The sequence below is a fragment of the uncultured Veillonella sp. genome (assembly GCF_963522475.1).
Classification (GTDB): domain Bacteria; phylum Bacillota; class Negativicutes; order Veillonellales; family Veillonellaceae; genus Veillonella.
This window is the reverse complement of record NZ_CAUQYW010000007.1, coordinates 57,672-115,342: the sequence shown is the minus strand read 5'-3', so window position 1 is coordinate 115,342 and position 57,671 is coordinate 57,672. Positions and strand designations below refer to the sequence as shown.

Annotated in this window: 47 protein-coding genes (2 of these 47 cut by a window edge); 42 read left to right on the top strand and 5 right to left on the bottom strand. The window is 38.2% G+C overall.

Going from position 1 to position 57,671, the window contains the following annotated elements:
• The 6 genes from RWP19_RS05815 to fucO all read left to right on the top strand — a co-directional run.
• Positions 1 to 1,493, top strand: the 3' portion of a protein-coding gene (locus RWP19_RS05815) for an altronate dehydratase family protein (protein ID WP_314356825.1). 25 nt of this gene lie to the left of the window's left edge; the window shows 1,493 of its 1,518 coding nt (coding positions 26-1,518); its start codon lies beyond the left edge, outside the window; the stop codon is at positions 1,491 to 1,493.
• Positions 1,494 to 1,529: 36 nt separating this feature from the next.
• Positions 1,530 to 2,309: an SDR family oxidoreductase gene (locus RWP19_RS05810; RefSeq protein ID WP_314356824.1), complete on the top strand. Its 780-nt coding sequence runs from the start codon at positions 1,530 to 1,532 to the stop codon at positions 2,307 to 2,309.
• Between the two features lie 26 nt (positions 2,310 to 2,335).
• Positions 2,336 to 3,586: an L-fucose:H+ symporter permease gene (fucP, locus tag RWP19_RS05805; protein WP_314356823.1), complete on the top strand. Its 1,251-nt coding sequence runs from the start codon at positions 2,336 to 2,338 to the stop codon at positions 3,584 to 3,586.
• 68 nt (positions 3,587 to 3,654) lie between these two features.
• On the top strand, positions 3,655 to 4,764 hold the full coding sequence (locus RWP19_RS05800) for an L-rhamnose mutarotase (RefSeq protein ID WP_314356822.1): 1,110 nt from the start codon (positions 3,655 to 3,657) through the stop codon (positions 4,762 to 4,764).
• Positions 4,765 to 4,778: 14 nt separating this feature from the next.
• The gene (locus tag RWP19_RS05795) at positions 4,779 to 5,672 is read left to right on the top strand and encodes a dihydrodipicolinate synthase family protein (RefSeq protein WP_314356821.1); all 894 of its coding nucleotides are present in this window, start codon (positions 4,779 to 4,781) and stop codon (positions 5,670 to 5,672) included.
• An 18-nt stretch (positions 5,673 to 5,690) separates the two neighbouring features.
• Entirely contained in the window at positions 5,691 to 6,842 is a 1,152-nt protein-coding gene (gene fucO / locus RWP19_RS05790) for a lactaldehyde reductase (protein ID WP_314356820.1), read from the top strand.
• A 74-nt stretch (positions 6,843 to 6,916) separates the two neighbouring features.
• Here fucO and RWP19_RS05785 read toward each other — a convergent pair whose 3' ends face one another.
• A complete protein-coding gene (locus RWP19_RS05785; protein ID WP_314356819.1) occupies positions 6,917 to 7,813 on the bottom strand; it encodes a PocR ligand-binding domain-containing protein in 897 nt (298 codons plus the stop codon).
• Between the two features lie 495 nt (positions 7,814 to 8,308).
• Here RWP19_RS05785 and pduB (RWP19_RS05780) point away from each other — a divergent pair, with 495 nt between their 5' ends.
• The 21 genes from pduB (RWP19_RS05780) to RWP19_RS05680 all read left to right on the top strand — a co-directional run bounded on the left by pduB (RWP19_RS05780) (position 8,309) and on the right by RWP19_RS05680 (position 28,904).
• A complete protein-coding gene (pduB, locus tag RWP19_RS05780) occupies positions 8,309 to 9,010 on the top strand; it encodes a propanediol utilization microcompartment protein PduB (RefSeq protein WP_295257903.1) in 702 nt (233 codons plus the stop codon).
• A 21-nt stretch (positions 9,011 to 9,031) separates the two neighbouring features.
• Complete coding sequence (locus RWP19_RS05775) at positions 9,032 to 10,693, top strand: propanediol/glycerol family dehydratase large subunit (protein WP_295208143.1); 1,662 nt, start codon at positions 9,032 to 9,034, stop codon at positions 10,691 to 10,693.
• 9 nt (positions 10,694 to 10,702) lie between these two features.
• Positions 10,703 to 11,401, top strand: a complete 699-nt coding sequence (locus tag RWP19_RS05770; protein ID WP_314356818.1) for a propanediol/glycerol family dehydratase medium subunit — start codon at positions 10,703 to 10,705, stop codon at positions 11,399 to 11,401.
• Between the two features lie 11 nt (positions 11,402 to 11,412).
• Positions 11,413 to 11,943 (top strand): diol dehydratase small subunit, encoded by a 531-nt coding sequence (locus RWP19_RS05765; RefSeq protein ID WP_295208149.1) that lies wholly within the window; start codon positions 11,413 to 11,415, stop codon positions 11,941 to 11,943.
• Between the two features lie 18 nt (positions 11,944 to 11,961).
• Positions 11,962 to 13,788, top strand: coding sequence for a diol dehydratase reactivase subunit alpha (locus RWP19_RS05760; protein WP_314356817.1), 1,827 nt, complete (start codon positions 11,962 to 11,964; stop codon positions 13,786 to 13,788).
• Positions 13,785 to 14,159, top strand: a complete 375-nt coding sequence (locus RWP19_RS05755; protein WP_314356816.1) for a glycerol dehydratase reactivase beta/small subunit family protein — start codon at positions 13,785 to 13,787, stop codon at positions 14,157 to 14,159. Before RWP19_RS05760 ends, RWP19_RS05755 begins: the two co-directional genes overlap by 4 nt.
• Positions 14,160 to 14,186: 27 nt before the next feature.
• The gene (locus RWP19_RS05750; protein ID WP_314356815.1) at positions 14,187 to 15,245 is read left to right on the top strand and encodes a cob(I)yrinic acid a,c-diamide adenosyltransferase; all 1,059 of its coding nucleotides are present in this window, start codon (positions 14,187 to 14,189) and stop codon (positions 15,243 to 15,245) included.
• A gap of 203 nt (positions 15,246 to 15,448) precedes the next feature.
• Entirely contained in the window at positions 15,449 to 15,811 is a 363-nt protein-coding gene (gene eutS, locus RWP19_RS05745) for an ethanolamine utilization microcompartment protein EutS (RefSeq protein ID WP_038117203.1), read from the top strand.
• Positions 15,812 to 15,824: 13 nt separating this feature from the next.
• Positions 15,825 to 16,265 (top strand): EutP/PduV family microcompartment system protein, encoded by a 441-nt coding sequence (locus tag RWP19_RS05740; RefSeq protein WP_227721300.1) that lies wholly within the window; start codon positions 15,825 to 15,827, stop codon positions 16,263 to 16,265.
• 18 nt (positions 16,266 to 16,283) lie between these two features.
• Positions 16,284 to 17,291, top strand: coding sequence for a nicotinate-nucleotide--dimethylbenzimidazole phosphoribosyltransferase (locus RWP19_RS05735; protein WP_314356813.1), 1,008 nt, complete (start codon positions 16,284 to 16,286; stop codon positions 17,289 to 17,291).
• 44 nt (positions 17,292 to 17,335) lie between these two features.
• On the top strand, positions 17,336 to 17,617 hold the full coding sequence (pduA, locus tag RWP19_RS05730; RefSeq protein WP_005385289.1) for a propanediol utilization microcompartment protein PduA: 282 nt from the start codon (positions 17,336 to 17,338) through the stop codon (positions 17,615 to 17,617).
• Between the two features lie 2 nt (positions 17,618 to 17,619).
• Positions 17,620 to 18,462, top strand: a complete 843-nt coding sequence (gene pduB, locus RWP19_RS05725) for a propanediol utilization microcompartment protein PduB (RefSeq protein ID WP_295208165.1) — start codon at positions 17,620 to 17,622, stop codon at positions 18,460 to 18,462.
• Between the two features lie 57 nt (positions 18,463 to 18,519).
• Entirely contained in the window at positions 18,520 to 18,963 is a 444-nt protein-coding gene (locus tag RWP19_RS05720; RefSeq protein ID WP_314356812.1) for a BMC domain-containing protein, read from the top strand.
• A gap of 26 nt (positions 18,964 to 18,989) precedes the next feature.
• Positions 18,990 to 19,265: a propanediol utilization microcompartment protein PduA gene (gene pduA, locus RWP19_RS05715; RefSeq protein ID WP_005385294.1), complete on the top strand. Its 276-nt coding sequence runs from the start codon at positions 18,990 to 18,992 to the stop codon at positions 19,263 to 19,265.
• Positions 19,266 to 19,271: 6 nt separating this feature from the next.
• Positions 19,272 to 19,892, top strand: a complete 621-nt coding sequence (pduL, locus tag RWP19_RS05710) for a phosphate propanoyltransferase (protein WP_314356811.1) — start codon at positions 19,272 to 19,274, stop codon at positions 19,890 to 19,892.
• A 10-nt stretch (positions 19,893 to 19,902) separates the two neighbouring features.
• Positions 19,903 to 20,742, top strand: coding sequence for an ethanolamine utilization protein EutJ (eutJ, locus tag RWP19_RS05705; RefSeq protein WP_314356810.1), 840 nt, complete (start codon positions 19,903 to 19,905; stop codon positions 20,740 to 20,742).
• Positions 20,732 to 21,235: a PduM family microcompartment protein gene (gene pduM / locus RWP19_RS05700; RefSeq protein ID WP_314356809.1), complete on the top strand. Its 504-nt coding sequence runs from the start codon at positions 20,732 to 20,734 to the stop codon at positions 21,233 to 21,235. The genes eutJ and pduM overlap by 11 nt, the downstream gene beginning before the upstream one ends.
• Complete coding sequence (locus tag RWP19_RS05695; RefSeq protein ID WP_295208184.1) at positions 21,222 to 21,488, top strand: EutN/CcmL family microcompartment protein; 267 nt, start codon at positions 21,222 to 21,224, stop codon at positions 21,486 to 21,488. The genes pduM and RWP19_RS05695 overlap by 14 nt, the downstream gene beginning before the upstream one ends.
• A 128-nt stretch (positions 21,489 to 21,616) precedes the next feature.
• Positions 21,617 to 23,050, top strand: coding sequence for an aldehyde dehydrogenase EutE (locus tag RWP19_RS05690; protein ID WP_314356808.1), 1,434 nt, complete (start codon positions 21,617 to 21,619; stop codon positions 23,048 to 23,050).
• Positions 23,051 to 23,061: 11 nt separating this feature from the next.
• Positions 23,062 to 24,180 carry a 1-propanol dehydrogenase PduQ gene (locus RWP19_RS05685; RefSeq protein WP_314356807.1) on the top strand — a complete coding sequence of 373 codons (1,119 nt, stop codon included), beginning with the start codon at positions 23,062 to 23,064 and terminating at the stop codon, positions 24,178 to 24,180.
• A gap of 470 nt (positions 24,181 to 24,650) precedes the next feature.
• Positions 24,651 to 28,904, top strand: coding sequence for an acyl-CoA dehydratase activase-related protein (locus RWP19_RS05680; protein ID WP_314356806.1), 4,254 nt, complete (start codon positions 24,651 to 24,653; stop codon positions 28,902 to 28,904).
• Positions 28,905 to 29,538: 634 nt separating this feature from the next.
• Here the strand turns inward: RWP19_RS05680 and RWP19_RS05675 are convergent.
• Positions 29,539 to 30,726, bottom strand: coding sequence for a multidrug effflux MFS transporter (locus RWP19_RS05675; protein ID WP_314356805.1), 1,188 nt, complete (start codon positions 30,724 to 30,726; stop codon positions 29,539 to 29,541).
• A 233-nt stretch (positions 30,727 to 30,959) separates the two neighbouring features.
• Here RWP19_RS05675 and RWP19_RS05670 point away from each other — a divergent pair, with 233 nt between their 5' ends.
• On the top strand, positions 30,960 to 31,244 hold the full coding sequence (locus tag RWP19_RS05670) for a PepSY domain-containing protein (RefSeq protein WP_314356804.1): 285 nt from the start codon (positions 30,960 to 30,962) through the stop codon (positions 31,242 to 31,244).
• Positions 31,245 to 31,375: 131 nt separating this feature from the next.
• On the opposite strand, the gene RWP19_RS05665 is transcribed toward RWP19_RS05670, so the two are convergent.
• Both RWP19_RS05665 and RWP19_RS05660 read right to left on the bottom strand, forming a co-directional pair.
• Positions 31,376 to 33,013: an L-lactate permease gene (locus RWP19_RS05665; protein WP_314356803.1), complete on the bottom strand. Its 1,638-nt coding sequence runs from the start codon at positions 33,011 to 33,013 to the stop codon at positions 31,376 to 31,378.
• A 299-nt stretch (positions 33,014 to 33,312) separates the two neighbouring features.
• Positions 33,313 to 34,452 carry an Ldh family oxidoreductase gene (locus RWP19_RS05660; RefSeq protein WP_295276262.1) on the bottom strand — a complete coding sequence of 380 codons (1,140 nt, stop codon included), beginning with the start codon at positions 34,450 to 34,452 and terminating at the stop codon, positions 33,313 to 33,315.
• A 588-nt stretch (positions 34,453 to 35,040) separates the two neighbouring features.
• Here RWP19_RS05660 and RWP19_RS05655 point away from each other — a divergent pair.
• From RWP19_RS05655 to cysK, 13 genes are all read left to right on the top strand, one after another.
• Complete coding sequence (locus tag RWP19_RS05655) at positions 35,041 to 37,047, top strand: molybdopterin-dependent oxidoreductase (RefSeq protein WP_314356802.1); 2,007 nt, start codon at positions 35,041 to 35,043, stop codon at positions 37,045 to 37,047.
• Positions 37,048 to 37,247: 200 nt separating this feature from the next.
• Positions 37,248 to 38,579, top strand: coding sequence for a branched-chain amino acid transport system II carrier protein (gene brnQ / locus RWP19_RS05650; protein ID WP_314356801.1), 1,332 nt, complete (start codon positions 37,248 to 37,250; stop codon positions 38,577 to 38,579).
• Positions 38,580 to 38,719: 140 nt separating this feature from the next.
• Positions 38,720 to 39,793, top strand: coding sequence for an iron-containing alcohol dehydrogenase family protein (locus RWP19_RS05645; protein ID WP_314356800.1), 1,074 nt, complete (start codon positions 38,720 to 38,722; stop codon positions 39,791 to 39,793).
• A gap of 44 nt (positions 39,794 to 39,837) precedes the next feature.
• A complete protein-coding gene (locus tag RWP19_RS05640; protein ID WP_295259281.1) occupies positions 39,838 to 40,074 on the top strand; it encodes a DUF1653 domain-containing protein in 237 nt (78 codons plus the stop codon).
• An 8-nt stretch (positions 40,075 to 40,082) separates the two neighbouring features.
• Positions 40,083 to 40,859: an HAD family hydrolase gene (locus RWP19_RS05635; protein WP_314356799.1), complete on the top strand. Its 777-nt coding sequence runs from the start codon at positions 40,083 to 40,085 to the stop codon at positions 40,857 to 40,859.
• A gap of 231 nt (positions 40,860 to 41,090) precedes the next feature.
• Positions 41,091 to 41,732, top strand: a complete 642-nt coding sequence (locus tag RWP19_RS05630; RefSeq protein ID WP_314356798.1) for a peptidylprolyl isomerase — start codon at positions 41,091 to 41,093, stop codon at positions 41,730 to 41,732.
• Entirely contained in the window at positions 41,722 to 42,003 is a 282-nt protein-coding gene (locus tag RWP19_RS05625; RefSeq protein ID WP_314356797.1) for a GIY-YIG nuclease family protein, read from the top strand. Before RWP19_RS05630 ends, RWP19_RS05625 begins: the two co-directional genes overlap by 11 nt.
• 52 nt (positions 42,004 to 42,055) lie before the next feature.
• Positions 42,056 to 42,514 (top strand): DUF1934 domain-containing protein, encoded by a 459-nt coding sequence (locus RWP19_RS05620; RefSeq protein WP_314356795.1) that lies wholly within the window; start codon positions 42,056 to 42,058, stop codon positions 42,512 to 42,514.
• A complete protein-coding gene (argS, locus tag RWP19_RS05615; protein WP_314356794.1) occupies positions 42,480 to 44,213 on the top strand; it encodes an arginine--tRNA ligase in 1,734 nt (577 codons plus the stop codon). The genes RWP19_RS05620 and argS overlap by 35 nt, the downstream gene beginning before the upstream one ends.
• Before the next feature lie 15 nt (positions 44,214 to 44,228).
• Complete coding sequence (locus RWP19_RS05610) at positions 44,229 to 45,839, top strand: CTP synthase (RefSeq protein ID WP_314356793.1); 1,611 nt, start codon at positions 44,229 to 44,231, stop codon at positions 45,837 to 45,839.
• 213 nt (positions 45,840 to 46,052) lie between these two features.
• Positions 46,053 to 46,616: an alkyl hydroperoxide reductase subunit C gene (gene ahpC / locus RWP19_RS05605; RefSeq protein ID WP_314356792.1), complete on the top strand. Its 564-nt coding sequence runs from the start codon at positions 46,053 to 46,055 to the stop codon at positions 46,614 to 46,616.
• A 362-nt stretch (positions 46,617 to 46,978) separates the two neighbouring features.
• Positions 46,979 to 47,428 carry an Rrf2 family transcriptional regulator gene (locus RWP19_RS05600; protein ID WP_295210022.1) on the top strand — a complete coding sequence of 150 codons (450 nt, stop codon included), beginning with the start codon at positions 46,979 to 46,981 and terminating at the stop codon, positions 47,426 to 47,428.
• 15 nt (positions 47,429 to 47,443) lie between these two features.
• Positions 47,444 to 48,379, top strand: a complete 936-nt coding sequence (gene cysK, locus RWP19_RS05595; RefSeq protein WP_314356791.1) for a cysteine synthase A — start codon at positions 47,444 to 47,446, stop codon at positions 48,377 to 48,379.
• A 176-nt stretch (positions 48,380 to 48,555) separates the two neighbouring features.
• Here the strand turns inward: cysK and RWP19_RS05590 are convergent, their stop codons facing one another.
• Complete coding sequence (locus tag RWP19_RS05590) at positions 48,556 to 51,534, bottom strand: subtype B tannase (protein ID WP_314356790.1); 2,979 nt, start codon at positions 51,532 to 51,534, stop codon at positions 48,556 to 48,558.
• 770 nt (positions 51,535 to 52,304) lie between these two features.
• Between RWP19_RS05590 and RWP19_RS05585 the strand changes: the two genes are divergently transcribed.
• Positions 52,305 to 57,671: the 5' portion of an ESPR-type extended signal peptide-containing protein gene (locus RWP19_RS05585; RefSeq protein ID WP_314356789.1), read on the top strand. It continues 1,152 nt past the right edge of the window; only the first 5,367 of its 6,519 coding nucleotides appear in the window; the start codon lies at positions 52,305 to 52,307; its stop codon lies beyond the right edge, outside the window.

The following is a 57,671-nucleotide window of genomic DNA, read 5'->3' as shown; positions in this document are numbered from 1 at the left end:
CTGATAATGTAGGAACTGCACTGACTTTACTTCATAAAAATGATAAAGCGTTAGAGGTTACTATCCAAGAAGAAATACCAAAAGGGCATAAATTTGCAACAAAAAATATTTTAAAAGGCCAACCGATTATAAAATATGGTGCCCATATTGGTGTGGCTAATAAAGATATTAAGTCTGGCGAATGGGTGCATATTCATAATATAGATGGTGAAAGAGGTCGTGGAGATTTAGATTCAACTCTTAAAACCATTAAACAAGATGGTAATAGGTCACATTCGATAACAAATAGCTCTAAGGAATATAAAATTACTGGATTTAGAAGACCTGATGGAAGCTTTGGATTCAGAAATCATGTATTAATAATTCCAAGTGTACATTGTGCTAACAAAGTTGTAGAACGAATTGCAAATGAAGTTAAGTATAGTGGAATATCATCATCCTCTGATTCTAAAGTTGTTTTTGTTAATCATCAACATGGATGTAGTGAATTAAGTTATGATGCGACTCAGACACAAGATGTATTGGTAGGATCTGGTGCAAATCCAAATGTGTATGCCGTACTAGTTGTGGGGTTAGGATGTGAGGTAGTCCAAGCCGAGTCTACAGCTAAACAAATTAAGACACGTACACCATATAAAAGAGTTGAATATTTTAATATTCAGGATTGTGGTGGTGTTAACGCTAGTGTAAAAAAAGGTGTAGAGATTGTAAAAACTATGTTAAATCAAGCTATGGCAGTTAAACGATCAGAAGGAAGTTTAGCTGATGTTGTTTTGGGAACAGAGTGTGGTGGCAGTGATAGTTTTTCTGGCTTGAGTGCAAATCCAAGTTTAGGGGCCGCCTCCGATATTATTGTTAATCATGGTGGAAAAGTTGTTTTAGCGGAAACTACTGAACTTATAGGGGCAGAACATATATTAGCTGAAAGAGCTTGCAATACTGAAGTTCACAAACAAATTTTAGATACTATTAGAAATTTTGAACAAACGGTTATTGATTCACATGCAGATATTAGAGGTGCTAACCCTAGCCCAGGTAATATAGAGGGAGGGTTAAGTAGTATAGAAGAAAAGTCCTTGGGATGTATTTATAAAGCAGGAAATACCACTGTAAACTCTGTCATAAACTATGCCAAGCCAATTACAGCTGATGGGTTAACGTTTATGAATACTCCAGGCAATGATATAGAACAATTAAGTGGTATGGCAGCTGGTGGCTGTAATATTGTCGTTTTTACAACTGGTAGAGGCACTCCAACGGGTAGTCCAATTGTTCCAACAATAAAAGTAGCTTCTAATACAGATACGTTTATTCATATGAATGATTCCATTGATTTAGATGCAGGAACTGTTGTTAGAGGGGAAAAAACAATACAAGAAATGGGGGTTGAAATTATAGATGCCATTGTAGACGTAGGCAATGGACAGGAGACTAAGGCAGAAGAGAATGAACAAAATGATTTTTCGATTTGGCGTTTAGCAACAACAGTATAAAATGATTAAATTTATTATTTTTAGGAGGTAAGTATCATGGATTTACAATTAAAAGGTAAGGTTGTTTTAGTTACTGGTGGTGGCAGTGGTATAGGCAGTGGTATTTCTCTTAGATTAGCTGAGGAAGGTGCAATACCAGTTATTTTAGGAAGATCCCCATTGAAAAAAGAATTTATAGAATCGATGGAATCGATTACCAATAATTATGAATTTGTTCAAATCGATTTAAATGATACCGATAAAATTAAACCAATAGTTGATTCTGTGGCAAAAAAATATGGTGGTATTTATGCTGTTGTTAATAATGCCGGTGCAAATGACAATAAAGCTATTGAAGAAACAAGTTGGCAAGAGTTTGAAAAAAGTTTGCATGGAAATTTAACTCACTATTATGAATTAGTACGTTCTGCATTGCCATATTTAAAAGAAGTAAAAGGCTGTGTATTAAATATTGGTTCTAAGACTGCATTGACTGGACAAGGGAAAACTAGTGCGTATGCAGCTGCTAAAGGTGCTATTTTAGGTTTAACTCGTGAATGGGCAGCAGCATTTTTACCATATGGTGTTCGTAGCAATGCTATTGTAGTGAGTGAATGTTGGACACCACTATACGCAAATTGGATTAAGACTTTTGATAATCCTGAAGAACGGAAAAAAGTGATTACTGATAAAATCCCATTTGAAAGACGGTTTACTACAATAGAAGAAATTGCTAATACAGCAGTTTTTGTTATTTCTTCTTTATCTTCCCATACTACAGGACAATGGATTTTTGTTGATGGTGGATATGTACATTTGGACAGAGCGTTGAGTTAAATCACTCAGCGCTAGGAGGTGGAATTATGTCTACTGATAAAACTGTAAAAATAAGTGGCAGTAAAATTAAGTTAGCTTTTTGGTTGGTTACGATCTTATTCTTTATGTGGGGCGTTAGCTATGGCTTAATTGATGTAATGAATAAAAACTTTCAAAATCAGTTAGGTATTACAAAAGCCACATCAGGTTTATTACAGGCCGCATATTTTGGAGGCTATTTCGTAATAGCTACACCAGCAGCTTTAGTAGCGAGAAAGTTTGGCTTTAAGGGTGGCATTATTATGGGGTTAGCACTTTATGCAATAGGTGCATTATTAATTATTCCTGCTAGTAATGCGTATAGTTTTTACATGTTTCTTGGTGCCTTTTTTATCCTAGCTTGTGGTTTAGGTAGCTTAGAGACTAATGCTAATCCTTACATTACTAAATTAGGTAGTGATAAAGATGCTGCTTTTCGTATTAATGTAGCTCAAATTTTCAATGGTATTGGTCAATTTTTAGGACCTATCATTGGTGGTGCGTTATTTTTATCTGTTACACATGGTGGTGATGTAGCAGATAATATGCATAGTGTACAAATGGTATATGTTGGAATTGCCGCAATCATTATTATTATGTTATTGCTTTTTGTATTTAATAAATTGCCAGAAGGATCCGAGATTTCAGGAGATACGGGCTCAGCTGAAGATAATGAAGTTAGTTATTCAAAACTCTTTAGTTATCGCCATTTTAGACTAGGTGCATTATCTCAATTCTTCTATATTGCCTCCCAAGTTGGTGCAGGAGCATTCTTTATTAATTATAGTGTAGATCATTGGCCAGAATTATCTGATTCTCAAGCGGCATTTTTCTTTAGCATTGCTTTAGTTGCATTTATGGTAGGGCGTGTTGTTACTACACCTTTATTGAAAAAATTTAGACCAGGGTGTGTTTTGGGAATTTATTCCCTTATTAATGTATGTATTATGATTTTGCTTAATATTGTTACTGGTAGTGCATCTGTTTTTATTCTTATTGCATCTTTCTTCTTTATGTCAATTAGTTTCCCAACTATTTTTGCCCTTGCTATTACTGATATACCTGATGCATTGGTTAAAACAGCATCTAGCGTTTTGATTATGACTATTGTTGGTGGTGCTATTATGCCATATTTCATGGGATTAATTGCTGATCATCATAATATTGCTTATTCTTTCTTATTACTAATACCTTGTTTCTTGTTTGTAGCTTGGTATGGATTTTTTGGAAGTTGTCCAAAGAGTATCAACCGTAATTAGTATTATATGAGAACTGACTCTGATTGCGATTCTATTACATACATAATCTAGTTAAAGGAGAACTAATAATGCTTGAAATTGTCGATAGCCATTTTCATATTTGGGATTTAAATATCTTAAATTTACCTTGGTTAAATTCTTGTGCTGGTGTTATAAAACGTAGTTTTTCGATGGATGACATCGTAAAAGCTTATGGACAGTATGATTTCAATTTTAAAGGTGGTGTTTATGTAGAAGTAGACTGTGATAACGCAATTCAAGAAGATGATTATATTTTCAAATTAAAAAGTCCATATATCTTAGCTCGTGTTATGAGAGCTCGTCATCTATGTGAGCATATGCGTTTGCCAATTGGTATTGTAGGAGTTAGAGAACCACTTCATATTGATAGCTCTCCTCGTGGACGTTGTTTAGAACGTAGTTTTATTCAAGGCTTAGAAGTTTTAGCTAAACAAGATTTATTATTTGAAAGTTGTAATCGTGTAGCGGAATTAGAAGACTTATATAATGCTATAAAACAGGTGCCAGAAGCTAAAGTAGTAATTAATCATTGTGGTAATGTAAAGACTCTAGATGATAATTATAAAAAATCAATGACTAAATTAGCTTCGTTACCTAATGTATATTGTAAAGTTTCAGGGTTTCCAACTGAAGATAAAATATTTGTTAAAAATCTTTTGGATTTTATTGCCGGCACTTTTGATCATTCAAGATTAATGTATGCATCTAATTATCCTGTAGTTAATTTATATTCATCGTTTGCAGATCATTTGAATTGTGTACGTGAATACTTTAAGGATGATGTAGATGTTTTTGGTAAAACTGCTAAAAAGTTATACAAAATTAATCCGCCACAGCTTTTTGCTTCTGTTATTAAATTACGTCCAGAAAAAGCAGAGTATTATAAAAAATTACATGCTGACCCATTTTCTAGTGTTAATAAAATGATTAGAGAGTGTGGTATTACAAAATATAAAATTTGGAATCGTGATGACTTGTTATTTTCTGTAATGGAATATTGCGGAGATGATTTTAATTATGATATGGAGAAGATGGCAAAAGATCCCGAAACAAACCGTTGGTGGAAAGAAACAGACCCTTGTCAAAAGAGAATTGATGGCGCGCTGAAGAGTGAATGGTGGGCAGATATGGATTTGGTTTATGATTTAAATAAATAAAGGGAGCGATATATATGAGTGCTAAATATTTATGTCCTATATTAACATCTTTTAATGATGACAGCACAATTAATTATGAAGATATGCATGGATTATATGATCATGTGCTGTCTAATGGCATTGATGGTATATTGATTGGTGGTAGTGCAGGCGAATTTTATGCATTGAATTATAATGAAGCTGAAGAATTAATCTCAGATGCTGTTAATTATATTAATCATCAAAGTATTGTAATCGCAGGAACTGGCCGTATGAATCGGATGGAAACAATAAACCTTTCTAATTTTGCATTGGAAAAAGGTGCTGATGCGGTTATTATTGTTGGACCATATTACAGTGCATGTAGTCAAGAAGATGTTTTTAATTATTTTGACGATATTTTAGGTCATATCTCTGGAAACGTATATTTATATAATTATCAAGATCGTACTGGTTACGATATATCTGTTAATACAGTGTTACGATTGTTAGAAAAGCATAATAATCTTATAGGTATTAAAGATACTCATCCAGTTTCGAGACATAGTCAAAAATATATTAATGAAATTTTACCTAAATATCCATCTTTTGAGGTCTTTACTGGTTATGATACTAACTGTGTTCCTGTAGTTATATCTGGAGGTGCTGGTTGCATTGGCGCATTATCTAATGTATATCCTAAATTATGCCATGATTTAGTTTCTTCTTTAAATAAGGGTGATTATAACAAAATTGTTGAAATAGAAAGAAAAATTGATAAGTATGCATTATTCTACGAAGCATATACACCGTTTAATCCACTTATGAAATGGGCTTTGAATGAAATGGGATATTCAATCCAGGAAAATTGTAGAGTACCTATTAGTAAATTAACAGCAGATGTAAAAGCAGATCTTGATGCAGTTGCAAATCGTCTTTGGAGAGAATGATGGTATGGAGGTAGAAAGATGAGTAAACGTATAATTCTCAATGAAACTTCGTATTTTGGTAAAGGTGCAATCAAAGAGATTGTAAACGAACTTAAAGGACGACATTTACAAAAAATCTTAGTTGTGACAGGGGAAAATCTTCTTAAATTTGGTATAGCTACTAAGGTTACAGATTTGCTTAAGAATGCTGGTATTGATTTTGAAATTTTTACAGATATTAAGCCTAATCCTACCATTGATAATGTTAAAAGTGGCGTTGAGTCCTGTAAAAAGTTTAATGCTGAAGCTATTGTAGCTATTGGTGGTGGTAGTATTATTGATGCTAGTAAAGCTATTGGTATTATTATGACTAATCCAGAGTTTTCAGATGTTAGAAGTTTAGAAGGCTTGGCAGAAACTAAAAATAAATCATTACCGATTATTGCAGTTAGTACAACATCTGGCACTGCGGCTGAGGTTACTATTAATTATGTTATTACTGACGTTGAGAAAAAACGTAAATTTGTTTGTGTAGATTCTCATGACATTCCAGTTGTAGCAATTGTTGATCCTGATATGTCGGCACCTATGCCTCAAGGCCTTTGCGCATCGACTGGAATGGATGCATTAGTTCATGCAATAGAAGGATATATTACTAAGGGCGCTTGGGAATTAACGGATATGTTGCATATTAAAGCTATTGAATTAATTGCAAAATCATTGCGTCAGGCTGTTGCAGGAGATTTTGATGCTAGAGAGGAAATGGCTTTAGCTCAATATATTGCCGGAATGGGCTTTTCTAATGTTGGTCTAGGTATAGTACATTCTATGGCGCATCCACTTAGTGCTCTTTATGATGTTCCTCATGGTAAGGCTTGTGCTATGATGTTGACAGCAGTATTAAAGTTTAATGCTAGTTCAACAGGTAATAAATATAGAGAAATAGCTCGTGTTTTTGGCGTACAAGGTCTTGAAAAGATGAATAAGGAAGAAGCTGATAAGGCTGCTATTGATGCAATACAACAACTAGCTGATGATGTGAATATTCCAAAACATCTTAAAGATGTTGGTGTTAAGGAGAGTGATCTTAAGTTTTTAGCCGAATCAGCTATGGCTGATGCATGTACACCAGGCAATCCTAAGGATCCAACATTAGATGATATTATTAATATTTATAAGTCTATTATGTAATTTTAGTTATTAAATCTGACTGAACATGAAAAGTAGGCAGTAAAACCTAGAAATATGGTTTTACTGCCTACTTTTTATAATTGAATTTCTAAAGGATTTGTATATTTTTTTCGGTATGAATGTGGTGTTTCCATAGTTGCCATTTTAAATATTTTACAAAAATAACTAGTTCTATTGTAACCTAAAGTTTTACTAATCTGATTAACCGTTAGTTGGGAATATACTAATAGTTTTTTTGCTTCTTGTATACGTAATAACGTTATATATTGTACTACTGAAAGTCCTGTATCATCTTTAAAAATTTTAGAGAAGTAAGATTCGCTTAAATGAATATGTTCTGAAATCCTCCTGAGTGACACGCGTTTACTTAGGTTTTTTTCTATATATAACATAGCTTTTCGAATCTCTGGACGATTAATAGGTCGTTCTGATTCTACAAAGTCTGGTAATTGTTCCAATGGCATCTCTTCTGCTACTAAATCGTTAAATGGAAAGTAATGCTCTACCAAAATCCGTAAAACTTTTGTAGCACTGTAAATTTGTTCTGCTGTAAGAACAGGTAAAGTCCGATATAAGGAACGAAGCTTAGTATCCTCATGCCAATCTGTTTGGGTAGGTAAAATTGGCTTAATTGTAGTATCCTCTGTTTTCGTTTGACCTGCCATTATAAATCCTAAAATTGCTCCGTCTTTCATAATTGGTACGGAGAAATCTATGAGGCCCATGTGACAGCGATATGGGCAGGAGGATAGTTCTTTAGTAGCGTCTAACCCACCATATAAGTCACATTGATTACAACGCTTGGCATAAATTGGATTGCGCCTAACAATCTTACAAAATGGAGAAAAGTTATATTCTTGAGATAAGACTTTCCCTCGATTATTAACAAAAATGGCTGCAATTTTTGTTATGTTTGTAAAATCACGCATAATTTCGTTAATGAGTTTCGTATCTGCATTTGTACAAATCATGGTGAAACCTCCAATCACAAATAACGTGTTAAGAGGGCTAGTAAGGACACCGCTGAAAATAGCTTTACTTGCTCTCTATCTAATGGACAGGCTATAAACCTGGAAAAGAGAAAAGTGACATACCATCTAAAAATCATATACATATAACATAGCGTTATCATTAATACTTATTCTGCTTTATGTATATAAGTATAACAGAATTGTAGTATTTTAATAATAGAAAAATCGTATTTTACAAATATACATAAAAAAGTTGTATTTAATTATTTTTATAATAAAGATAGATAAAGCCTTTATATTAAATGTGTTTGGAAAGGATTGATCCCAATGGATAGCGACTGAATAGGACGGCATGCTCTATAGAGATATATGGTGTATAGGAGTTAATGTTGCATACATATGAATAGTTAAATAAACAATTAAAGATATAAAATGCTACACTGTAACATAGTTTCCTGTACAATAGATACTTTCATTATACGTATGGAGGGTATTATGGCGATAACATGTGGATTAACTGAATTTGTAGGGACTAGCAAAACTGGTGATACTATAGGTCTCGTAATTGCTAACGTAGATCAACAAGTTTTAGATGCAATGAAATTAAAGAAAAAATATCGGTCAATCGGTATTTTAGGTGCTCGTACTGGTGCAGGCCCACATATTATGGCAGCTGATGAAGCAGTAAAAGCAACAAATACAGAAATCGTTAGTATTGAGTTACCTCGTGATACTAAAGGTGGCGCAGGTCATGGTTCATTAATTATTTTTGGCGGTGACGATGTATCTGATGTAAAACGAGCTATTGAAGTGGCATTAGCTGAGGTGGAGCGCACGTTTGGCGATGTATACGCCAATGATGCTGGACATATTGAACTTCAATATACAGCACGTGCTAGTCATGCAGTAAATACAGCATTTGGTGCACCTGAAGGTAAAGCATTTGGGCTTATTGTAGGTGCTCCAGCTGCTATTGGAGTAGTTATGGCCGATGTAGCTGTTAAATCAGCAAACGTTGATGTAATTGGTTATGCATCTCCTTCTGCAGGTACAAGTAATTCTAACGAAGTAATTTTACAGATTTCTGGCGATTCTGGGGCTGTACGACAAGCAGTTATCTCTGCTCGAGAAGTAGGTAAACAATTGCTCGGTACGATGGGTGACGAACCTGTGAACGGAGCCCCTTCCTATATCTAATCTGAAAGGATGGTATGCCCTATGAAATCAAAACGTTTTGAAGTCTTAAGTCAACGTCCTGTCAATCAGGATGGTTATGTAAAGGAATGGGTAGAGGAAGGTTTTATAGCCATGGAATCTCCTCAAGATCCAAAGCCTAGCCTCAAAATCGAAGGTGGCCGCATCGTAGAACTCGATGGTAAACGCCGTGAAGACTTTGATCTTATCGATACATTTATTGCAAATTATGGTATCGTTCTCGATGGTGCTCAAGAAGCAATGGCAAAGGAGTCAAAAGAGATTGCCAATATGATGCTTACACCTTCAGTACCTCGTGAAGAAATCGTTAAGATTTGTAAATCTATTACTCCAGCAAAAATGCTTGAAGTTGTTTCTTGTATGAACGTTGTTGAAATGATGCAATGTATGCAAAAAATGCGTGCTCGTCGTACAATGGCTAACCAAGCCCATGTAACGAACGTAAATGATAACCCAGTACAAATAGCAGCCGATGCCGCGGAAGGTGCACTTCGTGGGTTTGCAGAAGAAGAAACAACTGTAGCCGTTGCACGTTATGCACCACTTAATGCTATCAGCTTACTTGTAGGCTCTCAATGTGGTCGACCAGGAGTATTGACTCAATGTTCCCTGGAAGAAGCAACAGAATTAGAACTTGGTATGCGTGGCTTCACAGCTTATGCAGAAACAATCTCAGTATATGGTACAGAAGACGTATTTACCGATGGGGATGATACACCGTGGTCTAAAGGATTCCTTGCATCTGCTTATGCATCTCGCGGTCTTAAAATGCGCTTTACTTCTGGTACGGGTTCTGAAGTACAAATGGGCCAAGCAGAAGGTAAATCTATGTTGTATCTTGAAATCCGCTGCCTATACATTACTAAAGGCGCTGGCGTACAAGGTATCCAAAATGGTTCTGTAAGCTGTATCGGCATTCCAGCAGCTGTACCTTCTGGTATCCGCGCTGTATTAGCAGAAAACCTTGTAGCAGCAATGCTTGACCTAGAATGTGCATCTAGTAATGACCAAACATTCAGTCATTCTGATTTGCGTAGAACAGCTCGTACATTGATGCAATTTGCACCAGGTACTGACTTTATCTGTTCTGGTTATAGCTCTACACCAAACTATGACAACATGTTTGCGGGGTCCAACTGGGATGCAGAGGATTATGATGACTGGACAGTTATCCAACGTGACCTCAAGGTAAATGGCGGTCTTATCCCTGCTCGTGAAGAGGAAGTAGTAGCGGTTCGTAATAAAGCGGCTCGTGCACTACAAGCTTTGTTCAAAGCCTTAGGTTTGCCTCCGATTACAGATCAAGAGGTAGAGGCTGCTACTTATGCTAACGGATCTAAAGATATGCCTCCTCGTGATAAAGTTGCAGATATTAAAGCGGCTCAAGATTTGTTGAACCGCGGTGTTACAGGTGTTGATTTTGTAAAAGGCTTAGCTAAAGAAGGTCATCAAGATGTAGCACAAAGTATTTTGAACTTATTAAAACAAAAAATCTCCGGCGATTACTTACAAACATCGGCCATCTTTGACCGTGATTTTAATGTTATCTCTGCGATTAATAATAGAAATGACTATCAAGGTGTTGGCACAGGGTATCGTGTGGAAGGTGAAGATTGGGAACGTATTAAAAATATTCCAAACGCCATTGATCCACGGGATATATAAGGAGGTGTCATGATGGCTGAAATTAACAGAGATGTATTACGCTCTATTATTCTAGACGTTTTACAAGAAATGGGTGGTGTTCATGAGGCACCACAATTTAAGGCTAGTGTTGGTAAAAGTACAGCACCAAGTGCAGTGCCTAGACATGAAGACCCAACTGGTGACGATAGCTGGCTCCAAACTGGTGGTCCTGCACAACCTGGTACAAGCGCAGATGAAGTTGTCATTGCTGTTGGTCCTGCCTTTGGTCGCAGTCAACGACAAACCATTGTTGGTGTACCGCATCAAGAGGTTATTCGCCAATTAGTTGCTGGTATAGAAGAAGAAGGTTTAAAAGCTCGTGTGATCCGCGTATACCGTTCCTCTGACGTAGCAGCTGTAGCCGTTGAAGGTGATTCTATTTCTGGATCCGGTGTATGTATTGGTATTCAATCTAAAGGTACAACCTTGATTCACCAACGGGACTTACAACCACTTTCAAACTTGGAATTATTCCCTCAAGCACCGCTATTAACAGCTGAAACATACCGCGCTATCGGTAAAAATGCTGCTAAATATGCTAAGGGCGAATCCCCAACACCAGTACCAACATTGAACGATCAAATGGCTCGTCCAAAATACCAAGCATTGTCTGCGTTGCTTCACATCAAGGAAACTAAGCATGTAGTAAAAGGTAAGCCAGCTGATGAAGTTCGTGTCACTGTATAAGGAGGTTTACTATGGCTAACGAATTAGAAGCCTTAATTCGGCAGATCGTATCTGAAATAGAAGGGGCGAAAGACAGTACGACACAGTACTCAGTGCCTCATACACCATCTACAACTAATACAGTAGATAGAGTGGTTACAATCGAAGATTATCCGATTGCTAAAAAACATCCAGAATGGATTGATCTTGGTCAAGGTCGCGACTTAAGCCATATTACGATGGATAATGTAATGGCAGGTCACATCACAATGGATGATTTGAAAATATCGCCATCCATTTTGAAAGCTCAAGGTCAAATTGCTAAGGCTGGGGGCCGAGATCAAATTGAACTGAACTTCTCCCGTGCTGCAGAAATGACGAAAGTTAGTGATAAACGTTTACTTGAAATGTATAATGCACTTCGTCCGTATCGTTCTTCTAAACAAGAACTATTAGATATTGCTAGCGAACTTGATGGTTTAGGTGCTCCAATTTGTGCAAACTTTGTACGAGAGGCTGCAGAAAACTATGAACGTCGTAAAAAACTGAAAGGTGATAATTAACCTATAGGAGATGTCATTATGAAACGAATTGTTGGCATCGATATCGGAAACTCTACAACAGAAGCGGCCTTGGCCGAAATTCATAGCAATGGAGAGGTAAAGTTCTTATCTTCTGCTATTGCCAGTACTACGGGTATTAAAGGAACGCGCGAAAATATCGTAGGCCTTATGGATGCTCTCAAGTCGCTAATCAAGTCTGCTAATCTTACACTACGAGACATTGACTTAGTTCGCATTAATGAAGCTACACCAGTTATTGGCGATGTGGCTATGGAAACTATTACAGAAACAATTATTACAGAATCAACTATGATAGGCCATAATCCTAAAACACCAGGTGGCTTAGGTCTTGGAGTAGGCTATACGGTTCCTATTGAACAACTCATCGACAAGCCGCAAGATCAGCCATACATTGTGGTAGCTCCCAAAATTATTGATTTTGAATTGGTAGCACAGCTTATCAATGCGTACTGTAAACGCGGCTATGATATTCGTGCTGCTATTCTTCAAGCCGATGACGGGGTACTCGTTAATAATCGATTAGATAATAAAATTCCTATCGTAGACGAGGTTGCGTATATCGATAAAATCCCAATGGGTATGCTTTCCGCTGTAGAGGTTGTAGAACCGGGGCAAGTGGTATCACAATTATCTAATCCTTATGGTATTGCCACTGTATTTGAGCTTTCACCAGAGGAAACAAAGAATATTGTACCAATTGCTAGAGCTCTCATCGGTAACCGGTCTGCTGTAGTTATTAAAACGCCTGCAGGGGACGTTAAAGAACGGGTAATACCCGCAGGATCCATTATTGTTCAGGGAAATGACCGAACTGTATCCGTAGATATATCTGCTGGGGCAGAGAAAATCATGGAAACTGTTGAATCCATTCATCCTATCGAGGATATCAGCGGTGAACCAGGTACGAATGTAGGCGGTATGCTTGAAAAGGTTCGCCTCACGATGGCTCAATTGACGAATAAAACGTCGCAAGATGTATATATTCAAGATTTATTAGCTGTAGATGTGGCTGTTCCTATTAATGTGAAAGGTGGGCTCGCAGGTGAGTTCTCTATGGAACAGGCAGTAGGTATTGCCTCTATGGTTAAGTCTGATCATCTACAAATGGAAATCATTGCAAAGCAGGTAGAAAAAGAATTAGGCGTGCCTGTTGAAATTGGTGGTGAAGAGGCTGAATCTGCTATCTTAGGGGCTTTGACTACACCAGGTACCGCAAAACCAATGGCCATACTCGATTTAGGTGCAGGCTCAACGGATGCATCCATTATTAACCAAGAAGGTAAAATTAAGGCTATTCATCTTGCTGGTGCAGGAAATATGGTAACTATGCTCATTAATTCCGAACTTGGTTTAGAGGATATACATATTGCAGAAGCTATTAAACGAGATCCATTGGCTCAAGTACTCAGTGTATATCACATTCGTCACGAAGATGGAACGGTGCAGTTCTTTAATGAACCACTTTCCGCAGCATTGTTTGGACGCGTTGTTATCGTAACGCCAGATGGACTCGTTCCTGTAGAGCGCGATATCCCTCTAGAAACAATTAAGCGTGTACGTCAAACAGCAAAGAAACGGGTGTTTGTTACTAATTCACTCCGCGCTCTGGCATCTGTTAGTCCTACTCATAATGTGCGAGATATCCCATTTGTAGTTATCGTAGGTGGTTCTGCATTAGACTTTGAAATTCCTCAACTTGTAACGGATGCACTTTCACAATATGCGTTAGTGGCAGGTCGAGGCAATATTCGAGGTGTCGAAGGAGCACGAAATGCGGTAGCAACAGGATTAGTATTATCCTATGCACAGAAGGGAGGCCTATGATGGATCAAAGTATCATCAGTAAGCCAACCATTTTGCTCTATGCCACACAGTATATCAGTGAAGATATACTAAAACCTGTTCTATATGGTATTGAAGAAGAAGGTCTACCTGTTGTCATTGAGTCCCATAATGGTACTCATATGTTATTGGCCGACCTAGCATCTCGTAACTCAGCTTTGTCTGTAGGTATAGGCATTGATGATGAGGCTATTGTGTTGACCTATAAAAATATACCAGCTCATCAATTTATCTACCGACTTAGTGGTTACAGTCAATATCCAGATAGCTTACGCACCTTGGGTGTTAATGCAGCTCGTCTTGTAAAAGGAAATCCTTTTGTTTTTGATAAACGATTGGAAGTAGCCTTTTAAATACAAATGACTTGAGAGGTGGTGCATATGGCTATTTATACGAAAACCGGTGATGCAGGTACAACGGCCTTATTTGATGGCACTAGAGTACCTAAGAATTCACTTCGTGTGGACACATATGGGACCTTTGATGAATTAAATGCTCAGGTTAGTGTATGTGAGAAGTTAGTCGTCTCACCAGACAATAAATATGTGCTTCACGCAATACAACATCAGCTATTTCGCTTATGTGCAGAGGTAGCAACACCTCATGTGGAACATCTTAGTGAAAGTAGTAATCTAATTTCACAGCAAGATATAAGCGAATTGGAACACCTGATTGATGACTATACAAAAAGATTGCCACAGCAACATAGCTTTATATTAAGTGGAAATTATTTATCTGCTGCAGAGCTACATGTGGCGCGTACTATTTGTCGTCGTGGTGAACGATTGCTTATAAGCTTAGGTTCTGTAGAACCTATTCGCGATGAGGTTCGTAAATTTATTAATCGACTATCTGATGCTCTATATATCATGGCTCGCATGGAAGACTATGTACAATTTGTGGAAACAATTGTGGAACGGGTTTCAGAACGCGTTTCAGAACGTGTAGTAACTAGTCAGGCTGAAATATTAAGAGAAACAAATCAATGCGTAAATAATATAGAGCAAAATACTGAAAATGGAGTTTATAATATGTCAACTGGAACAGAGTTAGAGCATATTATGATGAAGCTTTCACAATCGGCAATGGACTACGCTCGGTCCATAGGTGTACCTATCGTTGTATCTATAGTAGATACAAATGGTGTATTAATGTATTTCCTACGTATGTCAGATGCATTGCTCATTAGCAACGACATCGCACAGGCAAAGGCGTACACTGCAGTAGCGCTTAAAACAGCAACTCATGAAGTACATCCAAGCGCACAGCCTGATGGCGATTTATTCAACATAGAATCCATGGTAAATCGTAAAATCTGTACTTTTGGTGGTGGGTATCCAATCATCATTAATGGAAAGATTATCGGAGGACTCGGTGTTAGCGGTGGTACTGTGGCACAGGATATGGATATTGCATCTCACGCATTACAATCTTTGTAGATTTATGAGGTGAAAACCATGGATGTAACGCAAATATATATTAGTGAGTTTATTGGTACTGCCGTTTTAATCGCATTTGGTAATACTATAAATGTTCTTCGAATTAGTAGCACCTTAACTATATAGCTAGAGAATATAAAATGCGATGAACTATAGTAAGGCTGAATAGGTTAAAAATATATTTTGAATTAGGAGGAGATTATATGGCCTTTCAAGAGGTAATTGATGCAAAACAGCGCATCATACAAGAATTTGTACCCGGAAAGCAGGTTACGATAGCTCATGTTATTGCTAATCCTAAGCCAGATTTATTTAGAAAAATGGGGCTTGAGGAAAAGGGGCGCAATGCCATTGGAATTCTTACCATAACACCTGGCGAAGGGACCATTATTGCAGCCGATATTGCAAGTAAATCTGGTGATATCGAAATCGGTTTCATCGATAGATTTTCGGGGGCACTTCTCATAACTGGTGATGTATCTGCTGTTGAATCTGCTTTGCGCAGCGTAATTGAAGGTCTGCAACGTATATTAGGATTCTTCCCAACGGATTTAACAAGATCCTAATGAAAGGGTAATTATGAGTACCGAAAAGAAAGAAAAACGCATCCTTCTAGTAGGGCGTAGCGGTTGTGGTAAGACTACATTAGCAGATACGATTACTCATGGCTCGGCTACGTATCATAAGACACAAGCCATAACGAGAGTGGGAAACTTCATCGATACCCCTGGAGAATATATGGAGAATCCTAATTACTATCGAGGTATTATCTTGCACGCCTATGACGCGGACTTAGTGATTTTCATGATTCCTGCAGGTGATGAAACAACCATATTCCCACCAAACTTTGGAAACTCCTTAAATCGCGAGGTTATAGGGGTTGTATCAAAGGTAGATACGGGTAAAGATGTTGAGGCGCCTCGGCGCAATCTTAAACTAGCGGGAGCCACTAATATTTTTGAAATATCAGTTCACGACGAAGAGTCGTTAAAACAATTATGTAACTACATATACGGTTAGTTGAAAGAAGGTTTTTCCATGGACAAAGTGTTTGAAGAACAACTTAATCAATTTATTTTAAATAAGGCGATCATTCCAAAAAGCTTGGGTCTATGGGAACGATATTTCAAAAAAATGTGTCTCGCTTGGCAAGATATGAAACCTGAGATTCAGGCTCAGCATATTATCTTTTCTGCAGATAATGGTATTTCCGTAGATGGCTTAATCGGTTATAACTATGAGATTACTCGTAAACAGTCTCAGAATATGATTGATGGTAAAAGTGCAGTTGCTAATTACTGTATCTTTAACCATATTCCTTATGAAGTGGTAGATGTAGGCATTGCTTGCCCACAAGGTATTGGGGTCAATCGAAAGGTTGCTCAAGGCACAAAGAATATATTAGATGGTGCTGCTATGAGTGCTGAAGAATTTGATTTAGCGTACCAAGCGGGATATAACCGCGTTGTCTACTATGCAGAATCGGGTATCAATCTATTTTCCTTCGGAGAAATGGGTGTTGGGAATACGACTACTTCAGCAGCTGTCTTAAGTGGTCTTACAAAACTAGACCCACGGATAACCGTAGGTCCTGGATCTGGCCCTGATGAAGAGGCGTACATGAATCAAAAACGAGAGTTTGTACGTACTGCATTATCTCATCATAAGGGACACTTAAATAGTCCTAAAGAGGTAATTAGCCGTGTAGGTGGCTTTGATATAGCCGCTATTACAGGTGCTATGGTAGCTTGTACAGACTTACATATTCCGTTTGTTATCGATGGGTATATTACAGCTGTTGCAATGGCCTGTGCTACTCAAATGAATGGAGATGCTCCATTATATGGTATTCCATCCCATTATTCTCGTGAGGTAGGAATGGCCGCAGCATTGGCCTATGCAAATATTCGTCTTGATGAGGTTCCAATCCATGGACAAATGGCATTAGGTGAAGGTACAGGTGCTGTACTCATGGTACAACTACTTAAAACAGCACACTTTGCCTTTATGAATTTAGGGACCATGGTGGAATTATTAGAAAAATAAATTTGTAATCTTTGTACTATGTTTTGTAAAAGGAGAGAAAACAGATGACACAAGAAGCATTAGGTATGGTTGAAACTAAGGGCTTAGTAGGCGCTATTGAAGCAGCTGATGCAATGCTTAAAGCAGCTAATGTGGAACTCGTAGGCAATGAAAAAATTGGCTCTGGTCTCGTTACTGTTATGGTTCGTGGTGATGTAGGTGCTGTAAAAGCTGCTGTAGATGCAGGTGCAGCTGCTGCAGAACGTGTAGGCATTGTTATTTCTACTCATGTAATTCCAAGACCACATAAAGATGTAGAAGGTATTTTACCAACAAAGGGTGAATAATTATGACCGATACTAAAAGTATGGTAGATGAGATTTTAAAGCGCGTATTGATGCGTATTGATAGTGCTGACTTAAGCAAAAATACAGGTGTGACAGATAATGTATCATGTGCTTCATCACCTGTAAGTTCATCTACGGTAAGTCAACTACAAACTTCTATAATTACTGAACACGTAGGTAGCACTGCAACAGGCGATACAATTGGCCTCGTAATTGCCAATGTAGATAGTCAAGTATTGGAAGCTATGAAGCTTACTAAATCATATCGATCTATCGGTATCTTAGGTTCACGTACAGGTGCAGGGCCTCAAATCATGGCTGCTGATGAAGCTGTAAAGGCGACGAATACGGAGATTGTTAGCATTGAGTTTGCTCGTGATATGAAAGGTGGAGCCGGAGCTGGTTCCCTTATCATATTTGGTGGCGATGATGTATCCGATGTAAGACGCTCTGTAGAAGTAGCATTACGTGAATTAGAACGGACCTTTGGCGAAGTATATATGAATGAAGCAGGTCATGTGGAAATTCAATATACAGCTCGTGCAGGGGAAGCTTTAGTTACAGCCTTTGGTACACCAGAAGGTAAAGCCTTTGGGTTGATAGTTGGGGCTCCAGCAGCTATCGGTGTAGTGATGGCAGATACAGCAGTTAAATCAGCTAATGTAGATGTAGTAGGTTATCAATCTCCATCGAGTTCCGCTATGAGTAACGAAGTTATTTTACAAATTAGTGGTGATTCGGGTGCGGTCAAACAAGCTGTAAAAGCAGCACGCGATGTGGGCTTAACCTTACTCGAAACTATGGGAGAAAGACCTCAGAATAAAGGTAATGCTTATATAATCTAATGAAGGTTATGTAAACTACGTGCGAATCATCAAAAAATATATACGTTGGGAGGTGGCATGGTGAAAGATTCACTAGGGTTACTAGAAGTAGCTGGTTTACTAGGGGCTATTACCGCATCAGATGCAATGGTTAAAGCTGCAAATGTACGGTTAATAGGCATAGAAAAGGCGAGAGGTCTTGGCTGGATGACCGTAAAGGTTGTAGGCGATGTAGCCGCTGTTGAAGCGGCAGTACAGACTGGTGTAGCTATTACAAAAGGTATGAACCTTTATATTGCTCATAAAGTAATTCCTCGACCTGCAGAAGGCTTGGTAGAATCCTTTAATGATGATTTTACAGAGAAGCCAGCTAAGGTAGCTGATGAAATAGAGAAACCCCAATTAGATGAAAAGGTTGTTGAGATGTTAGATGAAATTGTATCTACGATTATAGAACCGAAAAGTTCTAAGTCCACAGATACAAAGAAAACAACACCAAAGAAAAATCCTAAAAAGAAATAAAGTAGTAAATAATAAAGGAGATTATCATGAATAACGCATTAGGCATGGTAGAAACAAAAGGTTTAGTAGGCGCAATTGAAGCGGCTGACGCAATGGTAAAAGCAGCTAACGTTACATTAGAAGGTACAGAAAAAATCGGGTCTGGTCTTGTAACAGTAATGGTTCGCGGTGATGTAGGGGCTGTAAAAGCGGCTGTTGATGCAGGCTGTGCAGCAGCACAAAAAGTAGGCGAAGTGGTATCTACTCATGTAATTCCACGCCCTCATAGCGACGTAGAATTGATTTTACCTAAGAAAGGATAATAGCTTATGGATCGGGAACAGATTCGTGCTATCGTACGAGAAGTGATCGAAGCCATGTTCGAATGGTCCATTCCCGTAGGTGTGAGCAATAGACATGTCCATCTATGTCAGGAGGATTGGGATATATTATTCCCTAATCAGGCAATTACTAAGAAAAGTGACTTAAAACAAACTGGAGAGTTTGCTTCAGAACAAACAGTTACTTTAGTGGGGCCTAAAGGAGTCATTCAAAATGTCCGAGTACTAGGTCCTCTTAGAAAGCAGTCTCAAGTAGAGGTATCTTTGACCGATGCTCGTACATTAGGCATAAAACCTCCTATTGTGCTATCCGGTCATTTAGAATCAGCCGTAGAGATTACTCTATGTACTGAAAACGGGGAAATCACGAAACCTATTTGTATCGCTGCAAAAAGACATATTCATATGTCGCCTGATGATGCAAAACGGTTTAATGTAAGCGATGGTGATAGCGTTAATGTTGAGCTTCAAACGCCAGAACGCACTACTGTATTTGGTGATGTTATCGTTCGGGCTGTGCCTGGTTTTGTCTTAGAACTCCATATTGATACAGATGAGGCAAATGCTGCCAATGTACAAGGTGCAGTGATGGCGAGAATTGTACAGTAAAGTAGGTGATATGATGAAAGGTTTGAAAAAGGCAAATAATACCTTGCAAGAGTTCTCTGATCTTGTAGAGTCCAAACAAGTGAGCTCTCATAATCAAAAGAATTTGCGTGTAGGCATTGACCTTGGTACATCATCTATTGTCCTATCTGTAGTAAACGATAAAGGTAAACCTATATATGGTGCTTTTGAATATAACGAATCTATTCGAGATGGCCTTGTAGTTGACTATGTGGGAGCTGTTACAATTACGCGAGCGTTAAAAGCTAAGGCAGAAGCGGCCTTAGGTACAGAACTTGTATATGCCGCAGCAGCTGTTCCACCTGGAACGATAGGCAAGAATAAAGATGTAGTAGGGCATGTTCTTGAAAGTGCCGGTTTTGAAGTGACCTGTATTCTAGACGAACCTACCGCTGCTGCTAATGTGCTAGGAATCACCGATGGTGCTGTTATCGATGTCGGTGGTGGTACTACGGGCATAAGCATTTTAAAAGATGGCCGAGTTGTATATACCGTAGATGAGCCTACAGGGGGCACCCATATGAACCTTGTTATTAGCGGGACCTATGGAATTTCTATCTCTGAAGCGGAAGCTTATAAGCGCAATGAAGCTAATAAACGCGATGTATATGCAATTATACGGCCTGTTGTCGAAAAGATGGCAGCTATTTCTAAGCGTGCGTTACAAGAAGGTGGCTATGAAAGGGGGACTCCTATTGTTGTTGTAGGTGGTGCTTCTAATTTTGAGGAGTTTACTAAAACTTTCAGTCAATATATAGGATTACCCGTAGATAAGCCGTTATATCCAGAGTTTGTAACGCCCTTAGGAATTGCCATAGGAAGTGAGCATTAATATGGATGTATTAGTTAAACTGGTTCTAGAACGCCTAGAAAAGCGCATGACATCCACTGCAGTATTTATGGTCACAGAGTGCAATAGTTATGATGAACATATATTGCTGCAGAATCAACTCATTTCTTTTGCTGGTATAGATTATGGTCATATACGAGAGTTAATGAGCGATACATTGGTGCCTTGGGTGGCTTGCCTGCATCGTTCATTAGCGTATGACTGTGAGGTGACAATACGCTTAGCCGTTCCTGTAACCTCGTTGATGAATCCATCAGTCATTCTAGATTGGCCTATTAAATTTCTAGATAAATTTGGTCATCCTATATATGCCAGTCATCAAGCATGGATAACTGCTTCTTTTGTAAAATCTTGTGAAAGTCAGTCTATTATCGTCATATATAGAGGACAACGATTCACTATGGCTGCTCATGATGAAATTGAGCGCTTAGATATCACAATAATTGAAGGGAACGAGAAGTATGCAAGTCGGTAAAGTAGTGGGTAGTATCGTATCTACTCAAAAGCATGAATCTCTAAAGGGAATGAAACTGATGATGGTAGATATTCTCGATGGAGGACAAGAGTTGACGGGGCGCATAGAAATCGCCGTCGATACAGTATGTGCTGGTGAAGGTGAATATGTGCTTCTAACTCGAGGTTCATCGGCACGGCATATTTTCGAAGATGATAAAGGCACCGCAGTAGATTGTGCTATTGTGGGAATTATTGATAGTTTTGAAAAGTGATTGTATAGGAAATAGCTGGTGCCAGAGTTAAACCTAGTTATTGTGTCACATCATGAATGTATCCTTGATTGTGTACACCGTTAGTTGACATGGTCATTGCATCAGCAATGCAACCTATATGGAGGTTCATGATGGAAAACAATACACAGTTGAAAGAAATGATCCGCTCCATGGTTATAGATTTACTACAGGGGCAAAAGCAAGGAACAGCCTTATCACAACCGGTTAAACAAGCAGCTAGAGTGCAAGTTGAACCCGGTGTATTTGATACGGTTGATGAAGCTGTTCAAGCAGCAAAAGCAGCGCAAGCGCGCTTTGAAGATTGCACTTTGGCAACTCGTGAAAAGGTAATAGTAGACATCCGTGCTGCTATGCGTCCACGTGTACAAGAGTTGGCTCAAAAAACTGTTGAAGAAACAGGAATGGGGCGCGTTGCAGATAAAGTACTGAAATTAAACCTTACACTCGATAAAACACCAGGTGTAGAAGATCTCATTACAGAATGTGAAACTGGTGATAATGGTATGACATTGTATGAATTGTCTGCTTACGGTGTTATCGGTGCTATTACACCAAGTACAAATCCAGCAGAAACGTTAATATGTAATACCATCGGTATGTTAGCAGCAGGAAATGCAGTATTCTTTAGTGTGCATCCTGGTGCTAAGCAGCTTAGTCGATTACTAGTTAGCGAACTTAACCAAATCATTGCTGAATCGATTGGCATTGAAAACCTTATCGTTACACTTCGTGAACCATCTATTGAGTCTGCTCAAGAGATGATGCTACACCCCGATGTGAGCTTATTAGTTGTTACTGGTGGGCCTGGTGTAGTAAAACAAGCGCTTCAAAGTGGTAAAAAGGTTATCGGTGCTGGTGCTGGTAATCCACCGGCATTTGTAGATGAAACAGCAGATATTAAAAAGGCTGCTCAAGATATTGTCCTCGGTGCTAGTCTAGATAATAACATTCTATGTATCGCCGAAAAGAGTGTCGTTGCCATGCGGCAAATCGAGCCACAACTCGTTCAAGAAATGGTAAAAGCAGGGTGTGCTCTTATTGAAAATCAACAAGATATCCAACGTTTGGTAGATTTAACAGTTTTACCAAATGGAACACCAAATAAAAAGTTCGTTGGTAAGAATGCAAGCGTTATTCTTGATGCGGCACATATTACTTACAATGGTGATCCTCGGTTGATTATTATGCGCACTCCAAAAGACCATCCGTTTGCAGTGATTGAGATGTTGATGCCTATTTTGCCTGTTGTGACCGTAGATAGTTTTGATGAAGGTCTTGATGTATGCTTAATGTTAGAAGCAGGTTTACATCATACGGCAACAATGCATTCCTTAAATATGGAACGGCTCAATCATATGGCACGTAAAATGAAAACATCCATTTTTGTAAAGAATGGACCATCCTATGCAGGTCTTGGTTTTAGTGGTGAGGGTACGACAACATTTACAATTGCTACGCCTACGGGGGAATCCACCACATCGGCTCGTTGCTTTGCAAGACGTCGTAGATGTTGTTTAACAACAGGATTTAATATTCGATAGGTGGTGAGCATATGAACAAATGGACTTTTCCAACAAAAATTTATGCGGGAAAGGATTCGTTAAATCGCCTTACAGAATTTAATGATGAATCTATTCTTATTATATGTGATCCATTTTTGAAGAATTCTCCAAATCTTACATATGTTATGAGTTTAATGGAAAGTAAAAATAAGGTAACTGTTTATACAGATGTAGTACCTGATCCACCGATTACTCATGTGGCAAAAGGAATTGAATTTATGGAAGGCATTAAGCCATCTATAATTATTGCTATAGGTGGAGGATCTTGTATTGACATGAGCAAGGGAATGGCTTATTTTGGTCGTAAACTAAAGCATATGGATATTAAATCTTTTATTGCTGTACCTACTACTAGTGGAACAGGATCAGAAGTGACATCTTTTGCTGTTCTTACTGATAGTGAAACACAGATTAAGTATCCTATTATAGATGATGCGGTGCTACCAGATGAAGCTTTATTAACACCATTATTTGTAAAAACATCTCCACCAAGTGTTACCGCATATAGTGGTATGGATGTGCTTGTTCATGCATTGGAAGCTTATGTGGCAAAAGAAGCAAATAACTTTACAGATGCTTTAGCTCAAAAGGCTATTGAGTTAGTGTTTGAGTACTTACCGAAGTGTTATAAATCAACTGCTACAGAACAGGATAGAATGTCTATGCATGAGGCATCATGCTTGGCGGGACTCTCTTTTAACAAGGCGGGTTTAGGTATTGTTCATGCGATGGCTCATCAATTGGGCGGACAGTTTCATGTTCCTCATGGGCTTGCAAATAGTATGATTTTGCCATATGTTATCGTTTTTAATTGTGTCCATAATACTAATGTAGCAAAAAAATATGCTCATTTATCTGAAAAACTAGGTTTTACATCCTATGAATCATCGGAACAAGAAAAGTTGTCTGCACTCATAGAAGCAATCGTTAGACTACAACATTCCTTAGACTGTCCAATGACACTTACCGCATTTGGTGTGGAACGAGTAACATCTGAAGCAAAACTTAATCTTATGGCAGATAGAGCATTAAAGGATATGTGTTATCGATTCAACCCGTATCCGGCAAATCATGATGATCTTGTTGGATTATATAAAAAAGTTCTGTAAATACATATAATGTATAAAAAAGAGATTTTAATGAATATCATTAGGATCTCTTTTTTATATTTTATACATAGGATATTCAGTTGTTGCGATTATATTTTATCTTTAGTCTATATGGTATATCTTGTTATTTATTATTAAAGATAAATTATTATGTAGCAGAAAACACAATATTTTCCATTTTAAAATGATATAATATTTTGCATATCCTATCGTAATTTAGAAGTTTATTCAAATTTAGTCATATTTTATATAACTCTTTGTAATATAGAAAAATATAGATTTTATCTATATTTGTTGTATAATATATATAGGATATTTAAAAAATTAGATGTTTTTGTGAAAGCGTATCCTTATCTAAGTTTAATTAGATGTTTGGTACATTTTATTTTAGATTCATGTTCAATGTACTACTTTCGCAAAATGAGTATGATCGTATGTGGTCATACATTTTTTTGAAAAGAGAGGTATTTATGCAACACATGCTACGCATGGGGATTGACGTGGGGTCGACAACTGTTAAAGTTGTATTATTAGACGAACACGATAACTATTTGTATAAAAAGTACATACGCCATTATGCGAACATTTTGGACACCGTATATACCTTGCTACAAGAGGCTCAAGTGGGCCATGAAAATGATCAAGTTCACGTGTGTATTACCGGTTCTGGTGGTATGGCGATGGCGGATAAGGTACGGATTCCTTTCGTACAAGAGGTTATTGCTGAAACGAGAGCTATAAAAGCGTTGTATCCTGAAACTGATGTTATTATCGAACTCGGTGGGGAAGATGCGAAGGTTACTTACTTAGGTCAAACTGCAGAACATCGTATGAATGGTTCTTGTGCTGGTGGTACAGGTGCTTTCATCGACCAAATGGCCACTTTATTGCAAACGGATGCATCTGGTCTTAACCAATTGGCTATGAATGCTGATACGATTTATCCAATTGCAGCACGCTGTGGTGTGTTTGCTAAAACAGATGTACAAGCTTTGTTGAACCAAGGCGCATCTCATGAAAATATTGCTAAGTCTGTATTCCAAGCTATTGTAAACCAAACAATTGCGGGCCTAGCATGCGGTCATAAAATCGAAGGTAATGTAGCATTCCTTGGTGGTCCATTGACATTCTTGTCTGAATTGCGCCAATGCTTCTGCGATACCTTAGAACTTGATGAAGCACATCGCATTATCCCTGAAAATGGTGAATTATTCATCGCTTTAGGGGCGGCTTTGATGAAGGAAGACTGTCGTGAGATTACGGTTGGTCAATTAACTAAGGAAATTGGTGCCCTCATCGGTATTCCTATGGAGGCTACAGATCGTGTAGAACCTCTATTTAAAAATGAACAAGAATTAGAAGAATTCCGCGCTCGTCACGCGAAGGCAGTAACGCCAAAAGCGAATATTGAAGATGCGCAAGGTCCTTGTTACCTTGGTATTGATGCTGGTTCTACCACTCTTAAGGTAGTTCTCATTAATAGTAATAAGGAAATTATATTCTCTCACTATGGTCCTAACCATGGTAAACCTTTAGAAAAATCTCGTGAAATTATCGAGAAAATTTATGAACTGTTACCAAGAGGCGCTTATATTGCGCATTCTGGTGTAACTGGTTACGGTGAAGCATTCCTTAAACGTGCCCTTGGCATCGATATCGGCGAAGTAGAAACAATGGCACATTATCGTGCAGCTCGTTTCTTCTGCCCTGATGTTTCCTTTATCTTGGACATCGGTGGTCAAGATATGAAATGCTGTAAGGTTCGTGATGGCTATATCGAAGATATTGTATTGAACGAAGCCTGCTCTTCTGGTTGTGGCTCCTTCATCGATACATTTGCATCTGGTCTACGCATTCCTATTGATCAGTTTGCGAAGGAAGGGTTGTTAGCATCTTTGCCAATTGACTTGGGATCTCGTTGTACTGTATTTATGAACTCTAAGGTTAAGCAGGCTCAAAAAGAAGGTGCTACGGTACAAGATATTGCAGCAGGTCTTGCCTATTCTGTTATTAAGAATGCCCTTTACAAGGTTCTTAAGGTAAAAGACCCTAAAGAATTGGGTGATCATATCGTTGTACAAGGCGGTACATTCTACAATGAATCCGTATTGCGTGCCTTCGAGAAATTGATGGGCGTAGAGGTAATTCGTCCTGACGTATCTGGCTTGATGGGTGCCTATGGTATGGCTCTTCTCGCTGCAGAAACAGCAGAAGAATTACAAAAGGATCATAGTACATTGTTAGATAGTGAGGGTCTTAATTCTTTACAGGTATCTACGACAATGCGCAATTGCGGGCTTTGTTCCAATAACTGTATGCTTACTATCAATGCTTTCTCTGACGGTCGTACATATGTAACAGGCAACCGCTGTGACCGTGGTGCAGGTGGTATGATTCAAGAGGAACGTAAAGCAGTTCCTAACTTAGTAGAAGTTAAATTGCGTCGTTACTTTGACTACTACTTAAAGAAAAATATTCCTGAGTTTGAAGGTAAAATGCGTGTAGGTATTCCTCGTGTCCTCAATATGTACGAGGATTTCCCATTCTGGTTTACATTCTTTAATACGCTAGGCTATGAAGTAATCCTTTCTGACTACACTACAAAAGAACAATACAACAAGGCTATCGATACGATTCCATCAGATACAGCTTGCTATCCTGCAAAAGCGGTTCATGGTCATATTCGTGATCTTGCGAATGCACAAGTAGACTTTGTTTGGTACCCTTGTATTCAACATGGACCTAAGGAATTTAGCCGCGACAATAATTACCACTGTCCAATGGTTATTTCCTATCCAGAACTTATCAAAAACAACATGCAGGAGGTTCTGGGAGATACTCCATTCCACGCACCATTCTTGCCATTAGCTGATAAGAAATCTCTTGTTCCTGCTCTTGTGAAAGCATTGGATTTCTTGAATCTCAAAAAGAAAGATATTGCTAACGCTGTTGAAAAAGCGTGGGAAGAACAAGAAAATTGTAAGGCTTCTTACCGTGAAACGACAAAGAAAACAGTATCTCGCCTCGTAGCAGAACAAATTCCTACTATCGTATTGGCTGGTCGTCCATATCATTTGGACTCTGGTATTAACCATGGTATCCCAGAGCTTATTACATCTCTTGGTATGGCAGTTCTTACAGAAGATGGCGTTGCGCCACTTGGGCATGAAATCAAGCATCTACGTGTTGTAGATCAATGGTCTTACCATAGCCGTCTATACCGCGCTGCTGAATTTGTAAGTAGAACGGAAGGCTTCCAAATCGTTGAGCTCAACTCATTCGGTTGCGGTCTCGATTCTATTGTAGCGGACCAAGTAAAAGATATACTTTCAGCAAACCACAAAATTCATACCTTACTCAAAATTGATGAAGGTACAAATCTTGGGGCTGTAACGATTCGTTTACGTTCCTTGCAATCTGTAATGGAACGTAGCTTGCGTCGTCATCACAATCCAGAGGCACCAGAAGTGGTGGAAGAACAATTGCCAACCTACGATTATAATCGTGTTGTGTTCACGGAAGAAATGCGTAAGACCTATAAAATCTTGGTGCCACAAATGTCACCTTTGCATTTTAGCCTCTTGGATCCAGTCCTCAAAAATGAAGGCTATAACTTTGAAATGTTGCCAGCTCCAACGCGTGACGATATTGAAGTGGGCTTAAAATACATCAATAATGATGCATGTTACCCTGCGATTATCGTTGTTGGTCAGCTCATGTCAGCACTATTATCTGGTAAATATGATATCAATAAAACGGCTGTTATCATCTCTCAAACTGGTGGTGGTTGTCGTGCTACAAACTACATTGGCTACTTGCGTAAAGCATTGATTGACGCTGGTATGAAACAAGTGCCAATCCTATCTCTTAATGCAAGCGATATGGAACGTCAACCAGGCTTCAAGTTGACAAAAGGTTTCTTGCATCGCATGATTCAAGCCGTTGTTTACGGTGATGCCCTCATGCAATGTGTATTGGCTACACGTCCATATGAAACTAACCCAGGCTCTACAGATGCATTATGTGATTACTGGATTAAAAAATTACAGCAAAACATTACGTCTGCAAGCCTTCGTCAGTACAATAAATACATCAAAGAAATCATTCATGACTTTGATAACTTGCCGGTTAATAAAGATGTACAAAAACCTCGTGTTGGTGTGGTAGGTGAAATTTACGTTAAGTTCCATCCAAGCGCTAACAACCATATCAATGAACTCATTGAAAAAGAAGGTGGCGAAGTTGTTACATCTGGCTTATTAGACTTCTTCTTGTACTGCGCAATGGATAGCACATACCGTGCTAAACACCTTGATGGTACATGGCTATCTGGCTTCTTCGGTACATTGGCTCGTGAAGCTCTTGAACTCTATCGCTTGCCATACGCTAAAGCCGTAGCAGCGTCTAAACACTTCGACCCTCTACAACGTATGACCGATGTAGCAAAAGAAGCAGCTCAATATATTGGTCTTGGTAACCAATGCGGTGAAGGTTGGTTCCTTACAGGCGATATGATTGACCTCATCGAAAAAGGGGCAAAACAAATCGTATGCTTGCAACCATTCGGCTGCTTACCAAACCACGTAACAGGTAAAGGTATGGTGAAAACACTATCCGCTGCCTACCCAGATGTGCGCATTGCTGCTATCGACTACGATCCAGGCTCCAGTGCAGTAAACCAAGCAAATAGATTGAAACTACTACTATCGACAATGTTTGAATAAGTAGTTAGTGTATTGTGAATTTTCACTAAACTAATAGTTGTGTAACTCGATGGAGCTACTGTAAATAAGTAATAAGGTCCCTTACATTTTATAATGGGGCCCTAATACAACTGCATATTACTAGTATAGAAAAAATACAGCCCTCTCTTGGCTCAGTACGTCACTACGTTCCGTAAAATCGCTGCAGAGAGGGCTGTATTCTTTTCTATATACGCTAATTATGAAGATGTCCCATTGAAAATAAAACTAGTGCAGATATGGATAGATGTAAGGAGATGTGGCTACGGCATATCTCTTTTCCCTACAATCAGTTGGACAGCGGATTTCCTTTATTGTGCCTTATATTTTCAGAAGAGAAAGAATAGTGCCAAGTCGATATTATATAATCTGTAATACATATAGTTTATTACTTTGACTGATGCTCTTATGTCGTAATGGGACGCCTTCATAGAAAATGTTAATAAAAATAGCACCACCTTTTTCGCAGCGATTTTACGGAACGTAGTGACGTACTGAGCAAGAAGAAGGTGGTGCTATTTTTATACTTAAATTTATTCAATTGTAATTGGGCCCCATTACGACTTAGAGCGATAAGGGTTATAATATTGTATTAACTAATGTAATAAGACTGGCACTATTCTTTCTCTACCAAACCATACAAGCACAATAAGGAAAGCGCTGCACATACTAGCATTGTAATCCCCATTGGTATACCCGTATGATCTCCTCCTATACCAACTAATGGCGATACAATACCTGCTGCAAACATGCTAGCAAAACCGAGTATGGCAGAGGCACTACCGGCCATTTTCCCGTAGCTAGTCATCGCCATAGAGAAGGAGGCAGAGCCGAATAGGGATACAGTGCATACAGTGAAGAAAAGTATGATTGTAACAGGGATAAGTGGCCACTCGAGAAGCATGGCTACTAAGAATAATAAAGAGCCGATTGTAAGTTGCCATAGGCTAAAGGTAAGTAATTGTTTAGATGTTATAACATTACTAATACGACCACTAATGGCACTAGCTAAAATGATACCGCAGCTATTAATACCGAATAAATAGCTAAACTCTTGAGCAGATAGTTGAAAGATATTTTGATACACAAAGGAAGAGCCTGAGATGTATGAGAAGAATGCACCAAAAGCAAATAATTGTATTAATGTTTGTCCTAAAAAAGGTTTATCTTTGATGAGTTTGATATAATTTTTAACTGCTGTACCTATGCCACCTGTGATTCGTTTCTCTTTTGGTAAGCTTTCACGGAAAAGAAAGGATCCTACTAATAGAATAGTAGAAAAGAGCGCTAAGATTACAAAGATTACACGCCATGTAGTGAAGAAGAGCAGTTGACCACCTACTAAGGGTGCAAGTACTGGTGCTAACCCATTAACCATCATGAGCAAGGCAAATAGTTTGGTAAGTTCTTGACCAGATGCAAAGTCTCGGGTAATAGCTTTAGAAATAACAACTCCTACAGAACCTGTTAAACCTTGTAAGAATCGACCCAGTAAAAGTATTTCGATACTAGGCGCATAGGCACATATAATACCAGAAATAACACATAGTAAATTACCTATTATAAGTGGTAACTTACGGCCCATTGTGTCGCTAATAGGACCACCAAATAATTGACCTATAGCAACGCCAAAGGTCATAACACCAATAGTCATTTGAATATTAGATGCTGTTGTATTCAATTCGCCAGGCATAATTGGTAATGCAGGTAAATACAAATCTGTTGCGAGCGGTGTTATGGCCGTTAACATGCCTAGGAATATTACCAAGATAAAGGGAACCTTAGCAGAATTTTTTGAATTCATAAAATCCTCCTATTTTAAAATGTAAAAAATAAAAGCCTGCGAATCACACTTCGCAGACTGCATTTAATTTTATCTATTTGATACGATGTATTGTAACATGATTGGTAGATAATTTCTATAGATTTTTCTTGTTAAGAATTATGATTTGATATCTTTTCTCTTATCAATTACAATAATTGATATTATTTATATTTAGAATATCAATTCAATTTATGTGTGTAGGAGAGAATTATATGAAAAAGATGGCAAAATTTTTGATTTTAGCTGTAGTGGCTGTACTAGAGACTACTGTAGTTTCTTCTGTAGAAGCTATTAGTTCTGATGAGGCTGTACAGAGTGCATTAGCTCGTGTGCCAGGTGCAACAGTTGTAAATGTAACCGAGTTCAATCGTGATTATGATCATGGTCGTTTACAGTATGAAGGTGAAATTCATTACAATGGTTATGAATATGACTTTAAAATTGACGCAGATACAGGCACATTTATAAAGTGGGAAGTAGAGCAAGAGATTTACTAACAGACAGGAAAATTATAATACGTAATAATATTACTAAACTCATTAAGTTATATTATTGGTAGTATTCGGATATGTGGCAACAAAAAAGAACAGCTCGTGAAGAGCTGTTCTTTTTTTATTGTTACCAATTCTTAGAAGAAGAAGTGGTGAATTTCATGAATGAAATGTTGTCCGAAGAAGGAGATAGCACCATGCATGATGATGAAGATGATGAAGTATTTGAACGCGCTGTTCATAATAACACTTGCTTCAATTTCATGTTCTAAGTTGTGAGCTTCTTCAGAGCTGATTTCTTTGTGATTTTCAAGGTATGCTTTCAATGCAGGACCTACAGCACCAATAGAAATCGCGATAGATTGTGGGGACAACATTTTGCCGATACCAGCTGCACCGGAGTTAACAGCTGCTAACCAGAAGCCAAGGTCTTCGTAGTTTGTAGGATCTAAGCCTTGAGCTGCTGCAATTTGAAGTGGGCCAAACAATACGTTGGAGTTTGTACCGGAACCTGTTAAGAAGGCACCTAATGCACCTACGATAGGAGCGAATAGAGGGTACAAAGAACCTGTACCAGCAACCATTGCTTTCGCAATGTCTGCAGTCATACCAGAGTATGTCATCAATTTAGCTGTCATAACAACTGTGATGATTGTAATGTATGTGAATTTCAAGTTTTTAACTGTGCTACCCAATGTACCAAAGATTTCACCAGCTTTTGCTTTTTGGATGAAACCACCAACGATACCAGCGATGAAAATCATGATACCAGGAGTTGCAATCCATACGAATGTGTAAGGTTTTGCACCGGCACCTTGGTAAATAGGTACAGATGTTTTGATGGATGCAAGAGGACCATTAATTGCAGGGAACAATTTAGAAGTTAATAACAACAATACGAAGATTAAGATGAATGGCATTGCAGCGATTAAGCCTTCACTACCAGATACTTTTGGAACTTCGCCAGTTTGTTTAACCGCGTATTCAGGATCATTAGGAGGCAAAATTTTTGCACAGATAATGATTACTGCCATGATAACGATAGATGCAGAGATTACGGATAATTCTGGACCCATTACAGCATTGATTAGAGTTTCCGGAACTGCTAATGCTAAACCAGAAAGCAATGTTACAAGGAATACGCCTTTTAACGCTTTAACGCCGCCACCGATAATCATAACAACGAAGAATGGAGCGATAAGGTTAAGCAAGAATAATTGTACGGAAATGAATGTACCTAAATGGCTAGGATCAAGGTTTGTTAAGGATGCCAATGTAGTTGTTGGAATACCGATAGAGCCAAATGTTGTTGGTACAGAGTTTGCAACGAGACATGCGATGATAGATTTTAATGGGTCAAAACCTACGGCAACCATCATAGCAGCTGGAATTGCAACAGCAGTACCGAAGCCAGCCATACCTTCCATGAAGGCACCAAAGCCCCATGCAAGTAACAATGCAAGTACACGAGTATCAGATGTTACAGAAGAAAGCATTGTTTTAATAGTTTCCATTGCTTTCGTATGTACTACCAAGTTATAAACGAAGATAGCAGCTGTAATAACTAATAGGATAGGCCAAATTGCCAAAGCGGCACCTTCAAGGGCACCAGTGACCATAATGAATGGGTCGGATTGGAATGCTGTAATAGCGATAATGAAAGAACCGATTGCAGCAACGCTTGTTGCTTGCCATGCAGGTAATTTCAAGATGGATAACGCTACGATCAACCAAATGATTGGAGCTAGCGCTAATAGAACGGTGAGAGCACTCATTTCTAAAATCATCCTTTCAAGAAAAATAAAAATATATGCTTAACAGGACGATGTAGCAATAATCAATTTAATTGATAAATAAATCGCTATTATATTAAGTTGTAAAAGTTCAGTAATAATAAAAGATTACAATAAAATAACAGATATACTTATCATAAAAAATGATATATTTCTTAAAAATTTTTAACCTCATTATATATATGAGGTTAAAAATATAAGAGAGGGGACATAAACAGTGTTTATGTCCCCTTCTTTACTGACTACATGTCCATGTTAGGGCCTTTGTAAGCTCTTAGGTATTAGTAGTTACCTTTGAACATTGTAGCAGGAGCTTCTGGTACATAATCGCCGAAGTAGGATTTGAAGTCTAAACCTAATTCATTGCAAAGGTCTTGAACTTCAAGCATTGTACCGTTAAGTACAGGGATGCCTTCAGCTTTAACTTTAGCAACAGATTCATGTTCTTTTTCGCCATGAGTGTAGATGCGGTCTTGACCTTGAGCTTTAGGAGCTTCACGTAATTCTTGTAAGAATTGGGAGAAGTGTTTTTTGATTTCAGCTGGGTCACCGAAGAATTCAGGGTTAATAGCCATGAAGCCATGACAGATATTGGATTTACCACCAACCATACATTTGTTGGAAGTACCACCTTGGGAAAGAATGGAGGAGAATAATTCAGCAATCATACCGTTACCATAACCTTTGTGGCCGCCAAGAACTTCTGTAGCACCACCTAAAGGAAGGATGCCGCCGCCTTCATGACGGGAGATGTTGCCCAATACTTCAGCTGCATCAGTGGAAGGAACACCGTCTTTGTTAACAGCCCAACCATCTGGAGTAGCTTTGCCCATTTTGTTGTACATTTCAAGTTTACCACGAGTTACAACTGTAGTGGAGCAGTCAAAGAAGAAGTCAACTGGATCAGCAGGTACAGTCCAAGCGATAGGGTTAGAACCAAGCATAGCTTTACGAGCATATACAGGAACCATGATTGCTTCGGAGTTTGTGCAAGAGAAACCAATTAAACCTTGGTCAGATGCCATTTTAGCATAGTAACCAGCGATACCATAGTGATTGGAGTTACGTACGGATACGATACCAACACCGGATTTTTTAGCTTTTTCAATAGCCATTTCCATAGCTTTGTGGCCCAATAATTGACCCATGCCGTCATGACCGTCGATAACAGCGGAGATTGGAGTTTCTTTTACGATTTCAGGTTTAGCGTCGATTTTAATCAAGCCGTTGGAGATACCTTTGTGGTAACGTACCATACGTTGCATACCATGGCTTTGAATACCGAACAAGTCGGAAGTCAAAAGTACGTCTTGGATGATGTCAGCTTCTTTTTCGGAGAAACCGAATTTTTGGAAAGCGTCCATGCAAAGTTTGTGAAGTGTTTCATAAGGGAATAGCACAGTATTTTTTGCGTCTGCCATTGTTAAAACCTCTTTTCAGAAAATATGACCTGATATAGCTAACTCCACTTTATAATATCAACGAATGTGATATGATGTCCGGTGAGTTCTATATCCTCTCAAATGACAATGTCAGTATAGCACAGAAAGAAGAGAGATTGAATAGTCTTACAGTCTGAAACACATTACTAAATACGCATACGTAGGGGTGATGTTTATCACATATTCTGCGGATAGTTACTGAAACATCTGATTATATCTAAAACTATATGGTTATGACTTTTAGTTATAACTAGATTATTTTTTTATAGATTTATAGTATTTTTATAGAACTTATTAGTATATCTGTTTAGGTTTTGGGCAAGAATGAGAATAGATAAATATCGATAAACCTTGAAATATTCAACATTGCATATAAAAAATAGTGATAAGAATATAAATACATTGTGATAACTAAATGTATTGATATGCAAAATATACAATATTTTATATGCTTGTAGTGAGAGAAAATGTGTAAAAGATTATATTATGTGAGTAATGCTGTATTATAATATATATACATAATTCTATGTTCTATAGTTTATACGATTGATAAGCGAGGTGCTTATTTTGAAAGAATATAATTCAGTATGTCCTTATGATTGCCCAGATGCATGCGGTCTAATTGTATCGGTTGAAAATAATAAAGTAGTGTCTGTACGCGGTAATAAGGAACATGCTTTTACCCGTGGCACATTATGTCCTAAAATGGCGCACTATGAAAAGGTTATCCATTCTCCATTGCGCTTAGAACATCCTATGAAGCGTATTGGCCAAAAAGGTATTGGTGAAGATCAATATGTGCGTATTAGTTGGGATGAGGCGCTAGATACAATTGTAAAAAATTTCAAGAATACTATTGATAATTATGGTAGTGAAAGTATTTTACGTTATTCCTACGCAGGAACAATGGGTGTTATTCAGAGCCCTGCTGCAGATTACTTTTTCCGACGTATTGGGGCAACAGATCAAGACCGTGGTATTTGTTCTCCTGCAAAACAGGCGGGATTCCGGTCCGTTTATGGTGATACATTAGCTATTAAACCGCAAGAGGCACAACATAGTGATTTAATTGTTTTGTGGGGAATTAATGCAACTGCTACAGATGTCCATATTTTACATGATGTAAACGTGGCGAAAAAGAACGGTGCTCGTGTTTGGATTATTGATACTCATAAGACCTATACTTTTAATCAAGCTCATGAACATATCTATGTTAAACCAGGTAGTGATGGAGCACTTGCATTAGGTATGCTTCACATTATTCATCGAGATGGTTTAGCGGATATAGAGTTTATTAAGAAGCACGTGCAAGGATTTGATAAGCTTGTAAATGAAGTACTACTTGAGTTTACACCTGAAAAGGCATCTGCTATTTGTGGCGTTTCCGTGGAACGTATGACTGAGTTTGCCCACGCATATGCTACAGCTAAGGCTCCTTTTATACGTCTTGGCAGTGGATTATCCCGCTATGGGAATGGTGCTATGAACTGTCGTACTATTAATGCTTTACCTGCTGTAGTTGGAGCTTGGCAACATCTGGGAGGCGGCTTGTTATCGAGTGCTAGTGGTAGTAAGTTTGTTGGTAAAGATATAATGCAACAAGCTCATGTACATGCCCCTGCAAAGCGATTAATGCCCATGATAAAATTAGGCGAAATGCTTACAAGTCCATCAGGTACTGCAGTACATAGTCTCTATGTATTTTCTAGTAATCCTGCTATAACAGCACCTGATCAAAATATTGTGCGAAAAGGTTTGATGCGTGATGACTTGTTTACTGTAGTTCATGAACGATTCTTTACAGATACATGTAAATATGCGGATATCGTTTTGCCAGCTACCACATCAGTTGAACATGATGATATATATAATTCTTATGGGCACTACACTATTGGAACCGGATATAAATTAATTGATCCGATTGGTGAATCTCGCTCTAACTGGCAAGTAATTTCTGCATTAGCTAAACGTATGGGACTTGACGATGAATTTTTTAATCTTAGTGAACGGGAATTAATAGAACAAATTGTTCGTACATCAAGTCGTATATCTGATGCTGATCAAGATGTAATCCTGCAAGGAGAACCAGTAGAGATGACGTTGCCAGAAAATTATAAGTTAGATTTTAAAACGCCATCTGGAAAAATTGAGTTATATAATCCGCAAGATGAAGAACCGCTGATTCGTTATTTGCCTCCATATGGAGATAATGCACCATTTTGGCTCATTATTGGCAATGACATTCGAATCCTTGACTCTAGTTTTTGTGAACTTGAGTTTGATGAGTCAGAACTTATGAAATTACGCATTAATCCAGAAGATGCAAAATTATATAATATTAATAATGGTGAAGAAGTAGAGATTTATAATAATCGTGGTTGCGTAAAAATTAAAGCTTACTATGATGAAGATATACAACGAGGTACATTGGTGACTCTTGGTGTATGGTGGCAATCACAATCTAGTGACCCTGATGTGGCTATTAATGCTCTTACTGCAGACAGACCAACAGATCAAGGTTGGGGCAGCACGTTTTATGATGTGCAAGTTCATTTAAAAAAGGCTGATGCATAAAGTAATAATATAAAAACGAGAATAATGATAAAAATATATAGTTTTTTGAATTAACTTATTATTAAATTTAATTCCCTTTACTTATAGGAATACAACTATGCAAATATATCATAACAATGATATTTTTATTGCATACATGTCTTCGTTAGGCTTATAATGGTAATATTATTTTTATATATAACCTAAAGGGGGTTACTCTTATGAATGGTAACGACAATCTGTCGACCCGTGCTTATTGGGCTATAGGCATGATGTTATTTGCCCTATTCTTTGGGGCAGGGAACTTGATCTTCCCAGCAGCCCTAGGTCAACATGCTGGTGATAATGTAGGTTGGGCTTTGTTCGGCTTCGTATTAACAGGTGTAGGTCTTCCATTGTTAGGTGTTGTAGCTATGGGCTACTCTTCTTGTAAAGATGTTGAAGAATTAGCGAGCCGTGTTCACCCAATTTACGGCTTGTTATATACGATTGCTCTTTATTTGAGTATTGGTCCGATGTTTGCTACACCGCGTACTGGTACAGTAGCTTATGCAATTGCTATTAAGCCTTTCGCTGATGGATTACAGATAAATATGGAACCAATTTTCTTGGCATTATTTTTTGGTGTATCCTTGTGGTTATCCATTAGTCCGCAAAAGCTTGTAAATCGTATTGGTAACATTTTGACGCCAGCCTTATTGCTAGTTATCTTGTTACTTATTGTAAAATCTTTTATTACACCTATTGGTGGTTATGCATTGCCACAACCATCATATGGTGATGCACCTACTGCAGTGTTACAAGGGTTTTTAGATGGTTATAATACAATGGATGCGCTAGCGTCAGTTGTGTTTGCTATTCTTGTCATCGATTTTGTACGTCTTAGTGGTGCTTCCTCGCGTAAGGTAATTACCAAAACTGTTATGGAAGTAGGGGCTATTGCTGTAGGCCTTCTCGGCATTGTTTACATATTTATTGCAAACATTGGCGCTACTAGTGTCGAACGCTTCGGTTTATTTGACACAGGTGCTCCTGTACTTTCTACTAGTGCTAGTTATTTGTTTGGTGATTTTGGTCAAATTATTTTGGCGATTATTGTTCTCTTAGCTTGTTTATCTACAAGTATTGGCCTCATCACTTCTTGTGGTACATACTTCCATAAGTTAACACCAAAGATTAGCTACAAATTATATGTAGTTATTTTTTCCGTAGCTGCATTTGGACTTAGTATGTTTGGATTGAAAACAATCATCAGCGCTGCTATCCCTGTATTGATGTTATTATATCCATTGACTATTGTAATCATCTTGTTAGCACTCGCAGACAATGTGTTTGGTGGTCGTCGTTGTGTATATGCATGGACTATGGCATTCACAATGATTTCTGCTCTTATGACTGGCCTGGAAACAGCTGGCATTGCACCAGACTTTTTGGAAAATCTCTTTGTTGAGTATATTCCGTTCCAAGGTTCAGGTATGGGCTGGGTAGGCTTTGCAATACTTGGATTTATTGTAGGTCTTATTCATAAAGGTCTTGTTTCTAATAATAAATAATAAAACTAAAGGTTCTATGCTTTCATTTAGTGAAAGTATAGAACCTTTTTATGTTTTAAGTGTTGTCATATAAAATTGATTTTGTGAGTAGAAGTTTCTATAATAAGGATATAGATGATAAAGGAAGGAAGGGAAATTTTATGCGTAGTACTCATTGTTTACCTAGTTATAGTTTTGGCGGTCATGATGTATTTGAAGCTATTCCAAAATTTACAAATTTATATGGCAAGTCTGTTACTATCATAGGTGGTGAAACAGCTCTTTCTAAAGCTTTGCCACATATTCGGCCAGTGCTTGATAAAGCAAGCATTAAGGTGCTAGATATTATTCACTTTGGTGGAGAGTGTACTTTCGCTCGAGGCAAGGAAATTGCACAGATGGCTTCTGTAAAAGATGCGGATTTTATATTTGCTGTCGGTGGCGGTAAGGCCATGGATACGGTAAAAGTGGTAGCTTTAGAGTTAGATGATAAACCATTCTTTACAATTCCAACTATTGCCTCTACTTGCGCTGCAACATCTGAAGTAGCAGCTGTATACACTGCAGATCATAACTTCGATGACGTAGCTTTTGTAAATCATCCTCCTGTACATTGTTTTATTGATGCAGATATTCTTGTGGAAGCACCAAGCCGCTACTTTTGGGCTGGGATGGGAGATACCATTGCAAAACATTATGAAACCCATCTCTCTGCTCGCGGTCGTGAACAAGATTACAATACTCAATTAGGTCTTACTCTAGCTTCTATGTGTAGTGAACCAATTTTAGCACATGGTATACAAGCTTATAAAGACAGTCAAGCTAATAAACGTAGTGATGCATTTGATACCATTGCTATGACTGTTATTTTTACTACCGGTATTGTATCAGGTTGTGTTCCTATGGCATTTAATAGTAATATGGCTCATGCTGTATGTTATGGCTGTGTTACTAATAAAGAAACAGAAGAAAATCATTTGCATGGTGAAATGGTAGCATATGGCTTGCTTATTTTGTTAACCGTTGATCAACAAATGGATGAACTACAACGGTGGCTACCAGTATATCACGAATTGGGATGGCCTACTAAACTTTCACAATTAGGTCTTACTGCATCGCATATTCCTCAAATTGTTGAAAAGGCGACATCTGTTCATGATATTGACGTATCTCCATACAAAATTACAGCAGATATGTTGACTAAGGCTATTCAATACATGGAATCTCTTGATTAATATAGTTTGTAACTGTTTGTGTATGTTATGTGATGAGGTTATAAATGCGAAAAATTGTAAAGGGTGGCTTATATCGTCATTTTAAAGGCATGTATTATTACGTGTTAGATGTAGCAACTCATTCGGAAACGAGTGAACAGTTCGTTGTATATCAAAAATTATATGATCAACGTGATTTATATGTACGACCACTAGATATGTTTTTGAGTGATGTGGACCATGAAAAATATCCAGACGTAGAACAAACAGAGCGATTTAAGTTGATGAGTGGACGCGATTAGGAGGGCCTGTGGAACAGAAATTTTTCTTTTTTGATATCGACAATACCCTAGCTGTATGGCCTGAAGGCAAGATTCCTGACAGTGCACAGTACTGCTTAGATGAGCTGAAACGTCGCGGACACCGTGTAGCCTTAGCTACTGGGCGTATTCAAGTGGATGCTAAACGCTTTGCGGATCAAGCAGGGCTTACTGACTTTGTAGCTGATGGTGGTCATAGTATTACTGTTAATAATGAGCTAGTGTCTATGATAGGTATGGATCGCGATGCATGTATTAAATATTTAGAGTATTTAGAGTCTCATCATATTCCTTGGGCTGTAACAGATCGTAATAAACTAAGACGTATTACACCATATCAGGAAATCTTAGATTGGAATCCAAGATGGGATGTCTTTAAAACCACAGTGGATCCTAGTTTTGATTTTCATAGTGTAGAGGAATTTTATAAAATTTATGTGTTCTTTAAGGAAGGTGAAGAAGAGGAAAAGGATATCGAGCATATGACACACAAGCTCATTCGTTATGGCGATGGCTGTGTTCTATATGAGCCAATGGAGAAGGCTTTGGGAGTTCGGAAGATGCTCGATTATTTCGGTATGAAGCCCAATCAAGCCGTTGTGTTTGGGGATGGCTATAATGACTTATCCATGTTTAGACCAGAATGGCTTAATATTGCCATGGGAAATGCACGTGCTGAATTGAAGGAAAAAGCCGATTATATCACTACAGACTGTGATAAGGACGGTATCTATAATGCATGTAAACATTTTAAGTGGATAGATTAGTTTAGTTATATTGATACTTATAATAGTACAAATCCTGAACAATTTGATGGTAAATAATGGCTAATATATAACTGAAAGTATAAGGTTATATAAATTCGTAAATTTAATAATTATTTAAACCAAATTTTCTCTAAACATGATATACTAAAAAAGAGCCGCTCACGGGTTGAGCGGCTTTTCTATGTGAATTTTACATACATGTTAGTATATAAGATATATTTTGGGGGAACTATGAACTGGAAACGCTTTGCTTTATGCGCGATGTTAGGAATTACAATGCTTGGTACAGCTGCTTGTGGTACAAAAAGTGGGGAACAACCACAAGGTAATACTGTAAAGGCTGAATCTGTATCTATGCCTAACTTCTCAAATGCGCCAATTGCAGATGAGTATGCTATTTTTGATACAAATTATGGTCAATTCAAAGTTCGTTTGTTAGGCTCTAAAGCGCCTATTACAGTAAAAAACTTTGACTACCTCGTGAAAAAAGGTTTCTATAATGGTGTTACATTCCACCGCGTTATTGAAGGCTTTATGATTCAAGGTGGGGATCCAGATGGTACAGGTGCTGGTGGCCCTGGTTATACTATTCCTGATGAGTTCTCTAATGATTTACATTTCAATAAAATGGGTGTTCTTGCTATGGCGAATCGTGGTCCTAATACAGGGGGTTCCCAATTCTTCATTACCTTGGGTCCAACAGATTGGTTAGATAACAAACATACGATCTTTGGCACGGTTGTACAAGGCATGGATGTAGTTGAAAAAATTGGTAAAGTTAAAACCGGTCGCAATGATAAGCCGGTAGAACCAGTAATCATTAATACCATTACATTGGAACCGATTACTGATGATGCGAAAAATGGCAAATAAGGAGGCTAACTCTGAAGAACGACACTATGTGTATTTAGTGCGCTGTTCAGACGATTCCTTGTACTGTGGATGGACCACTGATATTGAGCGCCGTATAGAGGCTCATAATGGGCTTATTCCAGGCGGTGCTAAATATACGAGAGGGCGACGTCCTGTTGTATTGGTGTATTCTGAAAGCTTTCACAATAAACAGGATGCTCAACGTAGAGAATATGCCATAAAACAGATGACAAAGGCTAAGAAATTGCGACTCATTGAGGGTGCAAAATAGTCCTTGATTATGGTATAATATGATGATTAATTACTGCCATGGAGGTTATGAAATGAAGCGGGTTCTAGTGTCCGTAAAAAGTGTACAACGAGATATGGACGGAAAGGATACCGTTGTGGAACTGATTTCCCCTGGTACGTCGCATGAAAAGGGTAATACACAATATGTGCGTTACGAAGAATCGAGTGTGACGGGCATGGATGGGGTTAAGACGACCATTAAAATCCATGATGATTCAATTGTGCTGCTTCGTACAGGGGCGGTCAATATGCGTCATCAATACGTCCGTGGTGAAGAGCGCGAGTCTGTGTATGAAACGCCGTATGGCGATTTACACATGACCGTAAAAACTCATGAATTAACAGTAGACTTTCACAAAGGCGTAGGTCATGTTCATTTAGGATATGATATTTCTGTCGAAGGTGAATGGCAATTTTATAATCAGTTAGATATAGACGTGCGGGAGGATACAGAGCATGGACATGAAGGAAATCCTGAAATCGGGGATTGAACAGGCATTACAAGATACGATTAACAGTGGTGGCTTACCAGCTGGTGAATATCCAGAAATCGTTCTCGAAGTGCCACCTCAAAAAGAATTCGGTGATTTTTCTACAAACATTGCAATGCAATCTGCTCGTGTAGCTCGTCAAAATCCTCGTGCTATTGCTGAGGCTTTGATTAGCCATATGAATTTTGATTGGCTCGAACGCGCTGAGGTTGCTGGTGCTGGTTTCATCAACTTCTTCTTGAAATCTGATATGGTATACGACACATTGAAAGCCATATTGAATGCTGGCGATCAATATGGTATACAACCATTGCGTGCGCGCGATACTATTCAAGTTGAATATGTAAGTGCGAACCCAACAGGGCCTTTGCATGTAGGTCATGGTCGAGGTGCTGCATACGGTAGTGCTCTTGTGAATTTGTTGCGTGCAGCAGGTTACAATGTACAATCTGAGTACTATATCAATGATGCGGGCAACCAAATCGACAATATGGCTATTTCTATTGAGTACCGTTTCCAAGAGTTACAAGGTGCAACATTAGTATTTCCACCTAAACGTAATGAAGACGGTTCTATGCCTGAGTTCGATATTCCAGATGGGGCTCTTGTATTCCCTGAAAATGGCTACCGTGGTCCAGATATTATCGAAACTGCAAAAGCTATTGCTGAACGTGAAGGCTTCGATACATTGAATGCTATGAATGAAGCTGATCGTGTAGCATTGTTCAAAGAAGAAGGCTTAAAAGAAAAATTAGCTCGCTTAGAAGAAACATTAAGTAACTTCCGTGTTACTTTCGATAATTGGTTCTCTGAACGTACTGTTCATGAAGCTGATGAAATTCATCACTCCGTAGAGGCTTTAAAGGCTCTTGGTAAAGTGTATGAAAAAGATGGTGCATTGTGGTTGAAATCTACTGACTATGGTGATGATAAAGACCGCGTAGTTATCCGTGATAATGGAGTTCCTACATATTTAGCGGCGGATATTGCATATCATCGTAATAAATATGACCGTGGCTTCAAAGAAATGATTGATATTTGGGGTGCTGACCATCACGGTTATGTATGCCGTGTAAAAGCGGCTATGGCTGCTTTTGGTTATGACCCAGATAAACTAACCGTATTGTTATTACAAATGGTAGCATTGTTCCGCGATGGACAACTCGTTAAATTGTCTAAACGTAGCGGTGATAGCGTAACATTAGATGAATTGATTGAAGAGGTTGGCGTAGATGCATCTCGTTACTTCTTCTTGATGCGTTCTCTAGATAGCCAACTTGATTTCGATATTAACTTGGCTAAATCTCGTAGCAATGATAACCCAGTATATTATATCCAATATGCTCATGCTCGTATTCACAGCATTTACAACCAAGTGCGTGAAGCTGGCATTGCATTTGGCGATTATAGTGAAACTGATTTCACAACGCTTACAAGCGAAATGGAATTAGAATTAATTAAGAAATTAGCTGAATATCCAGAAGAAGTAGTTCAATCTGCCGAGCACCGTGCACCGCATCGTATTGCTCGTTACTTATACGATTTGGCAAGCATGTTCCACTCCTTCTATCGTCAAGGTCGTATCATTGGCGTAGATTCTGCGTTGCAACAAGCTCGTCTTGGATTAATCACAGCGATTGCCCTCGTACTTCGTCAAGGCTTGGGTATTTTAGGTATTTCCGCTCCGGAAAAAATGTAATAGGTGGGAGGCATCATGGCAACTAAGTATATTTTCGTAACTGGCGGCGTTGTTTCTTCTCTTGGTAAAGGGATTACAGCAGCATCCTTGGGTCGCTTGCTTAAAAACCGCGGTTTCAATGTAACGATTCAAAAATTTGACCCATACATTAATATTGACCCTGGTACGATGAGCCCTTACCAACATGGTGAAGTTTTCGTAACAGATGACGGCGCTGAAACTGACCTTGATTTGGGCCACTATGAACGCTTCATCGATATTAACCTTAGCAAACGTTCCAATATTACAGCGGGTAAAGTATATTGGTCTGTAATCAACAAAGAACGTAAAGGTGATTACTTGGGCAGTACTGTACAAGTAATTCCACACATTACAAACGAAATTAAACAAAACGTATACCGTGTAGGTAAAGAAGATAATGCTGATGTAGTTATCACTGAAATTGGTGGTACTGTAGGCGATATTGAAAGCTTGCCGTTTATGGAAGCTATCCGCCAAGTGAAAAAAGAAGTAGGCCGCAATGACGTACTTTATATTCATGTAACATTGGTGCCTTACATTAATGCAGCAGGCGAATTGAAAACTAAACCTACACAACACAGCGTAAAAGAATTGCGCAGTATCGGTATTCAACCAGATATCTTGGTATGCCGTAGCGAAAAACATATTTCTGATGAAATGAAAGAAAAACTTGCTTTGTTCTGCGACGTAGAACCAGAAGCAGTTATTGAAAACCAAACTTGCAGCTCCATCTATGAAGTACCATTGATGATGCAAGATCAAGGTCTTGATGATATTGTTATCAAAAAATTAGGCCTTGAAGAACGCCCTTGCGATATGACTGAATGGAAAGAAATGGTTCATAAAATCTTGAACCCTAGTAAAGATATTACAGTGGCTATCGTTGGTAAATATGTAGCATTACATGATGCGTATTTATCTGTAGTGGAAGCATTAGATCATGCAGGTATCGCTACAGGTACTAAAGTTAACCTTCGTTGGATTGACTCTGAAGAACTTGATGATACATCTGTAGATCCTAAAGAAGTATATGAAGGTGTTGACGGCATCATCGTACCAGGTGGTTTCGGCTCCCGTGGTGTAGAAGGTAAAATCCGCACAATCCAATACGCTCGTGAAAACAATATTCCATTCCTTGGTCTATGCCTTGGTATGCAATCTGCAGTAATGGAATTTGCTCGCAACGTATGCGGCATGGAAGGTGCTACATCTAGCGAATTCGACGAAAATGCTAAATACAAAGTAATCGACTTGATGAGTGATCAAGTTGATGTAGATAAAAAAGGCGGCACAATGCGTCTTGGTATCTATCCTTGCAAAGTAGAAGCAGGAACAAAAACTCATGAAGCCTATGGTGAAGATTTGATTTATGAACGTCATCGTCATCGTTATGAGTTCAATAATGAATATCGTCAACAATTGACTGATGCTGGTCTTGTTATCTCTGGTACATCTCCAGATGGTCGCCTTGTGGAAAGTATTGAAGTGAAGAACCATCCATTCTTCATTGGTACACAAGCGCATCCAGAGCTTAAATCTCGTCCGAATAATGCACATCCATTATTCCGCGGCTTTGTGGATGCGATTTTGGAATTAAAAAAATAGACTAAAAAGAAGAAAGATGCTCAGAAATGAGTATCTTTCTTTTTTTATTTACATCGAAAAATATTGGAAAAATATATCGATAAATTTAAAAATAACACTTGCAATCTTGAATGATATTTGTTATTATATAGACAAAGATAGATATAGATTTGGTGATAAGTACACCTATATAATATAACTGTTACATTTGAACTCAATTAAGGAGGACATAACATGTCTATTATTGGTAAAAAACTTCCTGAATTTACATTAGATGCTTTCAAAAAACCTGAATTAGTAAAAGTTAGTACTGCAGATGTGTTGGGCAAATGGTCCATCTTCGTATTCTATCCAGCAGACTTCACATTTGTTTGCCCTACAGAATTAGAAGATGTACAAAACTCCTATGCAGAGTTGAAAAATCTAGGTTGTGAAGTTTACTCCGTGTCTTGTGACTCTGAATTCGTTCATAAAGCATGGTCTGATGCTTCTCCAAGCATTAACAAAATTGAGTACTACATGTTAGCTGATAAAAAACATGAATTAGCTGATTTCTTTGATGTATTCCAAGAAGAATCCGCTATGGCTTACCGTGGTACATTCGTAGTAGATCCTGAAGGTTTCGTTCGTACAGCTGAAATCCATGATATGGGTATCGGTCGTTCTGCTGAAGAATTGGTTCGTAAAGTACAAGCAGCTCAATTCGTAGCAAAACATGGTGATCAAGTGTGTCCTGCACGTTGGAAACCAGGTAAAGACACATTGAAACCAGGTCTCGACCTAGTAGGTAAAATTTAATTAAGAAATTAACCTAAACGCTAGAATAATCTAGCAACTCCTCAAATGACAATTCGGGCGCGCATCGTTTTTATGACGATACGGTAAGTCCCAATACCAGATGAACCCTCTCCAATTCATCATGGTAAACCTCATATAACAAACTACAAACTATACGCAAAAGGACTGGCCTTCGGGCTGGTCCTTTTGTGTTGCTTATACCCTTTTGAAAAAGTAGGAAATAAGTTCTTGCAATTTTGACTTTAGTAGTCTATAATGAAATCAATTCCTAGTGATATACAAGGAATTATGAATAAAGTTGGATAAGTGCTTTTTAACATGGGGTGTGTTAGCACTAACTTTTACAAAGAGAGGCAAGATATATGAGGATTTCCACAAAAGGTCGCTATGCATTGATGGTTCTCATCGACTTAGCGGAGCAAGGACAAGATAAACCTGTTTCCTTGCGATCTGTTGCAGAACGACAAGGTATATCTGAAAAATACCTAGAGGGAATTGTGGCTCGTTTGGGTGCCGCTAACTTGGTGGATAGCATTCGTGGTAAATACGGTGGCTATCGTTTATCTAAAAGCCCTAAAGAGTACACCATTATTGAAATTTTGCTCGCCACGGAGGAGTCCATGGCTATCATCTCAACTCTTGATGAAGGGGTGAGTACTGATACAGTAATTAATGAACGAACTGTTGGGTTCTGGGCAGGATTGCAAAATTATATTCATGATTATTTAGAAAGCGTAACGCTGCAAGATGTAATTGATGGCACTTACGCTAAGCTTGATACAAAATATGACAATTGGGATGGTTCTATTTAATAAGGAGTGACTATTATGTCTAATATTGCAAAATCTTTCGTTGAATTAATTGGTAAAACACCTTTATTGGCTGCTACACGTTTTGGTGAAAAATATGGCGCAGATGCTAATATTTTTGCTAAATTGGAATACTTTAATCCAGGTGGCTCTGTAAAAGATCGTATCGCTGCAGCAATTATTCAAGCAGCTGTTGAAGCTGGTGAATTACAACCAGGCGGCACAATTGTAGAAGCAACATCTGGTAATACTGGTATCGGCTTATCTGCTGTTGGTGCTTCTCTTGGTTATAAAGTAGTTATTGTAATGCCAGAGACAATGTCTATCGAACGTCGTAAATTGATGCTCGGTTATGGGGCTCAACTTGTCTTGACTGATGGTGCTCTTGGTATGAAAGGGGCCATCGCTAAAGCTAAAGAAATTGTAACAGCTACAGCTGGTGCAATCGAAGCAGGTCAATTCGTAAACCAAGCAAATCCAGCAATTCACTATAAAACAACTGGTCCTGAAATCTGGCAAGATACTGATGGTACTGTAGATATTTATGTATCTGGTGTTGGTACAGGCGGCACTTTAACAGGTGCAGGTCGTTATTTAAAAGAACAAAATCCTGGCGTAAAAGTTGTAGCTGTTGAACCATCTGATTCCCCAGTATTGTCCAATGGTAAACCTGGTCCACATAAAATTCAAGGTTTAGGCGCTGGCTTTATTCCGGAAACTTTGGATACTAATATTTATGATGAAGTAATCCAAGTAACTAACGATGATGCATTTGCTACTTCTCAAGCATTTGGTCATACAGAAGGTATCTTAGTTGGTATTTCCTCTGGTGCTGCTCTTTGGGCTGCTCAAGAATTGGCTAAACGTCCTGAAAATAAAGGTAAAAATATCGTAGTAATCCTTCCTGATACAGGTGAACGCTACTTGTCCACAGCATTATTCCCAGAAGCATAATGAAATAATAAATGAAGGCACTACTAGTGCTTTCTTGATAAGAGAAGCCCCTCATTCATTGTGAGGAGCTTCTTTAGTTTGATGTACTATATATATAAAAATCTTTAATTACGCACAAGAAAAAGGAGCTACATAACAGTAGCTCCTTTTTTGTTATGGTATGTATTTAATTGTGATTATCTACCGTTTTTAACGATGTTGTCCATCCAATTAAATAATTCATCTAGATCATAGTCACCAGAGTGATCTACACCAAATGGTGTTGCCATATCTACTTTGTATCCCAGGTTCTGAGCACGTGTTCCTACGATTAATGGAATAGCTACGGATGTATTGCTATCAGCTGTACCATAGCGGATACGATAGAATTGAGCATTTGTCGCAGCTGGGGAACCGAGATAGTTCATTGGGTTCATCATAGTAACAATTTTAGCATTTTCTACGTATACATCTTGGTTAGATGTTGTATCGTGTAATGCAGCAGTAATTGTAAAATGATTATTATCTGTAGCACTTGTACCGAACAGACTATTTTCTCCAGAGTCATTAGAACGAGAGTCGAATGCTCCTGGTGCTTTAGAACGGCTTACAAATTGGTTGTAAGCTTCCCAATTAATATCTTTAATTGCTCCTGTTTTATTATCTCGTACAAGGTATGTATGTTTAGATAAATCAGTACCTTTAGCTTGTGCTTTATTAGCTGCATCGATGATGAATGCTTTCACGTAATTTTTGAAAGTACCATTACCATTCTTATCTAGTTTCAATACACGGCCCATGGAGTCATGTAATTGTAAGTTATTTACGTATTCTGGGAAGTGTTCACTTAGTAAGTTCGAGTATGCTACATCATCAGCATTCAAGTTTACACGTTGCATTGTACGTTGTGGAGGAGCTGTATTACCACCTACGTTGGCTTGAGGCAATTCGCCTTGGCCCATCGTTACTTTATTGAAAGAGGTAATACCTTTATAGCTCCATTCATATGCCATATCTGCAGCATCAAGGTTTGTGATAGGTGCATAGGCAGAAACTGCATATACGTTCGTTGCCGCTGTAGCCGCACCTAATGCTTGCAAATATGGTTGGAAGTCAGAGCTGTTACCAGTGGCACCTTGTAATAGGGATACAGCACCACCAGCACTTGTACCGTTTGTGATAATACGGTTCGCATTACCAGGCATAGTAGAGTCATTAGCATGTAAGTATGCTGTAGCAGCTTGTAAGTCAACAATAACTGCGGGAGCCTTACCAATGAAGTTGCCATCGGAGGCTTTATTAGTACGACCCCGTGTAGCAGGGGAAGCCACTACGTAACCACGAGATAGTGCATAAAGTATACTGTTAGGTTTGCCGTTCTCAACTTTTGGTGTCATAGCTTGGCTAGGCATATAACCACCTACCGCATTTGGCATGAAGATAGGGGCTGTTTGCGTATTGTAACCATTTACCGTGCCATTATTAAAGTATTCTTCTGGTACATAGATATTCATGTACTGTTGATCAATATCGATTGGATTAGCCACGTAAGGGATATATTCGAAGGCGCGATATTTGATTTCCTTATTATCTACAGTCGTAGACATGGATTCATAATTTTTCGCATCAAATACAAGACTAATTTTTGCAGATGCATCAGCTTGTAATGGCGGTTCTATTGGTTGAGAAAGAATATTTTTTTCTTCCGTTACAGCAGAACCTTTTCTGGAAGCTTCATTACGAGCATCTACATAAGATTGCGGTAATTTGCTTTCTTGAGGTTGTTTAAGATTAGCTTCAGCTTGTTTTTTTGCAGCGGCTTCAGCCTCAGCTTTGGCCTTTGCTTCAGCCTCAGCTTGAGCTTTTGCGGCAGCCTCTGCTTCAGACTTAGCTTTTGCATCTGCTTCAGCTTGTGCCGTAGCGGCAGCTTCAGCTTCGGCTTTAGCTTTTGCTTCAGCCTCAGCTTGAGCTTTAGCAGCGGCTTCAGCTTCTTCTTTGGCTAATTGCTCAGCAGCTAAACGTTCTTGTTCTTCTTTGATAGCAGCTTGTCTAGCCATTTCTGCTTGTTGTGCAGCAATGCGATTTTGTTCTGCTTTGATTGCTGCTTCACGTTCAGCCTTTGCTTTTTCTGCTGCGATACGCTCTTGCTCAGCCTTTAAATCTGTTTGACGTTGAGCCTCAGCTTGTTCTGCGGCAATACGTTCTTGCTCAGCCTTTAAAGCCGCTTGGCGCTCTGCTTCAGCTTTAGCGGCAGCTTCTGCCCGTTGGAGAGCAGCTTGTTCTGCAGTCATACGTTCTTGTTCAGCTTTTAAAGCCGCTTGACGTTGAGCCTCAGCTTGTTGAGCCGCTAGTCGTTGTTGCTCCGCTTGCATAGCTGCTTGACGCTGAGCTTCTGCTTGTTGTTGTGCCATACGTTGCTGTTCAGCTTGCATAGCCATTTGGCGTTGTTGCTCTGCTAGAATTGAGGATTGGCGTTGAGCTTCTGCTTGTTTTTGAGCAACCATTTGTTGATCAACTTGGTTTGTACCAGATTGCTCTGCAGCCTCCTCGGCAGCTAGTTGCGCTAATCTTTCTCGTTCTGCACGTTGAATATCGCGAATAGTTAATCTCTGTTTTGCCACAACAGCTTTAGTTTGCGTTGTATTAGCGATTACTAAAGGTGTTGTAGATTCTTGTTGTACCATCACAGGTGTACGTTGAACTTGTGTGGTTTGTACTTGTTGCTTACCATCAACTTGTTTTTGAACTGTAACAGGTTCTGTTTTACGTTGTACATTCATCAAGCTATGCATAGCTAATGTTGGTTCCATTACAGCATTAGTATGTTTATTAACAATATATTGGGGCTGTGAAACGGCCCTTTGTTGATCGGATAAAGCTTTTGCTATATCTGTTACAGGTACTGGGCGCACACGAGGTATTAAAGGTGTTACCTTTGGAACTGATTGTGTGGTAGTACTTGTATACATCACTTGTTGTTGAGGGATAGACTGAGTTGTCATAGGTCGTACAACTGGAGTAGCTACATTGGTAGTGCTTTGCATCGTTGATTCAGTGGGTGTATTTGAACCTACTAAATCATTCATGTTGAGGGTAGGGGCTGCGTGGGCAACACCACCCAACGCTGCAGCTGCAAAAAAGGCTGCTGTGACCTTACGTTTCTTAGATGATTTCATGAATTACTCTCCGAACTAGATTTCAAATAATAATTTATAATTTTAAAATTTATTTATAATTATATAGTTTAACATAAATCGATATATTTGTATACTTTTAAGCTTTATCGATAGTATTACTAGTGTTATCCATATAAATATTTATAAATCAAAAATAAAATTCTAACTCTATATAACCTCATTGTGATCTACACCCATTTTCTTTTTATATTATTTTTATTTTTAATATCTATATATTTTTTAGTAGTGAATATATATTATTGCTATAGATATTTCATAAGAAATAATAATATAAAACATCGAATTTTATAAGTTTTTATTCAATGGGTAAACAAATTGCGCTGAAAATAAGGGCATAAAATACTAAAATATATATTCTAAAAAACATGAAAAAATGGATTGTTATAACTTAAAGCTATATATCTTTTAGTCAATGGTATTAATTTTCATGAATATTTAATTAAATTGATTTTAGTGATTTGATGAATAATCCCCTTTTGTTTTCAATATTTATGGGAAAAAATATACTCATCACAAAGATGTATGAATATTAATATAAATAGAATATATTAATTGTATCCTATTTTTTTGCTTTTTTTAAAAATGAATTTATGATGAAAATGTGATAAAAATCACTTGCAACTATATCGAAAATTTTATATACTCACGGTATCGAAAAAATTAAAAATACTAATGTAGTTACAAAGGATTTTAGATGATTAGAGAACTTAAGAGAGACTAACATGATCATCTAACTTATGAGGGGATTAATGAATAAAGTATTTAAAGTTATATGGAATAAATCTAAAAACTGTTATGTAGTAGTATCTGAGCTTGCTAAGAATAATAGCGGCAAAAAGAAAATTGTAGTAGCTGGTATCTTTGCAGCATTGGCTATGACAAATGCTAATTTGGTATTTGCAACAAATGATGTGCCTAGTGGTAGCAATGCGACTGCAGTTGCATTTGGTAACGGCGCTAGTGTTACAGGTACAAATGCAGTTGGTTTAGGTAAGTCTGCAATAGCTAATAAAAATAATGTTGTTGTAATCGGTACTGGTGCAAATGCTGATAGTCATGACAGTATTGCTATTGGTAACGGAGCATATTCTACTAGTAGTGGTGCCTCATTAAGTACGGCCAGTGTTGCTGTTGGTTTGAAAGCATCTGCTCAGGGTAATACTACGATTGCGATTGGTACAAATGCAAAGGTTAAAAATAGTAAACAAGGGATTGCTATTGGTGGTGGTGCTGCTGCAAATGACGGTGCCATTGTAGAGGGCGATCAAAGTATTGCTATCGGTGGTAATACACTTGCTAAAGGTGATGCATCTATCGTTATTGGTGGTGACGATACTGATAGTGCAAATGGTAGAGTCGTTGATTACACAGATATTAATAATGGGAACACTGTATCTGCAAACTTACAAACAGCGGTGCAAAAATTAACCGGTGTAAATTTGGGTAACCCTAGATGGACTACTGCAACTGCTGGACATGCAGGTGTTACTCTTGGTATGAAGGCTCATTCTGGTAATGCTAGTATTGCAATTGGTACAGCATCTGATGCACAGACTCGACTTGCAGGGACTTCAGATGTAACAAATGCAGTTGCTATTGGCACGGGTGCTAAAGCAAACCGAGATAATTCTGTTGCATTAGGTGGTGGTTCTACTACAGATAAAGCAGGTACAAAACAATCTAGCTATACATTACCAAATAATATTACTGCTCAATGGGCTGGCGGTGATAAAACATTACCAGGTGATATCGTATCTTTTGGTTCTGCAGGATATGAACGTCAGTTGAAAAACGTGGCTCCAGGTGAAGTAAGTGCTACTTCTACAGATGCTATCAATGGTTCTCAGTTAGCGGCTATTGTAAATCAAATTGCTTATAGATATATTTCTATTAAATCTACAGATATTCCAAATGAGGATAATACAGGTGCTAAAGCAACTAACTCTATTGCCATCGGTCCAAATGCGTCCATTACAGCAGCGGCTAATAAAGCGATTGCTATTGGTGATGGTGCTAGTGCTACAACTGCTGATGGTGTTGCAATAGGTTCTAAGTCTGTTGCAAGTACTGCATCAGGTGTAGCAGGTTATAATGCTAATACTGGTCGTACTGATACATATGCTAACTTAACTGGTGCTACTTTAACATCTACATTAGGTGGTGTTGCAGTAGGTACAATCGGTCAAACTCGTCAAATCAATTATGTTGCTGCTGGTACAGCTGACACAGATGCTGTTAACGTAGCACAATTAAAGAGCGTTAATCTTGCTTTCACAGGTGACACTGGTAGTGGCGATGTAAATCTTGCAAATAGTAAATTAGCAGTAAATGGTGATAATACATATATTACAACTACAGCTAATGGTAAGAACATTACAATTGCTGGCAAAAAGCAAGATATTGCTGTTACAAATGGTACAGCTGCAGCAACTCCAGGTATGGCAGATTCTGCTAACGTGGCTGATGCAATTAATAAGGCTATTGATCAAAATAAATACGGATGGAACCTTTCCGCTAATGGTGAAGCAACACCAGAAGCAATTGAAAAAGGTAACACTGTAGATTTCTCTGGTGACGACAATATTACGGTTGCTAGAAACAATAAAAAGATTTCTGTATCCTTAAAGAAAAATCTTACTGGCTTGAACAGCGCATCTTTCAAAGATGCATCAGGCAATGAAACTGTTAAAATCGATGGCGATAAAGGCATCAATGCAGGTGATAAGAAGATTACTAATGTAGCTGATGGTGTAGCAGATAAAGATGCTGTTAATATGTCCCAATTGAAGAAGACAGACGATAAAGCAGAAGCTAACAAAGCTGCTATTGCTCGTAACATTTCTTTAGGGGGTGACACTGGTTCCACTACAGAGAAATCCTTGAGCACAGGCGATGTGAAATTCAATATTAAAGGTGAAGACGGACTTACAACTGTAGCTTCTGGCAATGATGTAACTGTTAAACTTGATACAGATACTAAAAATAAAATCGATAACGCTACTAACAACGCTGCTAACGCTGCTGACAAAGATTTGAGCAATTTGAATCCTGCAGGCGAACAAAAAGTTAAAGATTTAGCTGCTTGGAAAGTAGTTGCTAATAGTGGTACTGCTGAAGATGTTAAAGGTGGCGACACAGTTAAATTCATCAATGGTGATAACATCGAAATTACACAAGCGGGTAAAGATTTCACAATCTCTACTAAAAAAGATGTAACATTCGATAGTGTAACTGCGAACCAAACAATTACAGCGCCTAAAGTTAAAGCTACAACTGGTGTTGAAACCCCTCAAGTTACTGGCTTGACTAATATAGATTGGGTTCCAGGTCAAACACAACCAGTATCTGGTCGTGCAGCAACTGAAGATCAATTGAAAAAAGTTGATGATCAAGTAGCCGCAAATAAAGATAACATCACTAAAAATACAAATGATATTGCAGATAATAAGCAAAAGATTGCAGATAACAAAACTGCTATCGATAAAAATACTGGTGATATTGCAACTAATAAGCAAAACATTGCAGATAATAAAACCGCTATCGATAAAAATACAACGGCTATTGCTCGTAAAATTTCCTTAGGTGGTAACACAGGTTCCACTACAGAGAAATCTTTAAGCACAGGCGATGTGAAATTCAATATTAAAGGTGAAAGTGGCCTCACAACTGTTGCTAATGGTGAAGATGTAACTGTTAAACTTGATACAGATACTAAGGATAAAATCGATAACGCTGCTGATAAAAACTTGAGTAATTTGAATCCAGCAGGTGAGCAAAAGGTCAAAGATTTAGCTGCTTGGAAAGTAGTTGCTAATAGTGGTACTGCTGAAGATGTTAAAGGTGGCGACACAGTTAAATTCATCAATGGTGATAACATCGAAATTACACAAGCGGGTAAAGATTTCACAATCTCTACTAAAAAAGATGTAACATTCGATAGTGTAACTGCGAACCAAACAATTACAGCGCCTAAAGTTAAAGCTACAACTGGTGTTGAAACCCCTCAAGTTACTGGCTTGACTAATATAGATTGGGTTCCAGGTCAAACACAACCAGTATCTGGTCGTGCAGCAACTGAAGATCAATTGAAAAAAGTTGATGATCAAGTAGCCGCAAATAAAGATAACATCACTAAGAATACAAATGATATTGCTACAAATAAAGGGAATATTGATAAAAATACAGCAGCTATCGCTCGTACAATCTCTTTAGGTGGTAATACAGGTACTACAACTGAGAAATCTTTGAGCTCAGATAATGTGAAATTTAATATCAAAGGTGAAAATGGCCTTACAACTGTTGCTAATGGTGAAGATGTAACTGTTAAGCTTGATACAGATACTAAAGGTAAAATTGATAATGCTGCAGACAAAGATTTGAGCAACTTGACTCCAGCAGGTGAGCAACAAGTTAAAGATTTAGCTGCATGGAATGTTGTAGCTAATGGTAATACTGCTGAAAAAGTGCTAGGTGGTAACACTGTTAAATTCATCAATGGTGACAACATCTTAATTACACAATCTGGTAGAGACTTCACAATTGCTACTAGCAAGGATGTAACATTCAATACTGTAACGGCTAACGACACTATTACAGCTCCAAAAGTAAAAGCTACAAATGGTGTTGAAACTCCTCAAGTTACTGGATTAACTAATACAACTTGGGTACCAGGTCAAACACAACCAGTATCTGGTCGTGCAGCAACTGAAGACCAATTAAAAGCTGTAGATGATCAAGTAGCAGAAAATAAAGCTAACATTGCAGACAATAAAGATAAAATCACTAAAAATACTGCTGATATTGCTGACAATAAAGATAAAATTACAAAAAATACTGGAGATATTGCAGCAAACAAAGCTGATATTGCTAAAAATAAAGACAACATTGATAAAAATACAACAGCTATCGCTCGTAAGATTTCCTTAGGTGGTAACACTGGTTCTACAGACGAAAAATCCTTGAGCACAGGCGATGTGAAATTCAATGTAAAAGGTGAAAATGGTCTTACAACTGTTGCTACTGGTGAAGATGTAACTGTTAAAATCGATGATGCTACTAAAGCTAAAATCGATAATGCAGCAGACAAAGATTTGAGTAACTTGACTCCTGCTGGTAAACAACAAGTTAAAGATTTAGCAGCTTGGAATGTAGTAGCTAATAATGGCACTGCTGAAAAGGTTCAAGGTGGCGATACAGTTAAATTCATCGATGGTGATAATGTTTCTATTACACAAAATGGCAAAGAGTTCACAATCGCGACTAAGAAAGATGTAACATTCGATAACGTTACTGTAAACCAAAAAATTACAGCTCCAGAAGTGAGTGGCTTAACTAATACAACTTGGGTACCAGGTCAAACACAACCAGTATCTGGTCGTGCAGCAACTGAAGATCAATTGAAAGCAGTTGATGATCAAGTAGCAGCAAATAAAGGAAATATTGCTGCTAACAAAGACGCTATCAATAAAAATGCTGGGGATATTGCAACTAATAAAGACAATATTGATAAAAATACAGCAGCTATCGCTCGTAAAATCTATTTAGGTAGCGATAATGGTGATACAACTAAAAAATCCTTGAGCACAGACGATGTGAAATTCAATATTAAAGGACAAAATGGTATCGTTACTGAAGCTAATGGCGACGATGTAACTGTTAAATTAGATGATGCTACAAAAAATCAAATTGATAATGCGGCAACTCGAGATTTGAACAACTTGACTCCAGCTGGTGAACAAAAAGTTAAAGATTTATCTGCATGGAATGTAGTAGCTAATGGTAACGCTGCTGAAAAAGTTGAAGGTGGTAACACAGTTAAGTTTATTGATGGTAAAAACATCTCCATTACACAAAATGGCAAAGATTTCACTATTGCTACAAATAAAGATGTAACATTTGATACTGTAACTGCTAACGACACTATTACAGCTCCAAAAGTTAAGGCTACAAATGGTGTAGAAACTCCTCAAGTAACTGGTTTAACTAATACAACTTGGGTCCCAGGTCAAACACAGCCTGTAAGTGGTCGTGCAGCAACTGAAGATCAATTGAAACAAGTTGATGACCAAGTAGCAGCAAATAAAGATAACATCACTAAAAATGCTGGTGATATTGCA

Excerpts from the sequence above, each read along its gene's own strand:
- RWP19_RS05810 (WP_314356824.1), top strand. The coding sequence starts at position 1,530 with ATGGATTTACAATTAAAAGGTAAGGTTGTTTTAGTTACTGGTGGTGGC.
- fucP (WP_314356823.1), top strand. The coding sequence starts at position 2,336 with ATGTCTACTGATAAAACTGTAAAAATAAGTGGCAGTAAAATTAAGTTA.
- RWP19_RS05800 (WP_314356822.1), top strand. The coding sequence starts at position 3,655 with ATGCTTGAAATTGTCGATAGCCATTTTCATATTTGGGATTTAAATATC.
- RWP19_RS05795 (WP_314356821.1), top strand. The coding sequence starts at position 4,779 with ATGAGTGCTAAATATTTATGTCCTATATTAACATCTTTTAATGATGAC.
- fucO (WP_314356820.1), top strand. The coding sequence starts at position 5,691 with ATGAGTAAACGTATAATTCTCAATGAAACTTCGTATTTTGGTAAAGGT.
- RWP19_RS05785 (WP_314356819.1), bottom strand. The coding sequence starts at position 7,813 with ATGATTTGTACAAATGCAGATACGAAACTCATTAACGAAATTATGCGT.
- pduB (WP_295257903.1), top strand. The coding sequence starts at position 8,309 with ATGGCGATAACATGTGGATTAACTGAATTTGTAGGGACTAGCAAAACT.
- RWP19_RS05775 (WP_295208143.1), top strand. The coding sequence starts at position 9,032 with ATGAAATCAAAACGTTTTGAAGTCTTAAGTCAACGTCCTGTCAATCAG.
- RWP19_RS05770 (WP_314356818.1), top strand. The coding sequence starts at position 10,703 with ATGATGGCTGAAATTAACAGAGATGTATTACGCTCTATTATTCTAGAC.
- RWP19_RS05765 (WP_295208149.1), top strand. The coding sequence starts at position 11,413 with ATGGCTAACGAATTAGAAGCCTTAATTCGGCAGATCGTATCTGAAATA.
- RWP19_RS05760 (WP_314356817.1), top strand. The coding sequence starts at position 11,962 with ATGAAACGAATTGTTGGCATCGATATCGGAAACTCTACAACAGAAGCG.
- RWP19_RS05755 (WP_314356816.1), top strand. The coding sequence starts at position 13,785 with ATGATGGATCAAAGTATCATCAGTAAGCCAACCATTTTGCTCTATGCC.
- RWP19_RS05750 (WP_314356815.1), top strand. The coding sequence starts at position 14,187 with ATGGCTATTTATACGAAAACCGGTGATGCAGGTACAACGGCCTTATTT.
- eutS (WP_038117203.1), top strand. The coding sequence starts at position 15,449 with ATGGCCTTTCAAGAGGTAATTGATGCAAAACAGCGCATCATACAAGAA.
- RWP19_RS05740 (WP_227721300.1), top strand. The coding sequence starts at position 15,825 with ATGAGTACCGAAAAGAAAGAAAAACGCATCCTTCTAGTAGGGCGTAGC.
- RWP19_RS05735 (WP_314356813.1), top strand. The coding sequence starts at position 16,284 with ATGGACAAAGTGTTTGAAGAACAACTTAATCAATTTATTTTAAATAAG.
- pduA (WP_005385289.1), top strand. The coding sequence starts at position 17,336 with ATGACACAAGAAGCATTAGGTATGGTTGAAACTAAGGGCTTAGTAGGC.
- pduB (WP_295208165.1), top strand. The coding sequence starts at position 17,620 with ATGACCGATACTAAAAGTATGGTAGATGAGATTTTAAAGCGCGTATTG.
- RWP19_RS05720 (WP_314356812.1), top strand. The coding sequence starts at position 18,520 with ATGGTGAAAGATTCACTAGGGTTACTAGAAGTAGCTGGTTTACTAGGG.
- pduA (WP_005385294.1), top strand. The coding sequence starts at position 18,990 with ATGAATAACGCATTAGGCATGGTAGAAACAAAAGGTTTAGTAGGCGCA.
- pduL (WP_314356811.1), top strand. The coding sequence starts at position 19,272 with ATGGATCGGGAACAGATTCGTGCTATCGTACGAGAAGTGATCGAAGCC.
- eutJ (WP_314356810.1), top strand. The coding sequence starts at position 19,903 with ATGATGAAAGGTTTGAAAAAGGCAAATAATACCTTGCAAGAGTTCTCT.
- RWP19_RS05695 (WP_295208184.1), top strand. The coding sequence starts at position 21,222 with ATGCAAGTCGGTAAAGTAGTGGGTAGTATCGTATCTACTCAAAAGCAT.
- RWP19_RS05690 (WP_314356808.1), top strand. The coding sequence starts at position 21,617 with ATGATGGAAAACAATACACAGTTGAAAGAAATGATCCGCTCCATGGTT.
- RWP19_RS05685 (WP_314356807.1), top strand. The coding sequence starts at position 23,062 with ATGAACAAATGGACTTTTCCAACAAAAATTTATGCGGGAAAGGATTCG.
- RWP19_RS05680 (WP_314356806.1), top strand. The coding sequence starts at position 24,651 with ATGCAACACATGCTACGCATGGGGATTGACGTGGGGTCGACAACTGTT.
- RWP19_RS05675 (WP_314356805.1), bottom strand. The coding sequence starts at position 30,726 with ATGAATTCAAAAAATTCTGCTAAGGTTCCCTTTATCTTGGTAATATTC.
- RWP19_RS05670 (WP_314356804.1), top strand. The coding sequence starts at position 30,960 with ATGAAAAAGATGGCAAAATTTTTGATTTTAGCTGTAGTGGCTGTACTA.
- RWP19_RS05665 (WP_314356803.1), bottom strand. The coding sequence starts at position 33,013 with ATGAGTGCTCTCACCGTTCTATTAGCGCTAGCTCCAATCATTTGGTTG.
- RWP19_RS05660 (WP_295276262.1), bottom strand. The coding sequence starts at position 34,452 with ATGGCAGACGCAAAAAATACTGTGCTATTCCCTTATGAAACACTTCAC.
- brnQ (WP_314356801.1), top strand. The coding sequence starts at position 37,248 with ATGAATGGTAACGACAATCTGTCGACCCGTGCTTATTGGGCTATAGGC.
- RWP19_RS05645 (WP_314356800.1), top strand. The coding sequence starts at position 38,720 with ATGCGTAGTACTCATTGTTTACCTAGTTATAGTTTTGGCGGTCATGAT.
- RWP19_RS05640 (WP_295259281.1), top strand. The coding sequence starts at position 39,838 with ATGCGAAAAATTGTAAAGGGTGGCTTATATCGTCATTTTAAAGGCATG.
- RWP19_RS05630 (WP_314356798.1), top strand. The coding sequence starts at position 41,091 with ATGAACTGGAAACGCTTTGCTTTATGCGCGATGTTAGGAATTACAATG.
- RWP19_RS05625 (WP_314356797.1), top strand. The coding sequence starts at position 41,722 with ATGGCAAATAAGGAGGCTAACTCTGAAGAACGACACTATGTGTATTTA.
- RWP19_RS05620 (WP_314356795.1), top strand. The coding sequence starts at position 42,056 with ATGAAGCGGGTTCTAGTGTCCGTAAAAAGTGTACAACGAGATATGGAC.
- argS (WP_314356794.1), top strand. The coding sequence starts at position 42,480 with ATGGACATGAAGGAAATCCTGAAATCGGGGATTGAACAGGCATTACAA.
- RWP19_RS05610 (WP_314356793.1), top strand. The coding sequence starts at position 44,229 with ATGGCAACTAAGTATATTTTCGTAACTGGCGGCGTTGTTTCTTCTCTT.
- ahpC (WP_314356792.1), top strand. The coding sequence starts at position 46,053 with ATGTCTATTATTGGTAAAAAACTTCCTGAATTTACATTAGATGCTTTC.
- RWP19_RS05600 (WP_295210022.1), top strand. The coding sequence starts at position 46,979 with ATGAGGATTTCCACAAAAGGTCGCTATGCATTGATGGTTCTCATCGAC.
- cysK (WP_314356791.1), top strand. The coding sequence starts at position 47,444 with ATGTCTAATATTGCAAAATCTTTCGTTGAATTAATTGGTAAAACACCT.
- RWP19_RS05590 (WP_314356790.1), bottom strand. The coding sequence starts at position 51,534 with ATGAAATCATCTAAGAAACGTAAGGTCACAGCAGCCTTTTTTGCAGCT.